Here is a 57671-nt window from a genome sequence, read left to right as displayed (position 1 = left end):
CGCACGGGGTTGTTGCCCCGGAAGGCGAAGGAGACATTCGAGATGCCGCCGGAGACTTTTGCGCCGGGGAGGTTGGCTTTGATCCAGCGGGTGGCCTCAAAGAAGGAGACGGCGTAGCCCGCGTGCTCTTCCATGCCAGTGCCGACGGTGAGGACGTTGGGGTCGAAAATGATGTCCTCGGCGGGGAAGCCGACTTCTTCGGTCAAGATCCGGTAGGCGCGCCCGCAGATTTCGATGCGGCGCGCGGTGCTGTCGGCCTGACCGCGTTCGTCAAAGGCCATGACGACGGCGGCGGCTCCGTAACGGTGCAGGATGCGCGCCTGGCGCTTGAATTCCTCCTCGCCGACTTTCAGCGAGATGGAGTTGACGACGCATTTGCCCTGAACGCACTTGAGGCCCGCTTCGAGCACCTCCCACTTGGAGCTGTCGATCATGATCGGGATGCGGGCGATGTCGGGCTCGCTGGCGATCAGGTTCAAGAAATGGGTCATGGCCTCGGGGCCGTCGATCATCCCCTCGTCCATGTTGACGTCCAGGATGTTCGCACCCCCCTCGACCTGCTGGCGCGCGACGGCGAGGCCTCCGTCGAAGTCGCCCGCGAGGATCAGCTTGGCGAATTTGGGCGAGCCGGTGATGTTGGTGCGCTCGCCAACCATCAAGAAGCCGGTCTCGGGGGTGACGACGAGCGGCTCCAGCCCGCTCAAGCGCGTGGCGCGGGGGCGGTGAGGCAGCGGGCGCGGAGCCAAACCCCGCACGGCCTCGGCGATGGCCCGGATGTGGTCGGGCGTGGTGCCGCAGCAGCCCCCGACGACGTTGAGCCAGCCCCGCTCGGCCCAGCGGCGGATCTGCGGAGCGAGGGTTTCGGGCGTTTCGGGGAAGCCGGTGGGCGAAAGGGGGTCGGGCAGGCCGGCATTGGGGTATACGCTGACGTAGACCGGTGAACAGCGGGCCAGGGCTTCGAGCGAGGCGTTCATTTCCTTGGGCCCCAGGGCGCAGTTGAGGCCGAGGGTGAGGATCGGGGCGTGCTCGACGGAGGTGGCAAAGGCTTCGACGGTCTGGCCCGTCAGGGTGCGGCCGCTCAGGTCGGTGATGGTCCCGGAGACCATGATGGGGATGGACCCCTCTTTAATTCCCCTCGCCTCGAAGACCTCCAGGATGGCAAAAAGGGCGGCCTTGGCGTTCAGGGTGTCGAAGACGGTCTCGACGAGGAAAACGTCCACGCCACCGTCGATGAGGGCCTCGACCTGCTCAATATAGGAGGCCTTTACTTCGTCAAAGGTGACTTCGCGCCGGGCGGGGTCGTTGACGTCGCGGGAAATGGAGAGCGTCTTGCTCATCGGCCCGATGGACCCGGCGACGAACGCTCGGCGGCCCGCGGCGTCGACGGCCCGGCGGGCGCACGCGGCAGCTGCCAGGTTGATATCGCGCACGCAAGGCTCCAGGCCGTAGTCGGCCAGCGAGATACGCTGGGCGTTAAAGGAGTTCGTCTCGATCAGGTCGGCCCCGGCTTCGAGGTAGTGGCGGTGGATCCCCTCGATGATGTCGGGCCGGGTAAGGCAAAGGAGGTCGTTGGCCCCCTTGAGCAGCTTGGGGTGATTCGCGAACCGTTCCCCGCGATAATCGGCTTCGGATAGCCGGTGACGCTGGATCATCGTCCCCATGGCCCCGTCAAGGATGGCGATGCGCTGGGCGAGAAGTTGGGCGAAAGGATGTTCGGATGGAATCACCCCTCTACTTTAGCGGAATGAAGGGGGGCGTTCAATGGATATTATGGACGTATCATGATAGCCGGATGGGTTAGGATATTTTGGCCGACTTCCATCTCCTGGTGGCATGATCAATGCTCGATAAGCGTTGTCCCTTTACACTTTACGAACATTGGGTAGGGTTTAGCTCAACTTACCCCATCCTGCCGCTTCCCTTTTCTTTAACCCCTGATTTCAAATCATGGCCGAGTTTTTTCGCGTCACCAAAGATCCCACTATCATGGGAGGCAAAGCGTGCATTCGCGACACGCACATTACGGTATCGGCGGTCATCGCCCTGCTTTCCAGCGGACATCAACGCGAAGATGTCATTCGGATGCTGCCCGTCCTGACCATGGAGGACCTCACGGAGGCGGTCGCCTATGCCTCCCGGTTGATCGACGACCCGGAATCCGCTCTGAGGGAGATCGAAGTGGCCGAAGGCACTGCTGCCGCCCCCGCCTCCTCATCGGCCCTGCCCAAAACGGGCCCCGCCCCGCTGAACACCCCGGTATCCTCCGCGCCCGGCCGGAAAATGACGCCGCTCGGGTCGCCCATCGAGGGGGCCGCCGCCACGTCGCCCAGCGCTGAGCTACCCGCGGCCCAGGCCATCTTCTCAGATCTGCCCGCGGCTCAGGCAATCTTCTCTGAGCCGTCCTCGGAGGAGCCGGAGGAGCACGACGAGCTCCTGCCCAACCCGTACGTGCCGGAACCGGAGGCCGACGGCAGCCCGGATCTCGACGAGAGCATCGAGCTCTACCACCCCCAATTTCCCGACCTGCCCACCGTGACGGTCTCCCCGGAAGGCGTTTTCGACCGCCGCTGGCGCACGCACGTCATTGCCTGGCCGGATATCGCCGCCGTTGAACGCCTCGCCGGGCACAAGTACATCAAGATCACCCTGCGCAACCCGGCGCTCTACGTGGCGGCGATGCCGCTGTTCAAGCGCATGGCAGCCCAGTTCAAACTGGCGTTGGGCCTCGCTCCCTTCTACATGGATACGACGTCGCTGGGCGTTCGCACCAAGGACATCTACTACATGGCCACCCGGCTCTGGCACACCCACCGGGGCTCGATCAAATTCCGCAAGAAGCGGCGCGTCAGAGTCGGAAAATCGTCGCGAGATACGGCATGGGAAAAGTGTCTGCCCAGGTAGCGGCGACAAAGACCAGCCCCACGAAGGCGTTGCTGGTAAAGAAGGCGGCGTTGATGGCATCCAGATCGAGCCGCCGGGCCACCCGGTGCTCGTAGATCAGCGCGCCCAGGACCAGCACGAGGCTGGCGAAGTAGATTTTCCCCAGCCCCGCCGCCAAGCCGAAGCCGACCAAGAGCAGCGCCATGACGACGTGCAACGCCTGAGCCAGTTGCAGGCTGCGCGGGATGCCCAAGTGCACGACCAGAGAGTGCCAGCCCTCCCGGCGGTCGAACTCGAAGTCCTGCGTGGCGTAGATTACGTCAAACCCGGCGACCCAGAAGACAACCCCGGCGGCGAGCACCAGCGGGGCGAGCGCGAACTGCCCGGTGACGGCCAGCCATGCGCCGACGGGCGAAACGGCCAGGGCCAGCCCGAGGAAGAAGTGGCAAAGGGAGGTAAAACGCTTGGTCAGCGAGTAGAAAAAGACGATGGCCAGCGCCACGGGGCTCAGGGCAAAGCAAAGGGGATTAAGGGCCCAGGCGGCGAAAATAAAGAGGGCCGAGCTGGCCGCGCAGAGGGCGACCGCGCCGCTGTGGGAGATGAGCCGGTGGCGCCCCTCGGTGCGGGGATTGCGCTGGTCCATCTGCCAGTCGGCAAGGCGGTTAAAGGACATCGCCGCCGTCCGCGCCGCCGCCATGGCCACGAGAATCCACCCGCAGATCCAGAGCGGCGGGAACCCCTTGGCGGCGACGACCATGGAGCCGAGGGCAAAGGGAAGGGCAAAAACGGTGTGGGAAAACCGGATGAAGGTGAGCACCCGGCGAACGGAATCGAAGGCCATGGATGAAGTTAAGGGAATCCCCCGGGGAAAAACAAGGCCTCACGCAAAGACGCTAAGACGCAAAGGAAAAGGCACTCTCCACAGAGGTCCCGAAGAAGCGAAAAGAGGGTTTTTCCCCCCGGCAGAGCTTTGGGCTTCTGTGTCGTTGCGGGGGGCTAGAAACTGCCGTTGCGCAGCCATTCGAGGGCGAGCGCCATGGCTTTGCCCCGGTGGCTCATGGCGTTTTTCACTTCGCCGGGAAGTTCGGCAAAGGTCTCCTCGCGCCCTTCGGGGATAAATACCGGGTCGTACCCAAAGCCATCCTGGCCGCGCGGGGCGTCGATGATGCGACCTTCGCACGCGCCGTCAAAGGTGGTGACGAGCTTGCCGCTGTCGGCGATGGCGATGACGCAACGGAACCGGGCGGTGCGCGCCGTCTTGCCTTCCAGCTTTTGGAGCAGGAGTTCGAGGTTTTGGCAATCGGTGGCTTTTTCCCCGGCGAACCGGGCGGAACGGACGCCGGGCGCGCCGCCGAGGGCATCGACTTCGAGGCCGGAGTCATCCGCGAGCACGAGGCCGCCCGAGTAGCGGGAGACGGTGACGGCTTTGAGCGCGGCGTTTTCGGCAAAGGTCGCGCCGGTCTCCTCGACTTCGGGGATCTCCGGGTGAAACGCGAGGTCCTCGATCCGGAAGGCCCCGCCCAGGAGCGCGGCGATTTCGCCGGTCTTGTGGCGGTTGCGGGTGGCGATGAGCAGCGGGCGCGGCATTGCGGCAGGGTTCCTTAGCGGCCGATCAATTTCATGATCGCCGATTTCTCGGCTTTGGCGGCGATGATGCCTTTGCACTGTTCCTTGGCGACGTCGGGGTCTTTGAGGCCGTGGCCGGTGACGGTGCAGACGATGTTGGAGCCGTCCGGGACGCGGCTGAAATTGAAGGCGGGCTCGACCCCCTGGATGCACTTGAAGAGGCCCGCGATGGAGGCAGCGCTGGCCGGTTCGACGAAGATGCCTTCCTTCGCGGCGAGCCAGGCCTGGGCGGCCAGGATGCGGTCGTCTTTGACGATGTCGATGGCGCCGTTGGAGTCCCGAAGAGCGGCGCGGGCGAGGTCCCAGCTCGCCGGGTTGCCGATGCGGATGGCGGTGGCGATGGTCTCGGGGTTCTGGATGACTTTATCGTAGTAGATGGGCGCGGAACCGGCGGCCTGGAAGCCGACCATCATGGGCAAGCGGGTGGATTTGCCCTTTTCCTTAAACTCGCGGTAGCCCTTCCAGTAGGCGCTGATGTTCCCGGCGTTGCCGACGGGCAGGATGTGGACCTGCGGGGCGTCGCCGAGGGCCTCGATGATTTCGAAGGAGGCGGTTTTCTGGCCTTCGAGGCGGTAGGGGTTGATCGAGTTAACGATGGTGATGGGCTCGGTCGCGCCGATCTCGCGGACGAGGTCGAGGGCCTGGTCGAAGTTGCCTTCGATGGCGACGACTTTCGCGCCGTACATGAAGGCCTGGGCGAGCTTGCCGAGGGCGATTTTGCCCGCGGGCAAGAGCACGATACAGTCGATATCGGCCCGGGCGGCGTAGGCGGCGGCGGCGGCGGAGGTGTTGCCGGTGGAGGCGCAGATGACGGCTTTCGACCCGGCTTCGACGGCTTTCGAGATGGCCATGGTCATGCCCCGGTCTTTGAACGATCCGGTGGGGTTGAGGCCTTCGTATTTGATGAAGACGTTGCAGCCGCGGCCCACCATGGTGCTCAGTTTGGGCGAGTGGATGAGCGGTGTGGAGCCTTCGTTGAGGGAGATGATGGGCGTCGAATCCGTGACGGGGAGGTACTCTCTATAACGGGCGACGATGCCCCGGTCGTTGAGGAAGTTGGGTGTAGACATCTGGCTGGTTGGGAAAAGGGCTTTTTGAATCAAGCGAAGGTTTCGACCCGCAGGACTTGCGGCGGGCATTTGACGCAATCGAGGGCGGCGATTTTCTCCGCCGCGCGGTTCATTCGGCCCTGGGCCGCGCTGTGCAGCATGAGGACGAGCGGGACGGTCTGCTCTTCGGAGGATTCGGGCTGGATGACGGACGAAATGCCGATCTGCTCCTCGGAGAGGATGCCGGTGATGAGCGCGAGGACGCCGGGCCGGTCGACGACGGCGAGCCGCAGGTAGTAGGGGGTGATGACTTCGTCGATGGGCTTGCACCCGGCGTAGAGGCCGTGCGGGACGAAGCCGAAATTCGGCCGCGGGATCTCGAGCGCGACGGCGGCTTCGGCGATGTCGCTAATGACGGCGCTGGCGGTGGCGTCCTGGCCCGCGCCGCGTCCGTAGAAGAGGGTCTCGCCGACGACGTCGCCGTTGACCGCGACGGCGTTGAAGACGCCGTTGACGGATGCGAGGACGTGGTCCTTGGGGATCAAGGTCGGGTGAACGCGCACTTCGACTTTGCAGTTCTCGACGCAGGCTTCATCGGCTTTGACGACGCCGAGGAGCTTGATTTTGTAGCCGAGCTTTTCGGCGAATTCGATATCGGCGGCGGTAATATTCTGGATGCCCTCGACGTGGATGTCGTTGGTATCGACCCAGAAGCCGTAGGCCAGGGAGGCGAGGATGATGGCTTTGTGGGCGGCGTCCCAGCCGTTGATGTCGAGGGTGGGGTCGGCCTCGGCGTAACCGGCGGCCTGGGCTTCCTTAAGGGCGGCATCGAAGCTGAGACCCGCCTGGCTCATCCGGGTGAGGATGTAGTTGCTGGTGCCGTTGATGATGCCGTGCATGGAGCGGATGTGGTTGGCCACGAACGCTTCTTTGAGGGCTTTGATGATGGGCACGCCACCAGCGGCGGCGGCTTCGTAGAAAACGGGGACGCGCTTCTCGGCGGCGAGGGCGAAGATTTCCTTGCCCCGTTCGGCCAGGAGGGCCTTGTTGGCGGTGACGACGATTTTGCCTTTTTCCAGGGCGGCGGTAACGAAGTCGTAGGGGACTTTGATGCCGCCCATAAGCTCGACGACGACCTGGACCTCGGGGTCATTGATCAAGTCGTGCCAGTCATTGGTGAAAAGTTCGCGCGGGGGCATGGGTGTTCGCGGGCGCTCGGGGTCGAGGTCCGCGATCTTGGTAACCGTAAGCTCCAGGCCGAGACGTTCGGTGAGCAACCGGCGGTTGCCCTCCAAATGCTTGTAAACGCCCAACCCGATGGTGCCTAAGCCTGCAATGCCAATGCCGATTTTTCGCATATGAAATAGGCATTTTGCGCCGAGTCGGGCCGCTTGGCAAGGCGCGGATGGATTAAGAAATGGGGAGGCGCTTGCGAAACCTGGGGAAAAAGCGCGCGCCGTTACAGAGTTGTCACGTTATTGCGGCAATTTCTCCTCTTTCCCCCACCCACTTTCTGCGCCATAGTTGGGGCATGCCCCTCAATATTGACCTGCACACGCACTCGTTCTTCTCGGGGGACGGGGTGAGCACGCCAGAGGAGTTGATCGCCGCAGCGAAGGCGAAGGGGCTCCATGGCCTCGCTCTGACCGACCACAATACCTGTGAAGGGATGGATTACCTGGCCCGCAAGGGGCTGATCCGCGCCGACGGGCTGCCGGTGGACGGCTTCCTGGTGATCCCGGGCGTGGAGGTCTCGACCCACGAGGGCCACCTGCTCTGCCTCGGGGTGACGCTCCCCAATATGAAGGGGGAACCGGCGATCGAGGTCTGCCGGGAGATCCACGAACGGGGCGGCCTGGCGATCCCGGCTCATCCGTATGATTATTTCCGCGCGGGTATCCGGCAATCGGTGCTGGAGACGCTCGATGTGGACGCGGTGGAGGTGTTCAACGCGGCGACGACGTTCCAGTTCTGCAACCGGCAGGCGGTAAAGTACGCCACGCGCAAGGGCTACCCAATGACCTCGGGCAGCGATGCCCACCATGAGAATTCCATGGGGTCGGCCTACACGGTGCTGCAAACCGAGACCCTCACGCTGGAGGCGGTGCTGGCGCAGATTGTGAAACCTGGCAACGGGCTTGTGCGCAACCCGCTCTCGCCCCGCGACAAGATCCGCAAGACGTGGAATAACTGGATGCGCCTGCGCTGGCGCCACCGGATGCGGCTGAAAAAGCTTTAGTAGCGCCGCCTCGTTACGGCGCTTTACGGCGCTTTTTCCACCACGACGGCGGTGCCGTAGCAGAGGACTTCTGTGGCGGAGGACTGGCCCGCGCCGACATCGGAAGCATCGTAGGAGACGCCGACAATCGCATTGGCTCCGAGCCCCTGGGCATGGGTGATCATGATTTCGTAGGCTTGTTCCCTCGCCTGCTCGCACATTTCGGTGTAAGCGCCGATCTGGCCACCGATGATGCTCTTGAGCCCACCCAGCAGGCCTTGGGTTATCGTGGGAGAGCGCACGATGATCCCGCGCACGAGGCCGAGGTATTCGGTAATGACGTAGCCGTCGAGCTGAAAGGTAGTGCTAACGATCATGCGCGTGGGAGGTCTCATTGGGATGGGCGGGAGGTTGTCTGAAGCCCATCTCTATATATTAGCGGGCAAACAATGTCGCCTAGAAAACCACGGGCAGGCCCTCGGTCATGACGGCTATGCGCTTTTCCAAACCCTGCGCCTTGGCGGCAGCGTGGAGGCGCTGGAGCGGTTCCTCGGGCGGCTCATAGCTGAGGCGGAAGGTGCCGTAGTGCATGGGGACCATCCATCTCGCGCCAAGGTCCTGGAAGGCTTGCAGGGCTTCCTCGGGGTTCATGTGGACCTGACGGCCGCTGGGCGGGTCGTACGCGCCGATGGGCAGGAGCGCGATGTCGATTTTGAAGCGCCTGCCGATTTCCTTGAAGCCCTCGAAAAAGGCGGTGTCGCCGCAATGAAAAATCGTCCGCCCATCGACCTCGATGATGTAGCCGCCGAAGCCGCGGTGCGAATCGTGGAGCATCCGCGCGCCCCAGTGGCGGCAGGGCGTGAGCGTGATCCGCGCCGCGCCGCGCTGGAAGCAATCCCAGTAATCCAGCTCGTGCACGCTTTTGAAGCCGAGGTCGTGGACAAGGTTGCCGACTTTGAACGGGACGACGATGGGCTGCTTTTCGGCGACTTTGCGCAGGGTGCGGCGGTCGAGGTGGTCGAAATGGGCGTGGGTGACGAGGACCAGGTCGATACCGGGCAGGTCGTCGATGTCAAAGGCCGGGTTGCGCAGGCGCTTAATGCCCTTGAGCCATTTGGCCCAGATGGGGTCCACGAGGAGATTGGCCTTGGGCGTCTGGACGAGGAAGGAGGAGTGGCCCACCCATGTCAGGCCGATCTCGCCCGCCTTGAGTTTCGGGAACCGAGGCGCGGCCTTAGGCTTGCGCGGGCCGGTGCGTTTGGTGAAGAGGGAGGGAATTAAAACTTCCGTAACGAAGTTGCGCTTATGCCAGCCCTGCGCTGGTTTAAGGCCCACTTTGCGCGCGCCGACCGTCGGCTTGCGTTCGCCAAGCTCCCGCGGTTTTTTGCGAATGGGACTGATCGCTTCGTGCTCGGATGATAATGGTTTATCCACGGATACGGAGCATTGTAATCCGAAATGCCCCGAAATCAAAGCCCGCCCCTGCGGATTGTTTTTCCCCGGGGAATGCCCCACAGTATCGTCCCATGAAACTTTGGGACAACTGGCAGCTCTGGGCGCTGCTCTCGGCTTTCTTCGCAGGATGGACGGCGGTGCTCGCAAAAATCGGCGTTACCGGCGTGGACTCCAATCTCGCTACGGCCATTCGCACAACGGTCGTGGGCGTCTTCGCCTGGCTGCTGGCCCTCGGCCTCGGACAGGCCTCCAACCTCGCGGCACTCTCGGGCCGCACGTGGACCTTCCTCACGCTCTCGGGCCTCGCGACGGGCTGCTCGTGGGTCTGCTATTTCCGCGCGTTGCAATTGGGCGAAGCCTCCCGCGTGGCCCCCATCGACAAGCTCAGCGTGGTCTTTGTCATCGCCCTTTCCGCCTTGTTCCTCGGCGAGCGGCTCCACTTCCGCGAGGGTTGCGGCGCGGCCCTCATCGTCGCGGGCGCGCTGCTGCTGGCTTGGAAATAGCAATGGCGTGGCGCGTTACAAACACGTTACAGCTTGTGCGGAAGTTTCAACTATTAGCAAAACTTCCAATTTAATATTTACGCTTTAAGCGATGTGTGAGAGGCTCAGCGCCTTTCTGGTCTGTCGGCTTTTTTCGCGTGGGGAATTGGTGATGGAAAGCAACATGACGTGGCGAATCCATCGGCCGTCCCAAACGAGTCAACGCGCGATCAAGGCGTCTTGGCATTCCGAAAAAATGCAGCGCCCGTTTTTAAACCCCGGGCTATGAACCCCGGGATTTACAACCAACTGAAAATCAATATGCCCAAACTAAAGAAGTCACCCCGCAAGGCCGCTTCCAAAAAAGCCCCTGCGAAGAAAGTCCCCTCCAAAGCCTCGCTTAAGTCTCTCAAGGTCAAAGCGGTGAAAGCCCCGGCCAAGAAGGCTCCCGTGAAAGCCAAGGCCGCTAAAGCCGTCAAAGCTGTTAAGGCCGCGAAGAAAGCTCCCCTCAAAGCCAAGGCCGCCAAGAAGGCCCCTGGCCGGAAGCCCGGCGCTGGCCGCAAGGAAAAATACGTTTACACCTGGGGCGCTGGCAAAGCTGACGGCAATGGCTCCATGAAGCCCCTCCTCGGTGGCAAGGGCGCCAACCTCGCCGAAATGACCCGCATCGGTCTGCCGGTTCCCGCGGGCTTCACCATCACCACCGAAGTCTGCACCTACTTCAATGCCAACAAGCTCACCTACCCGGCCGAACTCCAGGGCCAGGTCGAAGCCGGCATCAAGAACATGGAGAAGATCATGGGTCGCAAATTCGGCGACACCTCCAAGTTCCCGCTCCTCGTCGCCGTCCGTTCCGGCGCGCGCGACTCCATGCCTGGCATGATGGACACCATTTTGAACCTCGGCCTCAATGACGAAACCGTCATCGCCGTGGCCAAGGTCACCAACAACGAGCGTTTCGCGTGGGACTGTTACCGCCGCTTCGTCCAGATGTACGGCGACGTCGTCCTGGGCGTGCAGAAGCTCCCCGGCGAAGACCACGAACCCTTCGAAACCATCATCGCAGCGGTGAAAACCGAGCGTTACAACGACGCCGAAATCGCCGACTCCCTGCTGACCGCCGACGACCAGAAGGAACTCGTTTCCCGCTTCAAGGCCCTCGTTAAAGAGCGCACCGGCAAGGACTTCCCTGCCGATCCGTGGACCCAGCTCCAGGGTGCCATCGGCGCCGTGTTCGGTTCCTGGAACAACGACCGCGCCATTGTTTACCGCCGCAAGTACGGCATCCCCAGCGAATGGGGCACCGCCGTCAACGTGCAGGCGATGGTTTTCGGTAACACCGGCGAAGAATCCGGCTCCGGCGTGGCGTTCACCCGCGACCCGGCCACCGGCGAAAAGGTGTTCTACGGAGAATTCCTCATCAACGCCCAGGGCGAAGACGTGGTGGCTGGCGTTCGCACTCCGGAACCCGTCCGCGAACTCAAGAAGCAAATGCCCAAGGCCTTTGCCGAGCTCGACCGCATCCGCAAGGTCCTGGAGACCCACTTCAAGGATGTGCAGGACTTCGAGTTCACCATCCAGGAAGGCACCGTCTTCATGCTCCAGACCCGCAACGGCAAGCGCACCGGCGTCGCCGCCGTCCGCTTCGCTGTGGAAATGGAGAAGGAAGGCCTCATCGATTGGAAGACGGCCGTGGGCCGCGTTCCCGCCGATCAGCTCGACCAAGTACTGGCCCCGATCTTCGACCGCTCTGCGATCAAGGCCGCCAAGACCGTCGCCACTGGCCTCCCGGCCGGCCCCGGCGCCGCCACGGGCATCATCTACTTCAACGCCGACCGCGCCGTCGCGGCTGCCGCGAAGGGTGAAAAAGTCCTCCTCGTCCGTATCGAAACCTCGCCTGAAGACCTGCGCGGCATGATCGCCGCCGAGGGCATCCTCACCGCTCGCGGTGGCGTCTCCTCGCACGCGGCCCTCGTGGCCCGCCAGATGGGCAAAGTCTGCGTCTGCGGCGCTGCCTCGCTCGAGATCGACTACGCCAAGAAGACCCTCTCGGCCGGTGGCCTCACCTTCAAGGAAGGCGAAGACTACCTCTCCATCGATGGTACCGCCGGTATCGTCTACGCCGGTGAAGTCAAAACAGCTCCCTCGGAAGTCATCCAAGGCCTGCTGCACAACGACGCCACCGCCAAGAAGAGCGCGACCTACAAGAACTTCGTCAAGCTCATGGACTGGTGCAAACAGGCCACCAAGCTTGAGGTTCGCACCAACGCCGACACGCCTGACCAGGTCGCCAACGCCGTTTCCTTCGGCGCGAGCGGCGTGGGCCTGACCCGTACCGAGCACATGTTCTTCGAGGGCGACCGCATCGACGCCGTCCGCGAAATGATCCTCGCCGACAAGATCGACGACCGCCAGAAAGCCGTCAACAAGCTCCTTCCTTACCAGAAGAGCGACTTCACCGGCATCTTCAAGGCGCTCAAGGGCCTCCCGGCCATCATCCGTCTGCTCGACCCGCCCCTCCACGAATTCCTGCCCAACGACGCCACCTCGCAGAACGCGCTGGCCGAGAAGCTGGGCGTGAGCGTGGACGTGATCGCCAAGCGCGTGCACGACCTGCACGAGCAGAACCCGATGCTCGGCCACCGCGGCTGCCGTCTCGGCATCTCCTTCCCGGAGATCACCGAAATGCAGGCGCGCGCCGTCTTCGAAGCGGCCGCCGAGGTCCAGAAGAAGGGCATCAAGGTCAAGCCCGAGGTGATGATCCCGCTCGTCGGCTTCAAGAAGGAACTCGACATCCAGGTGGGCATCGTCAACCGGGTCGCCGAGGAAGTTCAGAAGCAATACAAGGTCAAGATCAACTACCTCGTGGGCACGATGATCGAAGTGCCGCGTGGCGCCGTCACGGCTGATGAAATCGCGCAGACCGCGCAGTTCTTCAGCTTCGGCACCAACGACCTGACCCAGACGACCCTCGGCATGAGCCGCGACGACTCTGGCTCGTTCCTGGGCGACTACATCGACAACGAAATCGTGAAGCGCAACCCGTTTGCGACGATCGACCAGGGCGGCGTGGGCCAGCTCATGGCGATTGCCGTGGAAAAGGGCCGCAAGACCCGCCCCGACATCGAGCTGGGCATCTGCGGCGAACACGGTGGCGATCCCGAGAGCGTCAAGTTCTGCCACAAGCTGGGCCTGACCTACGTGAGCTGCTCGCCGTTCCGCGTGCCGGTGGCCCGTCTCGCCGCCGCCCAGGCCGCGCTCGCGTAATGCGCTAAAAGATCAAGGCATACTGATCAACTCAGTTGAAAGGCCGTTCGGAGAAATCCGGACGGCCTTTTTTTGCGCCGTTTTTTAAGACTCACCACAGAGGACACGGAGCGCACGGAGGGGGGAAGAGGATGATTCTCACGCAAAGGCGCAAAGCCGCAAAGAAGACGAAGGCAAACGGTTCCGTTCTTTGCGCCTTTGCGCCTTTGCGCCTTTGCGCCTTTGCGCCTTTGCGCCTTTGCGCCTTTGCGCCTTTGCGTCAGTCCACTGTCTTTTTTCCTCTTCCTCGGGCCCGAATAAAGTTTGGGAACGAGGGCAGAAAAAGACGCGGAGGATCGAGGGCCCTCCGCGTCGGTCCGCGTTTGGGTGCGGGCTTCCTACGGGCAAATGGAATGGTCAGATTATGCCGCAGTTGATGAATGTGCGGAACGGCGTATTGGGGCGTAAAATCGCTCTTCTACCTCGTTACGAATCTCCAGATTCGTAACGCACCCTGTCTTGGAATCTCCGATTCCCCCACCCCACCGCCGCGAAACAGAGTTTCGCCCCCAAAGGACGTTCCCAATCTGGAGATTGGGAACGAGGGCAAAAAACCCTACATCGAGTTTAAGTCGCCTTATTCGTTAACCAACACCATCCCACCCCGATCATTACAAAAGATTGAGCAAAGCCGCCCAGAAGTTCGATAGCTCGGGGCAACCTTCCCGAGAACCATTCTGTGGGAATAAAACAGTTGTATGTAACCCACACCACCAGCCCTACCCCATAGATTATAGCCAGTATCCCGAAACGGCGCTTGATGATCTTCCACATAAAAACAGTACCCCTCGTTCCCAGGATGCGCCGGGAACGAGGATCAGCCATAGGCTAACCGCCTAAATATGAATGGATAACCCGAAGGCGTTCTCCGTGGCTTCGTGCACGGCTTCGCTTAAGGTCGGGTGGGCGTGGATGGTCGCTTCGATTTCCTCCCAGGTGGCTTCCAGGGTGATGGCCAGGCCTAGCTCGGCGATCATCTCGGGGGCGTCGGGGCCGACGATGTGCGCGCCGAGGATTTCGCCGTTCGGCTCGCCGATGAGGATTTTCACGAAACCATCCGTCTCGCCCACGGCGCGGGCTTTGCCGCTGGCCATGAAGGGGAATTTGCCCAGTTTGTAGGCGATCTTCTTCTCCTTGGCTTCGCGCTCGGTGAGGCCGACGCTGGCGACCTGCGGGTGGCTGTAGGTGCAGGCGGGGAAGGTCTTGACGCGCTGGGGCTTGTGGCCTTCTTTGAAGATCCCCTCGACGGCCTGGATGGCTTCGTAGCTGGCGACGTGGGCGAGCCAGGGCGCGCCGATGATGTCGCCCGCAGCATAGACGCCGGGGATGCTGGTCTCGTAGGCGTCGTTGACTTTGATGTAGCCGCGCTCGGTCAGCTCGGGCTTGAGGCCGCCGGGCAGGACCGGGGAGACGCCGATGGCCACAAGGGCGAGGTCGGCTTCGAGGGTCTCGTTCTTTTTGCCTTCGACGGTGATTTTGACGCCGGTTTCGGTCGCCTCAGTTTTGGTGATTTTGGTGTTGGTCAGCACGGCGATGCCCTGCTTCTGGTAGGAGCGCTCGATGACCTGGGAGACGTCCGTGTCCTCATACGGGAGGGCGTTGGGGAGCATTTCGACGACGGTGACTTTGGTGCCAAAGGCGTTGAAGAAGTAGGCGAACTCGATGCCGATGGCCCCCGCGCCGATGATGACGATGGACTTGGGCTGGGAGGGGAGCACCATGGCTTCCTTGCTGCTAATCACGGTCTTGCCGTTGAAGGGAAAGGTGGGCAGCCCGCGCGAGACGCAGCCGGTGGCGATGAGGATTTTCCCGGCGGTGTGGGTCTCTTCTTTGCCGTCGGCGGACTTCACTTTGACGGCTCCGCCCGCTTCGAGGCTGGCTTCGCCCTTGAGGTAGTCGATCTTGTTTTTCTTGAAGAGGAACTCGATGCCGGTGGCGTTTTTGTCGGAGACGTCGCGGGAACGGGCGATGGTTTTGCCCCAGTCGAACTTGAGGTTATCGAAGCTGAACCCGAACTCTGCGGCGCGCTTGGAGAGGATCTGGTAAAGCTCGGCGTTGCGCAGAAGGGCCTTGGTGGGGATGCAGCCCCAGTTGAGGCAGGTGCCGCCCGCGCGTTCTTTTTCAACGCACGCCACTTTTTTCCCGAGCTGGGCCGCGCGAATGGCTCCGACGTAGCCCGCGGGTCCTCCGCCGATGACAATCAGGTCGTAGTTCATAGTTGTGAAGATGCGGCGGTTGACCTCGGAGCGTCAAAGGAATTCGCCCCGAGGTTGCCCGCCTGTTTGGATTTTATGGTTGTTTTGAAAAGTCTTCGGTTATTCCCCCAGCCGCTTATCGGGGATGAGGTAGTTGCGGACGTAATCGGCGACGGCGGCGGCCAGCGGGGTGACGGGCCGCTCGTAGCCGCTGGCGCGCAGCCGCCCGATGTCGGCCTGGGTGAAGTATTGGTATTTCCCGCGCAGGACTTCCGGCATGTCAACGTACTCGATCTGCGGTTCGCGGTCGAGGGCGGCGAAGATGGCCCGGGCCAGGTCGTTCCAGGTGTGGGCCCGGCCGCAGCCGAGGTTGTAGAGGCCGCCCGCCTTGCGGTTTGCCGCCAGGTGGAGGGTCATGGCGACGGCGTCTTTGACGTAGAGGAAGTCGCGCTGCTGTTCGCCGTCCTCGTAGTCCGGGCGGTAGCTGCGGAAGAGCCGGATGAGGCCGGTTTCCTTGACCTGCTCGAAGCTCTTGTGGACGACGCTGCGCATCTCTCCTTTGTGGTCTTCGTTGGGGCCGAAGATGTTGAAATATTTAACGCCCACGATGCGCGGCAACCAGCCCTGGCGCTGCGCGTAGAGGTCGAAGAGGTGCTTGGAGTAGCCGTACATGTTGAGCGGGCGCAGGGGCTCGATGGGGGCCGTGTCGCTCATGCCCGCGCTGCCGTCGCCGTAAGTCGCCGCCGAGGAGGCATAGACGAAGCGCGCCCCGTGGTTGAGGGCCCACCCGGCGAGGCGCTTGGTGAATTCGAAGTTGTTGCGCACGAGGTACGCGGCGTCCTGCTCGGTGGTGGCGGAGCAGGCCCCGAGGTGGATGACCAGGTGGAAGCGGCCCAGATCGCCCGCTTCGAGGCGTTCGAGGAGGTCGTCGGCTTCCAGGTAATCCTCAATATGCAGGGGGACCAGGTTGCGCCATTTCTCGGTGCGCCCGAGGTGGTCGGCGACGACGACAGAGTCCACGCCGAGCCGGTTCAGCTCCCAGACGAGCGCGCTGCCGATGAAGCCCGCGCCGCCGGTGACGAGGATGCGCTGGTTTGCGAAATTACCATCCGAGGACATAAGCGAAGAGGAGCGGGGCGACGATGGAGGCGTCGCTTTCGATGATGAATTTCGGGGTTTCGGCGGCGAGCTTGCCCCAGGTGATTTTTTCGTTCGGCACGGCGCCGGAGTAGCTGCCGTAGCTGGTGGTAGAGTCGCTGATCTGGCAAAAGTAGCTCCAGAGCGGGACCTCGGGGAGCTGCAAATCCTGGTGAAGCATCGGGACGACGCAGATGGGGAAGTCGCCCGCGATGCCCCCGGCGATTTGGAAAAACCCGATGCCACGCTCGGCGGAAACGCGCTGGTACCAGGCGGCCAGCTCCATCATGGTCTCGATGCCGGTGCGCACGGTGTGAACATTCTGGATATCACCAGATAGGCAGTGGGCGGCGAACATGTTGCCCAAGGTGGAGTCCTCCCAGCCGGGGACGAAGATCGGTAGTTTGCGCTCGGCGGCGGCCAGCAGCCAACTGTCGGCGGGGTCGATCTCGGGGGAGAGTTCGCCGCTTAAGAGGAGGTCGTAGAGGAATTCGTGGGGGAAATAGCGCTCGCCTTTCCGGTCGGCGGCGACCCAGCGGGCGAGGACGGCTTTTTCGATGCGGCGCATGGCCTCTTCCTCGGGGATGCAGGTGTCGGTGACGCGGTTCAGGTGCCGGTCGAGGAGCGCCTGCTCGTCGGCGGGGGTGAGGTCGCGGTAGTGCGGGACGCGGACGTAGTGGCTGTGGGCGACGAGGTTGAAGACGTCTTCCTCAAGGTTCGCGCCGGTGCAGCAGATGGCGTGGACTTTGCCGCGCCGGATCATCTCGGCCAAGGAGAGGCCGAGCTCGGCGGTGCTCATGGCCCCGGCGAGGGTGAGGAGCATCGCGCCGCCCCGGGCGAGGTGGTCGCGGTAGCCTTGCGCGGCATCGGTGAGCGCGGCGGCGTTGAAGTGCCGGTAATGACGGGAGATGAACGAGGAGACGGGCCCCACGGACAAGCTGGCGGTTTCTGGAATCATGGTAACGCTATGGATTTTTTTAGGTTCCGCGTGACCCTCCAATAAAACGAAAGCCACGCGCTGGGAGCTACGGGCTTTAACGCCCGCCATCGCTCCAAACATGTGGCTAGAGACAAAGTAAAAGACGAATTCCGGCGCATTGTCAACCGCTCCTTTTTTCAGCTCATTTCGCGGGCGTGGGCTGTGGTGGCGCAGGCTGCGGCGGCGTGGGCGCGGCGAAGCGAACCGGGTATCCATTGAACGTGGACGCGCGAGCCTCAATGGCGTTGAATTGCTCCACGCCCTTCGCGTATTCCTCGGGATGATTTTTGCGAATTTCCTCAAGGCGCAAGCCGATCAGCTTCGCCGGAACGAGGTCGCTGCCGATCTTGAGCGTGTTTCGATACGCCGCGACGGCTTCGGCCCATTGGCCTGCAGTCTCCTGGTTCCGCGCGATGACAAACGACGAGACGGCATTCTGGTCGTTGGAATTCCACTGGCCGGTGCGCTGAAGCTGCCGGATGGCTTCGTTGGCCCGGAACGCGGTTTGAAGATCGCCTGACGTTTTCGATTCCTCGGCGATGCGATGGAGCAAATCAAGCGGCGTCTCCCCCGGCTTTGCATTGAAGCCGGATGCGCCGACCGCCTTGGGAACAATCAGCGCCAAAAGCTGCATCTTAAGCGAAGAGACGTACCCGGAGGTAATGCCGTTATTGACGACTTCGATGCCCGGAGGCATTCCCTCCAGATATTCGCGGTAATACCGGTCGATTTGCTCCAGGCTGACGATCATTGTCTGGAGGGTGTTGGAGCTGCGTTGCTCGTTCCGAAGCGCATGGAGCTTGGGAATCAGGGCGCGCACATCCTCGAGCTGCCTGGTGCCCACGATCAGCTCGGCAGCCGTATCTTCGACGGGGCGCTGCGGCGCGCCCGGCTTGCCCGGCTGCCCCAGGGCCAACAGCTCGGAGCGGGGAATGAGCAGCGGCTCGGAATCAGCCAGGTTGCGAAGAATATTTCGCGCATTTTCGGTATTACCTGATGTGATAGCGACGAGATAGTCCTGCCAGCGCGTCAGGAACCGGTAAACGCCCTCAAGCCGTGTCCGGGCGTTCTGGTTGGACTCAGAGTAGTACCGGCCGCCGGGCTGCAATTTCAATGCGGAAATCTCCTGGAGCAGCGCGTCGAGGTCGGCGGGGGTTTTGGCGGTTTTGAGCGTTGCCTTGGCTTTCTCGATGAGTTTCTCCGCCCGCTCGTTCGCGGCTTTTTCCCGGGCGGCAACCTCGGCGTTGAGCGCTGACGTAAGGTCCGTCACGGCTTTGCGCACGTCGTCGGAAAGCGGCACGGAGGCCAGCTGTTGCATGAGGTTGAGCGCCTGGGCGTAATCCTGCGAGGCGATCAGGCTCTGAAGCTGCGGGAGCAATACCGGGACCATCGGGAGGCCCGGCTGATTGCCCGCTGGTACGTTTTTCAACGCGGTCTCAAGGCGCTTCAGGCTGTCGGCGGGACTGTCGGCAAGGGCCTGAAACGCCAACGCCGGAACAAGCAGCGCCAGCAGGGTACGTTTCATAGGTTGGAGATGATGATTCCTGCGGTCTAGAGCAGCATCAGCGCCGGGTTCTCGATGAGGTTCTTCAATTCGCCCAGGTACTGCGAGCCGAGCGCGCCGTCGACGACGCGGTGGTCGCAGCTCAGGCCGATCGACATGCGCTGGCCCGGGACGATCTGCCCCGCAGCGTTGACAACCGGCTTTTTCACCGCCGCGCCAACGCTCAGGATGGCCGCTTGCGGCGGGTTGACGATGGCGAAGAAGCTCTCGATGCCGTAGCTGCCGAGGTTGGAGACGGTAAAGGTGCCGCCCTGGTATTCCTCGGGTTTGAGCCGCTTGCCCCGGGCCCGGGTGGCGAGGTCTTTGACGGCGGCGCTGATTTCGCTGATGGACTGACCCGCCACATCGCGTATTACTGGCGTGACGAGGCCTTCCTCGACGGCGACAGCGACGGATAGGTTTATTTTGTCATACTCAATAATCGCGTCGCCCGCCCACGCGGCGTTGACTTTCGGCACGCGCACGAGCGCGGCGACGGCGGCTTTGAGGATGAGGTCGTTGACGGTGATTTTCCCGCGCCCGGAGGCTTCCGCGCCCGCGTTGAGCCCGACGCGCAGCTTGAGGAGCGGCTCGGCGTCGGCCTCGATTTGCAGGTAAAAGTGCGGGATGGTCGATTTGCTGGCCACGAGGCGCTCGGCGATGACCCGGCGCATGCCGGAAAGCGGAACGACGCGGTCGCCAGGCCCAGCGGGAATCGGCGGGACGGCAAGGACGGCCGACGAAACCGCAACGGGAGCGGCTGGGGCGGCGGAAGTAGCAGGCCGTGCGGGCGAAGCGGGAGCCGGAGCGCCCACAGGGGCGTTGGCCAAGTCGCGCTCGATAATGCGCCCTCCGGGGCCGGTGCCGACGACGCGGGTGAGGTCGATCCCCTTCTGGGCGGCGAGCTTGCGGGCCAGGGGGGAGGCTTTGACGCGGCCTTGGGGGGTGACCACGGGCGCGGGTTCCGGGGCAGCAGCGGCGGCGGGAGCTGTCGCGGGCTTCGGAGCAGCCCCAGGGGCTCCCGGGATGGGCGCGCCCGCGACTTCCTGGTAATGCGTGGAGGCGGCAACGGCGGGCGACGGGGCGGCGGGCTTGGCCTCGCCCGGCTTCTCTCCGGCGACGGCCAGCAGGGCGATCTGCTGCCCCACGGCCACTTTCTCCCCTTCTTTGACGAAAATTTCGGCAAGCGTCCCGTCGTCGAAGGCTTCCATTTCCATGGTGGCCTTGTCGGTCTCGATCTCGGCGATGACGTCGCCCATTTCGATCTTGTCGCCCAGTTTCTTGCGCCACTTGACCAAGGTACCCTCGGTCATCGTGTCGCTCAGCTTGGGCATCTCAATGGATATTGGCATAGGGGATTTCCTCTGGTTTTAGAAAGATTTAACAGGTGGCCAACACCTTTTGCACCACACGGCGCGCGGTGGGAAGCTGGATTTTCTCCAAAGGCGGGCTGTAGATGGCCGGGGCGTCGAGCGCGGAGATGCGGCCAATGGGGGCGTCGAGCTCGTCGAAGGCTTTTTCCTGGATCATCGCGGCGAGCTGGGCATCGACGCCGCAGAAGGGTTTGTTCTCCTCCACCAGGACGGCCCGGTGGGTTTTGCGCACGGAGGCGAGGATGGTCTCTTCGTCCAGGGGCCGGATGGACCGCAGGTCGACGACCTCGGCGTGGATGCCGTTCTCGGCCTCCAGGATTTGCGCGGCCTCCAGGCAGGTGATGACGGCGCGACCATGGGCGACGAGGGTAATGTCGCTGCCCACGCGCTTCACGTCGGCTACGCCCATCGGTATAAGATATTCATCCTCAGGCACTTCCCACTTTTCACCGTAAAGGAGGGTGTTCTCCATGAACATGACGGGGTCGTTGTCGCGGATGGCCGTTTTGAGGAGGCCCTTGGCGTCGTAGGCGGTGGCCGGGGCGACGACTTTGAGGCCAGGCATGGCGGCGAAGAGGTTTTCCGGGGTGTGGGAGTGGGTGGCCCCGACGTTGGTGCCGCCGTTGGCCGGGCCCCGGATGACGATGGGGCAGTTGATCTGGCCGCCGGACATGTAGCGCACGCACCCGGCGTTGTTGATGATCTGATCAAAGGCGACGTAGGCGAAGCTCCAGAACATCAGCTCGACGACGGGCCGCACGCCCAGCATGGAGGCCCCGACAGCCATGCCGACGAAGCCGCCCTCGGAGATGGGCAGATCGACGATGCGCTTGCTGCCGAAGCGGCCCCAGAGCCCTTCGGTGACTTTGTACGCGCCGTTGTACTCGGCGACTTCTTCGCCCATGACGACGACGTTCTCGTCCCGGAGGATCTCCTCGGCGAGGGCGTCGTTGAGGGCTTTTCGATAGGATATCAGCGCCATATGCTAGGGAAGTCTGGGGTGCCTAGTTGAAGAAAAATGTTCCACGTGGAGCATTTTCACCCTCGGCGGGGTGATCCAGCTCGCTGTAGATGTCCTTAAAGATGTCGGCTTCCTCAGGGAAGGGGCTCTCGTCGGCGAACCGGGAGGCGGCGTCAGCCTCGGCCCGGGCCTCGTAGTCGATGGCCGTGGCCTGCTCCTCGGTGAGGATACCCTCGTCGATGAGGCGCTTTTGCCAGAGGAGCAGCGGGTCGTGGTAGGTCTTGTAGTGGTCGATCTCCTCCGGGGTGCGGTACTTGCGGGCGTTGGCGTCGGCCACGGAGTGCCCGTAGTAGCGGTAGGTGGCGATCTCCAGGACCGTGGGGCGGCTTTCCTCACGCGCCCGGACGATGGCGGCCTGGGTCTTGGCCCGGACTTCGTAGATGTTCTCGCCGTTGCACTGGTCCCAGCAGATGTTGTAGCCCTCGGCGCGCTGAGCCAGGAGCTGCTTGAAGGCGGAGGAGCGGGCCAGGCTGGTGCCCATGGAGTAGCCGTTGTTCTCTATAATATAGATGACCGGCAGGCTGAGCAGGGAGGCGAGGTTGAGGCTCTCGTGGTAGACGCCCTGGTTGACCGCGCCGTCGCCCAGGTAGGTGAGGCAGCAGCCGGGGATCCCTTTGTACTTGAGCGCGTAGGCGATGCCGAGGCCGAGGGGCGTCTGCCCGGCGACGATGCCATGGCCACCCCAGTAGCGTTTATCGGGGGCAAAGAGGTGCATGGAGCCCCCCTTTCCTTTGGAACAGCCCGTGGCTTTGCCAAAAAGCTCGGCCATGCACTCGTTCATGGTCATGCCAACGGCAATGGCATGCCCGTGGTCCCGGTAGGCGGTGACGACGTGGTCGTTCTCGCCCAAGAGCGAGATGGTGGCGACCGCGACCGACTCCTGGCCGGTGTAGAGATGCAGGAACCCGCCCATCTTTCCAGCGTTGTAGGCCTTCAGCGAGGTCTGCTCAAAACGGCGGATGCGATACATTTGCCGGAGGAACCTAATTTTGTCCTCTGGCGAAAGGTTGCGGTTAATTTCAGATTCAGCGAATGTTCGAGGTTCGGCTTCCATCAGGGTGCACCGTTTGAATTCGCAACGAATGTAGGCAACGCGCCCTGTAAAGCAAGCACTCTTGTGCAATTTTTGCTTACCGGAGAACAATTTACGGGCAACCACCGGTCGCCAATCCCCCCACCCATCCTTCGGCATCCAGGAGGCCGATACTCTCTATGGCGCGGTTCCAATGGACAACCCTTCGAGGATAACCACGGAGCCGCGTCCTCCTTTTGTACCGAAAGCGCCCGGGTATCCCCATATCACCCCCGATAAAGCCATTTTGCCGGGCCACGGCGATACATTTCATGACGCGACGTTGTGGCCCATTGGGGTTTCCATAATGCCGCGTCCTTTCTTTATAGACTGGGCCGCTAGGGGAGCTTGTGATTCCAGATTGCCTTGCGGGCCCGCTTGGGCGACACTCCCGGACCTGATTTTCCCAGGGGAAGCCCTTTCCCTGCTGGAAAATTGTTCCACGTAGAACATGTTTATTGATCCCAAAGTGTACGATGTCGCGGTTGTCGGTGCCGGTCATGCCGGTATCGAGGCCGCCTTGGCCGCTGCCCGCCTGGGCTGCCAAGTGATGCTGATTACCCAAAACCTGGACACGATCGGCCAGATGTCCTGCAACCCGGCCATCGGCGGCCTGGCCAAGGGGCATATCGTGCGCGAGATCGACGCCCTGGGCGGCATGATGGGCCTTAATACGGATGCCACAGGGATTCAGTTCCGGATGCTCAATGGCAACAAGGGCCCCAGTGTTCGCGCCCCCCGGGCCCAGTGCGATAAGAAGGCCTACCAGTTCCGCGCGAAGGCGCTCTGCGAACGCCAGCCCCGCCTTACCCTCCGCCAGGGGCATGTCGTAGAGATCGTCACGGAGGGAGACGCCGTGGCCGCCCTTCGCACGAACCTCGGCATGGAGATCCGCTGCCGGGCGGCGGTCATCACTACCGGGACCTTCCTGCGCGGCCTGCTGCACGTGGGCCTCAACCACACCCCCGGGGGCCGAATGGGGGATGCCGCCTCCACTTTGAGCGAAAGCCTGGCCCGCCTGGGCTTCGAACTCGGCCGCTTTAAGACCGGGACGCCCTGCCGGATCAACGGCCGGACCGTCGATTTCTCCCGCACAACCCGCCAAGATGGGGATACCCCGCCGCCCCCCTTCTCCTTCCTCCCGGAGCGGATCAATCCCACCCCCAACGACATCTTTACTCTGAACCGCGTGGAAGGCGAAAAGTTCCACGTGGAACAAATCCCCTGCTGGATCACCCATACCACGGCCCAAACGCATGAGCTGATCCGGTGCAATCTCGACAAATCTCCCCTCTACGCGGGGATCATCGAGGGGATCGGCCCCCGGTACTGCCCCTCCATTGAGGACAAAGTGGTCCGGTTCCCGGAGAAGGAGAGCCACCAAGTGTTCCTGGAGCCCGAGGGTCGCCATACCGAGGAGATTTACCTAAACGGCGTCTCCACGAGCCTCCCGCACGAGGTCCAGTACGCCTTCGTCCGGTCCATCCCCGGGCTGGAGAATGCGGAGATCCTGCGGCCCGCCTACGCGGTCGAGTACGACTACGCTCCCCCCACCCAGCTCTACCCGACCCTGGAGACCAAACGCGTGGGGCACCTTTACTTCGCCGGGCAGATCAATGGCACCTCCGGGTACGAGGAAGCCGCCGCCCAGGGGCTCGTCGCCGGGGCCAATGCCGCCCTCAAGCTCCTTGGCCGCCCTGCCCTCACCCTTACCCGGGCGGAGGGGTATATCGGCGTCCTCATCGACGATCTCGTGACCAAGGGGACCCAGGAGCCGTACCGGATGTTTACCAGCCGGGCCGAGTACCGCCTGCTGCTGCGCCAGGACAACGCCGATCTGCGCCTCACCCCCCTGGCCCACCGCCTGGGCCTCGTGGACGACGACCGCTGGGCCGCCACCCAGGCCAAGACCGCCCAGCTGGAAGCCGCCCGTGCCTTTGCCGATGCCGAACGTTTTGAGGGAACGCGCCTCTCCCAGTGGCTCCGGCGTCCCGAGGTCTCGGCAGAGCAGCTCCACGTGGAACTTCGCGCCCGGTATCCCGAGGCCGTCTGGTCGCTCCTGGAGACCGACCTCAAGTACGAGGGGTACATTCGCCGCCAGGAGGCCCAGGTGGCCAAGGCCCGCGCAGGGGAGGCCCGCCTCATCCCGGAGCGCCTCGATTACACCGTCGTCCCAGAGCTACGCGCCGAGGCCCGGCAAAAGCTCGCCCAGATCCGCCCCGCTACCTTTGGCCAAGCCGGGCGCATTAGCGGCATCACCCCCGCAGATCTCGCCATCCTGGAAATCTGGCTCCGCAAGACAGGGGGAACCTGAACCGCCCCCCTCCGCGACCGCGTCGGAGCCCAAAAACCCGGAAGGAAACAGCCTTGGAACGCACTTAACCTACTTATCCACAGCTTGTTATATCTACCGATACCGGCGGGCCTGCTTCCTGCTGTTTACCCACCCCTGGAAAAACTCGCGTCCGAGCGCGATTTGACCTGGAAAATATACTGGTCCGGGCCTTCTTTGTAACCTATCCTAACGTCCCATCTTATGAAGCTTCGTCTCCCCCCACGGCGCGATCTCTTTGCCATGCTTATCAGCAGCGCTATAGCTGCGTCGTCCGCCACCCTCCAGGCCCAGGCGCCCACCTCCGAAGCCGCCGCCAATGCAGCCCAGGAGCTCATGAACAGCGGCAAACTGCCCGAGGCGGCAGCCGCCTTCGAAGACGTCATCAAGAAATACCCCACCTCCACCCTCATCCCAGACACCCAGTACCGCCTCGCCAACCTCTATTACATCATCGGCGAGTACGATAAGTGCCGCTCCCTCATCGACAAAATCACCCGGCCGCCTTCGCCCGACGACATCGTAGAGCTCGGTTTCGGCCTGCTCCCGCAGATGCTCGCCGCCAAGGCCGAGAAAGAGAAAACCGACGCCGCGCGCAAAGCCGGTTACGAGAGCGCGCTCAAGGAATACGACGCCTTTCTCCAGAAATACCCCGCCAGCACCCAGGTCGAGAACATCGTCTACAGCCGCGCGCTCGCCTATTTCCAGATCGCCCAGTACGACAAAGCCTCCGACACCCTGCGCGAGAACCTCAAAGCCTTCCCCAAGAGCGAGACCATCCACGAAAGCCAGATGCTGCTCGCCCTCTCCGAGATGACCCGCGGCTGCCTGCTCGCCCAGGCCACCCCCGGCGAGGCCAATCCGCAGGCCGACACCGCCTTCAACGAAGGCGAACGCCTCCTGGCCGACATCATCACCCGCCGGCCCGACCTCGGCATCGTCAACGACGCCCAGCTTCACCTTGGCGAACTCTACGCCAACCGCGCCCTCTTTGCCCCCAGCGAAGCCCAGCCCGCCCTCATTGAAAAGGCCCTCCACGCCTACCGCAACCTGATGCCCAAGGACGCCGTCCTCGCCGCCCAGGAAGAGCGCGTCAAGCGCCTGCGCGACCGTCGGCTCGCCGCCCTCCAGGCCAAGAACATCGCCCAGATGAAGACCCTCGACGCCATGGTCGAGCACGAGATCGAGAAACTTGCCGCGCTCAAAGGCAAAGGCGACCTCTCCCTTACCGCACAGATCAAAGTCGGCCAGCTCTTCCTGCAAAACGGCGCCTGCGACGAAGCCCGCCTCGTCTTCCGCGAAATGCAGCCCTTCGCCCAGGCCGACGACCAGAAAAAGACCCTCCAATACTACCTCACCCTGAGCTACGCCCAGCAGGCCCCCCGCCTCCCCGCCGAGACCCGCCCCGCCTTCCTGCAAAAAGCCGTCGCCAGCTACAACACCTTCCAGCAAGCCTACAAAGGCGACGAACTCGCCGAGAACCTCCCCTACACCATCGGCTCCCTCTTCCTGGCCACCAACCCCTCCAAAGCCCTCCAGTACTACCAGGAGCAGATCTCCCTCTACCCCAAAGGCCGCCTGACCACCGAGACCCTCCTCATGCAGGCCCGCGCGCTCGTCGCCCTCAAGCAGTTCGACAAAGCCCTGGCCACCTTCCAGAACTTCCTGAAAGAAAACCCGAAACGGGACGTCGCCGCCGCCGCCCAGCTCGGCGTAGCCGACATCCTGCGCGAAAACGGCCGCATCGACGAAGCCCTCGGCGAGTACGGCAAAATCGCCGCCTCCTACAAAGGCCTCCCCCAAGCCGAAATCGCCTCCTTCTTCGTCCCCAAGCTCCAGCTCGACAAAGGCGCTAACGAACTGGCAATCAACGGCTTCACCGAATTCCTCAAAACCTTCCCCAAGAGCGAACAAGGCTCCATGGCCAAGTACAGCCTCGCCCAGGCCTACAGCCGCAAAGGCGACCCCACCAGCGCCATGCGCCTCTTCAAAGAAGTCGCCACCGACTACCCGAAATCCGAAGCCGCCCCCTACGCCTACTTCGAGCAGCTCGCCCTCCTCCAGGGTGCCGACAAAGCCGAGGCCCGGACCACCCTCATGCGCGAATTCCTCCAGCGCTACCCCGAGTCCGACAAAGCCTACTACGCCTACAACAGCCTCGCCCAAGACAAGCTCGCCGCCAAGCAAACCCCCGAGGCCATCGCCATCTACAACGAGATGGTCCACAAACACCCCTCCGACCCCCTCACCGCCCTCGCCCTCTTCAACCTCACCGCCCTCTGGACCAGCCAGGCCAACGCCCTCGGCCAATACTACGGCCTCAACGACACCCAGCGCACCGAGTGGAACGCCGCCATCGACAACTCCATGGCCGCCGCCGAGAAGCTCATCGCCACCTTCCCCGAAAACGAACAGCTCCCCAACGCCCTGCAATACGTCGTCCTGAACCAAAAACTGCTCGCCAACGCCAAAATCAAGACCGACGACGACATCACCGCCTACTTCAAAGCCCAGGCCGAAAAATCCACCGTCCCCCAGACCCGCAGCAAAATCCTCTTCACCCTAGCCTCCTTCACCTACGAAAAGGACAAAGAAAAGGCGCTTGAGCAGATGAAGGCCGCCTACAACCCCGGCCTCCTCTACGCCCCCGCCGACCTCGATCTCTACGGCAACGCCCTGCTCGACACCAGCCGCCTCCCCGAGGCCACCGCCGTCTTTAGCAAACTCGCCGCCGACTACCCCCTGCCCGATCCCGCCCACCCGGAAAAAGCCCCCGCCCAGATCCAGCAAGCCCAGGGCATCGCCCTCTTCGGCCAGGCCAAAATCCTCCAAAAACAGGACAACACCGTCGCCGCCGCCGAGAAATTCGAGACCTTCAAACGCCTCTACCCGAACTTCTCCCCCGCCAAAGTCCTCGAAGCCAACTACGTCATCGCGCTGGCCGCCCACCAGGCCAAACAAGACGACAAAGCCGGTCCCCTCCTCATCCAAATCTTCCGCACCCCCGCCGCCGCCATCGAACTGCGGGCCAAAGCCATGCTCCTGCATGCCAAAATCCAGGAAGACAAAAACGAGCTCGCCCCCGCCATCGACGAAAACCTGAAAATCGCCCTCTTCTTCGACGCCGTCCCCACCGTCGCCGCCGAAGGCCTCTGGCGCGGCGCCCAGCTCCTGGAAAAACAGGCCGCGACCCTGCCTCAAACCAGCCAGAACCCCAAAGACCCCACCAAACCCGCCCAGCTCCAAAAAGCCCTCAAAGCCTACAAAGACCTGGTCGCCAAATACCCCAGCGCCCCCCACGTCGCCGACGCCAAAGTGCGCATTTCCGCACTGGAACCGAAATAGGGTTCCTGAAATCTGTCTGTTTTTAGCCACTCATGGCTAACTTTGACCACTTTTCGCTCACACCACCCCCCCAAGCGCCCCCGAAACCGGGGGGTGGGATAACCCCGACAGAGGAAAAGAAGTTCTCACTAGCCTTTGGCATTGAAGATGCTAATCTGGCGGCTCTCACTATCTCACCATGAGCGCAAGCATCTCCAGACTCCAAGCAATCAAGGCCGTGACTGAGTACAAGCCCAGCGATACGGATTTCCGTAGCGTCTTTTCGGCTGACCTGTACGGTTCCAACGTCTTCGGCCCGGCGGAAATCAAAAAACGCCTTCCCAAAGACATCGCCAAAAGCGTCCTCAAGACCATCGAAACCGGTGCGAAACTCGATCCGACCGTAGCCGACGTCGTCGCCACGGCAATCAAGAACTGGGCCTTGGAAAAAGGCGCCACCCACTACGCCCACGTCTTCTATCCGCTGACCGGCCTTCCCGCCGCCAAGCACGACTCCTTCCTCTCTCCGGAAGGCGTAGGCTCCGCCATCACCGAATTCTCCGGCAAAACGCTCATCCAGGGTGAGCCCGACGCCTCCTCCTTCCCGAGCGGCGGCATCCGCTCCACCGCCGAAGCCCGCGGCTACACCGTGTGGGACGTCACCAGCCCCGCCTACATCCGCGAAAGCCCCAACGGCACCACCCTTTACATCCCGACGGCCTTCATCTCCTGGACCGGCGACATCCTTGATAACAAGACCCCGCTGCTTCGCGCCGCGCAGGCTCTCAACATCCAGGCCCAGCGCATCCTGGCCCTCTTCGGTCACGAAAAAGTCGCTCCCGTCGCCTCCACGGCCGGCGCCGAGCAGGAATACTTCCTCATCGACCGCAACTTCTACTACGCCCGGCCCGACCTGCTCAACGCAGGCCGCACGCTTTTCGGCGCTCCCTCGCCCAAGGGCCAGGAATTCGAAGACCAGTACTTCGGCATCATCCCCGAGCGCGTCCTCGCCTTCATGCAGGACTCCGAACGCGAACTCTTCAAGCTCGGCATCCCGGTCAAGACCCGTCACAACGAAGTCGCCCCGGCCCAGTACGAAGTCGCCCCGGTCTATGAGACCAGCAACCTCGCCGCCGATCACCAGCAGCTCGTCATGTCCACGCTTCGTGGCGTCGCCACCAAGTACGGCCTGACCGCGCTCCTCGCTGAGAAGCCCTTCGCAGGCGTCAACGGCAGCGGCAAGCACCTCAACGTCTCCCTCGGCAACTCCACGCAGGGCAACCTGCTCGAACCCGGCGAAACGCCTCACGCCAACGCCCAGTTCCTGCTCTTCGTAGGCGCCGTCATCCGCGCCGTTGACATCCACGCCGCACTCCTGCGCGCCGTCGTCGCCAGCGCCGGAAACGATCACCGCCTCGGAGCCAACGAAGCGCCTCCCGCCATCATCTCCATCTTCCTCGGCGAACAGCTCGCCGACGTGTTCGAGCAGATCCGCAAGGGTGGAGCCAAGACCAGCAAATCTGGCGGCACCATCAACATCGGCGTCGACACCCTGCCTCCGCTCCCGAAGGACGCTGGCGACCGTAACCGCACCAGCCCCTTCGCCTTCACCGGCAACAAGTTCGAATTCCGCGCCGTCGGCTCCAACCAGCCCGTCGGCCCTGGCATCGCCGTCCTTAACGTCATCATCGCCGAGTCCCTGGACTACATCGCCACGGAACTCGAGAAAGTCGCTCCCGAGAAGCTCAACGAAGCCATCCAGAACGTCCTTCAGAAGATCGTCAACGAACACGGCAAAGTCATCTTCAACGGCAACGGCTACTCCGAAGAATGGCACGCCGAAGCCGCCCAGCGCGGACTGCCGAACCTCAAGACCACGGTGGACGCCCTCCCGGCCTACACCTACCCCACCACGATCGCCGCCTTCGAGAAATTCGGCGTTCTGACCAAGCGCGAGCTCGAAGCCCGCGAGGAAATCGGGTTCGAACAGTACGTCAAGACCGTCAACGTCGAGGCCAACCTCGTCGTTGAGATCGCCAAGACCACCATCTACCCGGCCGCCGTTCGCTACCAGAGCGAGCTCGCCGACAGCGCCGCCAAGACGAAAGCCGCTGGCGTCGAAGCCGACACGACCGTTCTCGCGCAGGTTGCCACCCTCTCCAAGGAACTCCTCGCCTCGGTCAGCAAACTGGAATGCGTCCATGCGCAGGAAGTCGCCGGCGGCCTCAAAGCCGAAGCGGCCCACTACCGCGACGCCGTCATCCCGGCCCTCGCCGAAGTCCGTGCCGCCGCCGACGCGCTTGAAGCCGTCGTGGCCGACGACCTCTGGCCGCTGCCGACCTACCAGGAAATGCTCTTCATCAAGTAAGGAGCTTTTTCCAAGTTAGGCAAAAGTTTGGGCCGCCTTCGCGCATCCGCGTGGGGCGGCCCTCTTCATTTATAACCCCCATCCAATTCCACACCCGGCCACCAGGCGCGCGCAGCCCGATACTCTTAATGGCGCGGCTCTGAAGTGGAACCCAAAATGGAAGTACACCTCAGGGCCGCGTCCTCTTTGTGCCCGGTTGTTCTTGCCAAGCGCCCCAAGCAACGCTTGATTGCAAGAAAAAGGAAGGACCTCTCCCGGCTTATGACTCCCGACAACGCCTCCGTCCCTCTCTCGCCGTTTCACCGGATCGAAATCAACGAACCGCTGCGCTACCTCCTCACCGATCCGCGCGACAAAGACTTTTCCCTGCGCACCATCGCCCGCAAAATGGGCCCCGACGGCCGCGAACTCGTCCACATGGACCTCGTCATCGCCGGGCGCGAGACCCGGGCCGCCTTCCCGCTCGCCCAGCGCTACCCCATCCACTTCGTCAAGACCTACCAGCCCTGGAGCTTCCATGGCGACCCGAAAGTCGAATACGAGAACCACCTCGCCGCCGCCAAAATCCTCGGCGCCCCCGAGCCCATCGGCTACGACGGCAACTCCATCCGCTCCGCCTTCCTGCCCGGCAGCCCGTTAAGCCGCCTCTCCCCCTTCACCGACGTCCAGCCCCAGGAGCGCTGCCTCGGGATCGCCCAGCAGACCCCTCCAGCCACCCTCATCGGCCTCTGGAAACTAGCCGAAGAAGCCTTTGGCCAGCTCGAAGCCCTTCACGCCCGCAACTTCTACCACCGCGACCTCGAGCTACATAACCTGGTCGTCTGCACCGCGCCCGTCCGCGTCTTCATCATTGATTTCGAGAGCGCCGAGCAGGAATTCACCGGCACCGACGAAGAGCGCGCCGAACTCCGGTTTACCGACCTCGCCGAGCTCCTGCGCCTGGCCATCTACATCCAGAGCGGGCTCGGGCGCCAGGAGGGCCCCCTGGCCGATGCCGCCTACGAAGCCCTTCCGAAGCTCTTCCGCGCCGGGCTCTACGACACCTTTGCCTCCCGCCTCGCCGCCGCCGACCGCCGGGCCGCCGGAGAATAGTCCTGGGGGTCACCCCCAACCCGGGCAGAACTCTTCCCCGACCTCCTCATCGGATAATTCATGTGGCACTTTTTGCGAAATTCTGAGAAAAAAATAGCCATGCTCAAGGAGTTTAAGGAATTTGCTCTGAAGGGTAGCGTCCTCGATCTTGCCGTTGGCATCATCATCGGCGCAGCCTTCACCAAAGTCGTCAATTCGCTCGTCACCGACATCCTCATGCCGCCGCTCGGGCTCCTGACCCAGACGAGCGACTTCGTCAAGCAATGGGGCATCCCCCTGCCCATCCCCGGCATTGGACAAACCACGATCCGGATCGGCTCCTTCCTGGACAGCCTCGTGCAGTTCCTCATCATGGCGTTTGCCATCTTCCTGCTCATCCGTGGCATCACCCGGCTGCGCGCTCCCGCCCCGGCTCCAGTAGCTCCCCCAGCCGCCCCGGCCACCCGCGAGTGCCCCTACTGCACCTCCATCATCTCCCTGCGCGCCACGCGCTGCCCCAACTGCACTTCACAGCTGCCGCCCGCCGAATAGAGCATTCCTTCCCCCCACCGTCCGCAATCCGCCTCCCCGCGCGGACCTTGCGAACCGGAACCCCACGATTCTCACCATCGCCCACACGGTTGCCCTGTAGATAGCTTGACCTCCAAGCGCCGTTGTCCTATGCGTTGACCAAGTTTTTTATGTCAGACCCCGCACCCCAGACCATCAGCCTGAACGATATCGGCCGGCGTTACGTCGGCGCACTCCAGCACCTTGGCGACCTGATGGTCCTTACCTGGGCGGGTGCCCGGGTGGTTACCGAAGCCGGTTACGAGGAAGTCTTCCGGTCCGTAGCCGGCCTGCCCTCCACCCCCTTTCGGCTCAACTTCGAGTCCGCGCGCGCCGAAGCCGCCCGGTGGAATTTCAAAAGCAGCCTGGGCGACATCCTGGGGCTCAACCAAGTTTTCCTAGAGGATATCCGGAAAATCTGCGGCCTCGTTTCATTCAACGTCGCCAAGCAATCCGGAAACGGCGATCTCGCCTCATTGGCCGCGGAAATCAACGCCGAGACGGGGTCAGTCGACATTCCAGCGCGTCTCAAGCACCTCAAGGAACGCTACAGCCTCTCGATTCCCCTCGAACCGCAGATGCAGAGCCTCCACGCGTTGCATTACAATTTTATACATACCGGAGGTGTCGTTCCGCAAAACGGCGCCATCACCCTGCAACTCAAAGTCATCCAACCTCCCGCGGAAGGCCAGAAGGAGCCGCGGTTGGCCGATTACCAGCGGACGTGGAACCCGGGCGAACGGATCGCCGTTTCGCGCGAGGAACATGCCGCCGTTTTCACGACCGTGTCGATTTTCCTGAACTCCATGCTCGCGTCTGTCCAGGAGTTCGCCAAAGCGTTTGGGTTGGATGAACACCCAGAACCCCAATGACCGATTTGTTAGCGTCTGCACCGCCCCCGCCCGACCTCCCACCGCCGAGCTTCATGAATCCCCTGGAAAAGCGGATTCAGTATAAATTCCGCAACTCGCTTCTCCTAGCCGAAGCGCTGACCCACCCCTCCCTGGGCCACGAGACTCAGCGCCATCATTTCGACAACCAGCGCCTTGAGTTCCTGGGCGACGCCGTCCTTCAGCTCATCTTTACCAAGCATCTTTTCGAGCGTTTCCCGACGCTCCCCGAGGGGCACCTCACCAAAATGCGCTCGCGGCTCGTCTCCCGCGAAGGCCTCAAAGTCCACGCCATCGCCATCGGCATCGGCGAGTACCTCATGATGGGCCGTGGCGAGGAATCCAGCGGCGGCCGCCTGCGCGCCTCCGCCCTGGCCGACGCGTTTGAAGCCTTGATCGGCGCCATGTACCTGGATAGCGACTTGGAGATCGTGCGGCAGTTCGTCCTGCGCGAAGCCGAGCCGGATATCCAGAACCTCCAGCACGAGCCCGTGGACGTGAACCCCAAGGGACGCCTCCAGGAGATCCTCCAGGCCCTCTCGCCGCGCAGCCCTTCCTACGACATCGTGGGACAGTCCGGCCCCGAGCACCAGAAGCACTTTGACGCCGTCGTCAACTGGAACGGGATTTCCCTCGGCCATGGCAGCGGCAGCAGTAAAAAAGAGGCCGAAGTCGATGCCGCCATCAACGCACTCACAGCCCGGCTTTGGGAGGCGGATAACGTTGGGGATAACGCCCCAACAACTGCGAATAAGCGGGATTAACTTCGGGGTCCCGGGAGTTCTTGGTCACCGTTCCCGGTTTGCCTCCAAGTTCTTCACCGGTTTATTTCCGCGTGGAACCGGCCCCAGTCCGATGTGGAACGCTCCCGAGGCGGGTTATTCACACAATGAAGATTAAGAAGTTCTATTTAAAAAAATAAAATCATCTTAAGAACGTCGGGGATAACTTTGGCCAACCCAGCGGATTTCCCGAAAGCACAATTCTTCCGCATCGAACCTAAACACCGCATTCGTTTCCCACTCGTATGATCACCGAACTCGCATTTGTCGCCACGCCCGTCACCGATATGCGCCGGGCCCAAACTTTCTACGAAGGCATCCTCGGCCTGAAATCCACCCACGAGGCCGTCGAGGGCCATTGGGTAGAGTACGAGCTTCCCGGCGGAACGTTCGCCATCACCGACATGCAGCCGGAGTGGAAACCCTCCAACCAGGGGACCGTGGCCGCGTTTGAGGTGGACGACATCGACGATACCGTGGCCCGCTTGAAGCTCAACGGCGTCGAGTTTTTCGAGGATCTTTTTGACACGCCCGTCTGTCGCATGGCCGTCGTCGCAGACCCCGACGGGAATAAAGTCACCATCCATCAGCATAAAAAGTAGGATTTTTTCGCGCAAAAGAGCAAAGCCGCAAAAAGGCGAAGGGAAGAGTTCCCACCTCTTTGCGGCTTCGCGGCTTTGTGTGAGCCCAATGCCTTTTATCCGCCAGCGTGGGGCATGGGGACTGCGGTAAAATCCCAATTTTCCGTTGTCGTGCCGGGCCAAGCCGCTATTCTCTACGCACCATGCTCGACATCAGGCTCATCCGCGAAAAACCCGATTACGTGCGCGAACGGCTCGCCACCCGCAACGGCGACGCGCACCTTAAAATCGACGAGATTCTGGCGTGCGACCGCCGCCGCCGCGAACTCGAAACCCGGCTCCAACAGCTCAACGCCGACCGGAAACGCCTGAGTAAAGAAATCGGCGCGAAACGGGCCAAAAAAGAACCTTCCGAGGAGCTCGAAGCGCAGGTTCGCGGCATCGGTGAGGAAATCACCAAGCTTAACGAGGAAACCGCCCAGGCCGACGAAGCCCAGCGCAATCTCCTCCTCCAGCTCCCCAACCTCCCCTACGATCAAAACCCGATCGGCGTCGACGCCAAGGACAACCCCGAAGTCCGCGTCTGGGGGACCAAGCCGGAGTACGCCTTCACCCCCGCCGACCACGTCGCACTCGGGGCCAAGCTCCATCTTTTCGACCCCGAACGGGCCGCCAAAATCAGCGGCAGCGGGTTCATCTGCTTCACCGGTCCTGGTGCGCGTCTGGAACGGGCGCTCATCAACTTCTGCCTCGACCTCCACACCCGGCAGCACGATTACCTCGAAGTCAGCCCCCCCTTTGTCATCCGGCGCGACTCCATGGTCGGCACCGGCCAGCTCCCGAAATTCGAGGAAGACATGTACGGCCTCGAAAACGGCGAAGTCTTCCTCGCGCCCACGGCGGAAGTCCCCGTCACCAATCTTCACCGGGAGGAGATCCTCGCCGAGGCCGAGCTTCCCAAGCGTCTCGTGGCCTACACCCCGTGCTTCCGCCGCGAAGCCGGTTCGGCAGGCCGCGAAACCCGGGGCCTCATCCGCGTGCATCAGTTTGACAAAGTCGAGCTGGTCAAGCTCGCCACGCCTGAGACCTCGTGGGACGAACTGGAGAAACTGACCGGCAACGCCGAAAAAGTGCTCCAGCTCCTGGGCCTGCACTACCGGGTCATCGAACTTTGCACCGGCGACATGGGCTTCGGCTCGGCCCGCACCTACGACATCGAAGTCTGGGCGCCTGGCCAGAACGCCTACCTCGAAGTTTCGAGCTGTTCCAACTACACCGACTTCCAGGCCCGCCGGATGAACCTGAAATTCAAGGATTCGGAAGGCAAAAACCGCTTCGTCCACACCCTCAACGGTTCGGGGACCGCCATGCCGCGCCTTTTCGTCGCGCTGGTGGAAACCTACCAGCAGGCCGACGGCAGCATCAAAATCCCCGAGGCGCTCCAGCCCTACTTCGGTTCGGCGGAGATCCGGTAGGCAGGTTTTTGTGCCTTTTGCGCCTTTTTGCGGCTAAAAAAGAGGGATGAACCTCGACCTGCCCCCCCTTTCCCGGACGGCCCGCTACCTGGTGGCCGTTTCCGGGGGGCGCGATTCCGTGGCGCTGCTTCACGCGCTCATCGAGGCCGGGTTCACGCGCCTCATCGTCTGCCACCTCGACCACGGTCTGCGCGCCCGAGCCTCGGCGGCGGACGCCCGGTTCGTTGCCAGCCTGGCCCGGCGGCTCGGGCTGGAGCTTGAAACGGAAAAGATCGATGCGGCAAAAGTGGCCCGGGAAACCGGCGAATCCATCGAAACCGCCGCCCGCCATGCCCGTTACGCGTTTTTCGCCCGGGTGGCCCGCCGTCGCCGATGCCGAACGCTTTTTCTGGCCCACCACGCCGGGGACCAGGTGGAAACCGTCCTTTTCAACCTCTTTCGCGGTTCGGGGCGGGCTGGCCTGGGCGGCATGAGCGCAGATAGCGAACGCATCGAGGGGGGCGTCCGGCTGCGCCTACTGCGGCCGCTGCTCGGCGTCTGGCGCGAGGAGATCGATGCTTATTTAACCCAGAACGGCTGGACCTTCCGCGAAGACGCCAGCAACGAAAGCCGCCAACACACACGCAATCGCATCCGGCACGATCTCATCCCCGCGCTGGAGGCCGTTTTTGGCCGTGACGTGCGCGGGGCCGTCTGGCGCGTTGCCGCGATCCTGCGGGACGAGGAAACATGGCTCTCCGCCTTGATGGGCCCGGCTCAGACAGGAGCGGAACTGCCCACGCCAGTGCTCAAAGCCCAGCCTGCTGCGTGGCAGCGCCGCCAGATTCTCGCCTGGCTACGCCAGAACGGTGTGCCAAATGCCGGATTTGAGGAAGTCGAGAGTGTCCGTTCGCTCCTGGAGCCGGGGGCCGTTGCCAAGGTGAACCTGCCGGGGGATCGTCATGCCCGCCGCCGTGCCAAGCGGCTCTTCCTGGAATAGGAAGCAAACCTGTAAAAAACAGAAGGCGCAAGGTGTCTAAACCTTGCGCCTTCTTTCATAGGGGAAACAGGTGTAAAGATAATAAATTCTGCTCTATTTGCAACCGGAAATTTGAGGAAATTATAATCGGAGCCGGGGCCCGGAAAAGGGGTAAAAATGAGAGCAAAAACGAGAGATTTCCCATTTTTGAAAAAGCAACCTCGCAAATGAGATAACAATTTCACCAAACCGCCAGAAATATTTTCCAGCCGGGCAGAGCGTATCCCTCTGTAGAACTTGTTATTACCTAGTGTCACAGGCCACCGTGCCATGGGAAAAACAAAAGCTGGCATTGCATGGGCGCACGAGATGCTTTTATAACTCCCGTAGGCGTCGGCAAGTGGGCTGGCACCACCAACTCAACCACCAAAAAAAATATGCTCCAGAAAATCAAACAAACTCGCGGGGGCTTCACCCTCGTGGAAATCATGATTGTCGTGGCGATCATTGCCCTCCTGGCGACGCTCGCCGCTCCGAACATTATGCGGGCTCGTCTGCGCGCGCAGGCCACCGCAGATAAAACCAGCCTCCAGCTGATTGACGCAGCGATTGACCAGTACACGCTGGAGAAGAACATCGCGACCGGCGGCACTATCGCCGCTGCCAACTTGGCTTCGTATGTAAAGTCCAACTCCGTGCTGGCCACTCAGTTGACGAATGGAACGGTATACGATACCGGGAGCAATACGCTTTTTACTTCAGCAACTGTTGGCGGAACTCTGACGGTTCCGGACGCTACCTATGCCCGGTACAAGAGCGTTGTTGACGGCACCAACTTCTGGCTGCCGTTTGCTTCTACCGATAAGTAGTCCTTGGATAGACTCTTGAACTTAACACCAGCCGCCTGGAAACGGGCGGCTGGTTTTTTTTGTGCCTTGGAAGCGCTATTTCCCAGCAACCTTCCCGTCCTTGCCCACCTTGAAGGCACTGGGGCAGAGGTCCTTCAACTCGCATCCGGCGCAGTCCGGGTTGCGGGCGGCGCAGCGGCGGCGGCCATGCCAGATCAGCCAGTGGCTAAAGTTCGTCCAATCAGCGCGCGGCACCAGCGCCATGAGATCCTGCTCAATCTTTGCGGGATCGGTCTCCTTCGTCAGCCCCAGCCGCCCGGAGAGCCGGGCCACGTGAGTATCCACCACCACCCCTTCATTGAGCCCGAAGCCGTTGCCCAGGACCACGTTAGCCGTCTTGCGGCCCACCCCTGGAAGGGCGGTGAGCGCCTCCATATCGGCGGGCACCTGGCCATTGTAGCGTTCGATCAGTGCCGCGCAGAGCGCCCGGATGTTCTTCGCCTTATTGTGGAAAAAACCGGTGGAGCGGATCGCATCTTCCAGGTCCTCCTGGCTCACCTTGGCGAAAGCCGCGGGCGAGGGGTAATCCTTGAAAAGCGTTTCCGTCACCATATTTACCCGCTTGTCCGTACACTGAGCCGAGAGCACCGTCGAGATGAGCAGCTGGAAGGGATTGTCGGAGACCAGCTCGCAATGGGCGTTGGGGTAGACACTCGGGAGGACTTTAAGCAGCGCGGTGATGCGTTCAGATCGGTTCATGGATGGGATAAAGATTGCCTGTGTTTTCGGAAGCATCGCACAGAATCACCCCGAAGGCAGCGCCGGAAGCGGCTTTTTTTTCCGAGCGGCGAGCCCTCCGGATACGAATCGAGAGAATGCCCGTTCTCTTCCCCGCCCTTCGCAAGCTAAAGCTCAAATTCAAGCGCGAGCTGCTCGGGAGCGCCTCGCGCGCCGTCACCGATTTCCGGAGCCGCCGCCAGATCCGCTACCGCGTCGCCGCCTGCCTGCGGTTCAAAAACGCCGCCCGCTATCTGCCCGAGTGGCTGGAGTTCCACCACCTCGTGGGTGTCGAGCATTTCTACCTCTACAACAACAACTCACAGGACGACTACTCAAGCGCCCTGGCTCCGTACCTGCGCGACGGCCTCGTCACCCTCCACGAGTGGCCCCGGGTCCCCGCCAGCCCGTCAGCCGAAGAGCATTGCGTGGCCCAGTACGGGAAATTCGCCCAGTGGATCGCCTTCCTCGACGACGACGAATTCCTCTTCCCCGTCAAAGCCCCCTCCCTCGCCGAGGCCCTCGAACCGTACCGCGCCCATCCCGCCGTAGCTGTCTACTGGCGGATGTTCGGCTCCAGCGGCCACCGCACCCGGCCCCCCGGCCTCGTCATCAGCAACTACACCCGCGCCCAGGAGCAGCCCTTCCGGTTGATCAAGAGCATCGTCAACCCACGCCGGATCCTGCGCGCCAAGCCCTCCACGCATTACTGGCTCTACCGCCATGGCCAGAGCGCCGTCGATGAGCAGTTCCGGCCCGTCTCCGCCTCCAAAGGGCCCGGGCCGGTCAACGAAATCCTCCGGATCAACCATTACTGGTCCAAATCCTACGAAGACGGCCTGGCGAAATTCGGCCGCGGCTACGTCGACCGCTGGGGCATGGAGAACCCGCGCACCATGGATACCTGGCGCGAGAACGACGCCACGATGAACGCCGTCGAAGACCGCGCCATCCTCCGCTACGAAGCCGAGCTCAAAGCCCGCCTGGCCGCGCGGGGCGTCTTGTGCTAGCCTGTCGGACGCCGAGGTTTACTGTAAAGGTGCTTAAAAAAGCTAAAACGTTGACTTCCCCCCAGCTCTTCATAGCCTGATCCAAAATCCTCTTCTTCAAACCCAACCATTGTTCTTAATGAAACTCGAAAGTCTGAAACAAGCCGCCAACGAAGCGCGCGGTCTGGCGATTGACGCCGTCCACAAATGTTCCTCCGGGCACCTCGGGCTGCCGCTGGGATGCGCCGAGATTGGTGCCGCCCTTTTTGGCGAGGCCCTGCGGTATAACCCCTCCGAGCCAAAGTGGCTGGGCCGCGATCGCTTTATCCTCTCCGCCGGGCATGGCTCCATGTTCCTTTACTCCTGGCTCCACATCGCCGGGTACGATCTTTCCATCGAAGAAGTGAGCAACTTCCGCGTGCTGGGCAGCAAGACCCCCGGCCACCCCGAGTTCCGCGAGACCCCGGGCGTCGAAGCCACCACCGGCCCGCTCGGCCAGGGCATCGCCAACGCCGTCGGCTACGCCGTTTCCGGCAAAATGGCCGCCGCCCGCTTCAACACCCCCGAGCACACCATTTTCAACCAGAAAGTCATCGTTCTGGCCGGGGACGGCTGCATGCAGGAGGGCGTCGCCCAGGAAGCGTGCGCCTTTGCCGGGCACGCCGGGCTCGATAACCTCATCCTCATTTACGATTCCAACGACGTCACCCTGGACGCCATGGCCGACGCCTCGCAGAACGACGAAACGCCCAAGCGCTTCGGCTCCCTCCAATGGGGCGTTCAGACCGTCGACGGCCACGATATCGAAGCCTTCCTGGCCGCCTTTGAACGGGCCAGAAACGCCAAGAGCGGCAAGCCCCAGATCATCATCGCCAAGACCGTCATCGGCCAGGGCATCCCCGAAGTCGCTGGCACCAGCAAAGGCCACGGCGAAGGCGGTGCGAAGTTCGCCCAAGCCGCCAAGAAAGGCCTCGGCCTGCCGGAGGATTCCTTCTACGTCTCCTGCGACACCAAAGCGTATTTCTCCGACGTCAAAAAAGCCCGCCAGGCCGACTACGAAGCCTGGAAGGCCACCTACGAAGCTTGGCGCGCCGCCAACCCCGACAAAGCCGCCCTGCTCGATAGCGGCGTCGCCCAGGAAATCCCCGCCGACCTCGCCTCCCGCATCCCCGCCTTCCCGGCCGATGCCAAAATCGCCACCCGCAAAGCAGGCAGCGACGTCCTCCAGCCCATCGCCCAGGCCCTTCCGCTCGTCGTCAGCGGCTCCGCCGACCTCTACGGCTCCACCCTTAACTACATCCAGGGCGGGGGCGACTGGTCGCAGGCCGACTACGCCGGGCGCAACGTCCGCTACGGCATCCGCGAGCATGCCATGGGCGGCATCCTGAACGGCATCGCCTACGACGGCATCTTCCGTCCCTCGGGCGCCACGTTCCTGGTTTTCGCCGATTACCTGCGGCCCTCCATCCGCGTCGCCGCACTGGCCAAGCTGCCCGTCGGCTACATCTTCACCCACGACAGCATCGGCGTGGGCGAGGACGGCCCCACCCATCAGCCCGTGGAGACCGTCAGCGGCCTGCGGGTCATCCCGAACCTCGACGTCATCCGCCCCGCCGACCCCGAGGAAACCGCCGGAGCCTTTGCCGCCGCCTACCAGCGCCTCGACGGCCCCACCGCCCTCATCCTCACCCGCCAGGCCGTGGCGAACCTGAGCTTCGCCCCCGTGGAAGCCCGCCGCGAAGGCGTGGCCAAGGGAGCCTACGTGCTGGTCCGGGAAACCGCCCCGCTGGAGCTGATCCTCCTGGCCGCGGGCAGCGAAGTGCAGCACGCCGTCGCCGCCGCCAAAGAGCTGGGCGCGGGCGTGCGCGTCGTCTCCGTGCCGAGCATGTTCCGGTTCGACCGCCAGAGCGCCGAGTACAAAGAATCCGTGTTACCGTCTTCGAGCCGCCGCCGCGTGGCCATCGAAGCGGGCGTCACCGGCCTTTGGTACAAATACGTTGGGCTCGACGGCACCGTGATCGGCATCGACCGCTTCGGCATCAGCGCCCCGGGCAACCAGGTCATGGAAATCCTGGGCATGACCGCCGCGAACGTCGTCGCCACCGTCAAGGCGCTCAAATAGCAGCCCGCCCACGGTAAAAAAATTCAACGGCAGCCGGGAAACTGGCTGCCGTTTTTTTGTGCCCGGTGAGGGGAAAAAAGACGCGGAGAATCAACGGGTGATTCTCCGCGTCCGGCCGCGTTTTGGCGCGGGGCTTCCCAGGGCAACGTGGATATTACTAGATAAAAAAACGAAACGGGTGCCACTAGTGGCACAAAATGCAATTCTCTTAAAATTTTTTTGTGGAGTTCACTTTTCCCTCGTTTTTCCTCGTTGCGAATCTACAGATTCCCCCACCGCTGCGAATCAGAAATTCGCCTCCACAGACGTTCCCAATCTGGAGATTGGGAACGAGGACGCAAACTGCTCCTTATTGCAAGAGTGCTTGGTGTAACGCTCAACGATTTGATTCCACAAAAGGTCAGTAGTCTGCTGAAGTATTTCAAAAAGTAATTCTCTCCTCGACCGCTGCGACCGCCGTTTTTCTATTTCTCCCGGGCCTCGGCGCGGCTCATCGGGTGCAGTGGCAGGCCAGCCTTGCGGGTGGCTGCCTCGTCGGCAACGAACGCCTTCCCCGCCGCCAGATCGTAGCTGAAGAACCAGTGGTCCAGATTCTGGACGCCGCTTTCGTAGCCCCAGATCACCACGTCGATTACCTGGGAGCCGTCCTCCGGCGGCTCGGGCACGTTGCAGTAGAGATGGTCGATATTCGGCGTCTTCTTAAGCGAGAAAACCTGCCGCATGAGCTCCAGCCCCGCCTGCGCGACCCCGTCCGTGTTCACCTGGTGCCAGCGCCCCTGCTGATCCTTCAGCAGCAGGGCAATCTTCGACGCATTGCTGGCAAAGCGGTCGGTGATCACCACCGTGTTGCCATCTCCGGAGAGGGAAGCCATCGCGCTTCGGTCGTACTCATAGAGCCGCGTCATTTGCTTCGCCGCGTAGTCTTTCAACCAGATTTCGTGGCGGCCCTGCCCGTCGCCATAGTGGACGAGCTGCAAGCCGCGCGCCTCCGGTTCCTGGTCCGGTTGGAGCCCCTCGGGTGCCTGATCCGGGCGGGCCATGGGAATGGGCGCGAGTGGCGGCCCGAAGGCCGTTGGTTCGCCGATGTCGTAGGCCTCGTATTTCCCGCTCACGATGCGCTCCTTGCCCGGCTGCCCCACGCGGATCGTCACCGCCGCCAGCACGTGCAGGGTTTGCGTGGGCTGGCTGCTCGTCGCACGCAGTTTGCCCTTTAAATCACAGGCGAATACCAGGTCCTGCGCGCCCGCCCACTGCCGGGGGCGCACCGTGCAGAGCGTCCCCTCGTCCTTGGGGTCAAAGCGCGGCTTCTCCTTCTCCTTGAGCAGCGAAACCTCGAACGGCTCCCCGCCCTCCAGCCCGTGCCGGTACGGGCTGCCGAGCGCCGTGGGTTTATCGTTTTCCAGCGAGAAAACCTGGGTCTCCGTCCCGTCGAAAATCGCGACATAGCGCTCGTCCGGGCTCCAAAGCGCGTCCATATCTTGGGGTTTGCCAAAGATCATCAGCGGGTAGGACTTGCCCGAGGGGGTGTGGACGAGATGGCAGTCCGAGGAGCTGCGGTGCTCAGTGGTCCAGCTAGCCCACAGCTCCCATTTCCGGTTGTAGGAGTGGAAACAAGCCCCTTCGCCGGAGCCGGTGCCGGAGGTGGAGACCTCGCCCGCCGCCAGCGCGGAGAGCCCGCAAAAGAGAACCGCCAGGCAGAGGGGAAAGGCTTTCATGTCTTTAAAGCGGTGGGCCGGGGGGGAACCTCCATCGTGGCCAGACGGAAAGTGCAAAAGCGCAAAGCCGGAGCCGGGAAAGTCATCGCAGAACCGAATATGGGGAATGGGCCGCGGTTTGCCAATGCTCGTTTTGGCGAAAGAGTTGGCAATTGCGCCCCCGACCTTTAGCTTCGAGCCTCCATGCCGCAGACCCGTCACCGCCAGGGCGCTTTGCTCGCGCTGCTTGCCGCCCTTCTCTTTGGGGCGGGAACGCCGCTCATCAAGCTGTTCTTTGGCGCGGTCGATCCCATCTGGCTCGGCGCGCTGATCAGCCTCGGCTCCGGGCTCGGGGTGGCGGCGGTCATGCGGGTGCGCTGGCGCATCGGCCCGCTCGTCACCCGCGAAAACCGGCTCCCCTTTGCCGGATCGACCCTCATCGGCGGAGCCATGGCTCCCGTGCTGCTCGTTTGGGGCATCTCCCACGCCCCGGGTTCCGCCGCCGCGCTGCTCCTTAACCTGGAGGCCCCCTTTACCACGCTCATCGCCTGGCTCTTTTTCCGGGAGAAAGTCGGCGTGCGTTTCCTCGTGGGCCTGGCGCTTGTGACCCTCGGGAGCATCGTCGTTTCCTTGCATGAGGGGGGCGGGCAGGGGCGCGTTTTGGCCGGGTTCGCCGTCGCGGGGGCCTGCCTCTGCTGGGCCATCGACAACAACTGTACCGCTCAGCTGAAAGGCGTTGAGCCCGCGCAGTTCGCTATTTTCAAAGGACTCTTCGCGGCCTTGCTTCTTTTCCCGCTCGGCGTGGGTCGGGTCGGTTCGAGCATCGGCTGGAGCCTGACCGGTGCGGCCCTGCTGGTCGGCGCGTGCAGCAACGGCATTGCGCTGCTGGTCTTTGTCATGTCCATCCAGCGGCTCGGGGCCGGGCGCACCGCCGCCTACTTTGCCACCGCCCCGTTTGTCGGAGCCGCCGCGTCGGTGGCTGTGCTGGGCGAACCCGTCACCCCCCACCTCCTGGCCGCCGCCGCCCTGATGGCCCTCGGTGTGGGCATCCTTCTTTCCGAACGGCACGTGCTTCCCGAGCGGGTCTAGGTTTTCCCCTCCGCATTTTTGCCTTTTCCTCTGGCCCCGACTCTTTCATGGTGGGGCTCCTTTTCTATGAGCAGCAGCAGCGACCGGCGCAAACCGTATCCTTTCGACCTCTTCGAGCCCCTTTGGCAGGCTTACTGGGACGAGCACCAGACCTTCCGCGTGGCCAATCCCGGCGAACCCGGCTTTGACCCCTCGCGGCCCAAGTTCTTCGTCCTCGACATGTTCCCCTACCCGAGCGGCGCGGGCCTGCACGTCGGCCACCCGGAGGGCTACACCGCCACCGACATCATCGGCCGCTACAAGCGCATGAACGGCTTCAACGTCCTGCACCCGATGGGGTGGGACTCCTTCGGCCTGCCCGCCGAGCAGTACGCCATCAAGACCGGCCAGCACCCCGCCGTGACCACGGCCCAGAACGTTGCCCGGTTCAAGGCGCAGCTGAAAAAAATCGGTTTCGGCTACGACTGGTCGCGCGAAATCGCCACCAGTAACCCCGAGTATTACCGCTGGACCCAGTGGATTTTCCTCAAGCTCTACAACGCCTGGTTCAACCCCGCTACGAACAAGGCCGAGCCGATCTCCACCTACACGGGCTCCGACCCCGACCGCGTGCGCCTGGCCTACGTCTCCGAGGCCCCGGTGAACTGGTGCCCCGAGCTGGGAACCGTGCTGGCCAATGAGGAAGTCATCGACGGCAAGAGCGAGGTCGGCGGCTTCCCCGTCGAGCGCCGACCGATGCGCCAATGGATGCTCCGCATCACCGCCTTTGCCCAGCGCCTCATCGACGAACTCGAAGGGCTCGACTGGCCGCAGTCCATCAAGCTTCTCCAGGAAAACTGGATCGGCCGCAGCGAGGGGGCGGAAGTGAAATTCCAGCTCGAAGGCGGCGCGGAGACCGTCACCGTCTTCACCACCCGGCCCGACACCCTTTTTGGCGCGACCTACATGGTCGTGGCCCCCGAGCATCACCTCGTCGACCGCATCACCACCGAGGAACAATGGCCCGCCGTGCGCGAATACCGCGCCAAGACCGCCCGCAAGAGCGACTTGGAGCGCACCGAGCTTTCCAAGGAAAAATCGGGCGTCTTCACCGGGGCCTACGCCATCAATCCCGTCAACGGCGAGAAAATCCCCATCTGGATTGCCGACTACGTGCTCCAGGGCTACGGCACCGGCGCGATCATGGCCGTGCCCGCCCACGATGAGCGCGACTACGAGTTCGCGCAGAAATTCGGCCTGCCCATCAAGCCCGTCGTCCAGGCCCCCGGCAAAACGCCCGAGGAATCGCTCGGCTTCTGCGAGCATGGCACCGCAGTTAACTCCGGCTTCCTCAACGGCCTCCCAACCGCCGAAGCAAAAGCGAAAATGGGCGCGTGGCTCGAAGAGCGCGGCCTGGGCAAGCTCACCATCAATTTCAAACTGCGCGACTGGCTCTTCTCCCGCCAGCGTTACTGGGGCGAGCCCTTCCCGATCGTTTGGGAAAACGGCCAGCACCGCGCCATTTCCGAGAGCGAACTCCCGCTCACCCAGCCCGAACTGGCCGACTTCAAGCCGACCGGCACCCCCGAGCCGCCCCTCTCCAAGGCCACCGAGTGGGTTCGCTACAGCGAAACCGCCACGCGCGAGCTCAACACCATGCCCCAATGGGCCGGGTCCTGCTGGTACTACCTGCGCTACTGCGACCCCTCCAACGCCAGCCGCTTCGTCAGCGAAGAAGCTGAGCGTTACTGGATGGGCGGCGGCAAACCGACCTCCAAGCCCGGCGGCGTCGATCTCTACGTCGGCGGCACCGAGCACGCCGTGCTTCACCTCCTCTACGCCCGGTTCTGGCACAAAGTCCTCTTTGACTTGGGCTACGTCTCCACCCCCGAGCCCTTCCAGCGCCTGGTCAACCAAGGCCTCATCATGGGCGAGGACGGGCAGAAAATGTCCAAGAGCCGCGGCAACGTCGTCAACCCGGACGATGTGATCCTGGATTACGGTGCCGACGCCCTGCGCCTTTACGAAATGTTCATGGGCCCGCTGGAAGCCAGCAAGCCGTGGAGCATGACCGGCGTGGAAGGCGTCTCGCGCTTCCTCGCCCGCGTCTGGCGCTTGGTCATGCAGGAGAACCAGGCCAGCGAATGGGAGCTGGGGCCGCTCTCCGCCGAAGCCGCGCTCGACCGCGCCCAGCAGCGCGTCATCCACGCTACCATTAAGAAAGTCGGCGAAGACATCGAAGCCCTCAGCTTCAACACCGCCATCGCACAAATGATGGTCTACGTGAACACCTTTACCGGCGTCACCCCCCGGCCCGTAGCCGCCATCCGCACCCTGCTAATCCTCCTCAACCCCTTCGCCCCGCACCTCACCGAAGAGCTCTGGGCGCGCCTCGCCGGGGCCGGTTTTGCCGGGTTCGAGGGCCTGGTCGTCGATCAGCCGTGGCCGCAGTTCGACCCCGCGCTCTTGGTCGAGGACGAGGTGGAAATCCCCATCCAGGTCAATGGCAAGGTGCGCGATCGCCTCACCGTCTCCAAGGACGCCGACAAAGCCGCCCTCGAAGCCGCCGCGCTCGCCAACGCCAAAGTCCAGGAATTCACCGCGGGCAAGACCGTCAAAAAGATCATCGTCGTCCCCGGCAAACTCGTGAACATCGTCGCGGTATAGGTTCTAGTACCAAATCCCCTTAATACTGAGCACCTAGAACTTGGTCTTTGGCCTCGTTCCCAATCTCCAGATTGGGAACGCCAGTGTGTGGCGAAACTCCGTTTCGCAGCCGTGGGGGGGGGAATCTGGAGATTCCTGGACAACCTGCGTTACGAATCTGGAGATTCGTAACGAGCCCCGTGATGAGCCCGTGAGCCCAGTCGGTGCCGGGGGTTAAGCCTCGCGGGCCCGTTTCCAAAAAAAATAGCCGGAAGTGCAGGCGCTTCTTCATGCACTTCCGGCGTTTACCCAACCCCCACAGCGAATCGGGGGTCCTAGCTCCGACTTGCTGGGGGATCGGGTAACACCCACACCTGGAGGACCCAGGCGTGAGTGGAGTTGCGCGGGTGTCCAAGTCCCCCTTGATTCCCGCGCAGTTACCCTCAAATCTACTTTTCCTGTTTAAGGGGCCGGGGGAGGAACCGGGGCGCCTTCCGGCGGCCGGTGAGCCTTACGGGCCGCTTCCAGCTTATCGAGCACCGGCCCGATGGACGGATCGGCCTTCAAGAGCGCCGCCTTTTCAGCCTCCTGTAACGCCTTGCGAGCGGCGTCGGCTTTGTTGCGGGCTTCCACTACGGCGGGGTCGTCCTTAGCCTTCTGATGCGCGGCTTTCAGCTGCTCGCGTTCGGCGGGCGTCAGGGATTCCCAAGCCTCCCTCAGCGGACCGCCAGGGCCGCCGGGCCCCTCGTGATTTTTCCAGCCTTCGCGATGATGGCGCGGGCCCTCGGCGGGTGTTGCCGACGGCGTTGGTGTGGCGTCCTGCGCGAGGGCAGTAATTGCCGAGGTTGCGGCCACAAGGGCGAGCGTGAGTATTGTACGTTTCATAACCATTGGTGATGTTTGGCTTAACGAGGAATGTTTCGTTCCTACACATCAATAGACGCCTGAATTGTTAAGCCTTGATTGAGATAAGCCCCCGAAATCGTTAATTCTCGGTTAATCTCCAAACAGCCCTCCTACTTTTAAATTTGACGAAAGTGCCCTTCGTAGAAGAAACTGGCGATTCTCTCCACATGCGTCACACACTCTCGGTATTGGTAGAAAATAAATTTGGCGTCCTTACGCGCATCGCCGGAATGTTCAGTGGCCGTGGGTTCAACATCGACACCCTCAATGTCGGCCCGACCCGCGACCCGAGCCGGTCGCGTATGACCATCGTCGTCATGGGCGACGATGCCGTCCTGGAACAAGTCACCAAACAGCTCAACAAACTCATCGACGTCATCGAGATCGAAGACTTCCGCGACGGCGACTACGTCGACCGCGAGCTGGTACTCCTGCGCGTCAACGTCAACCCGCAGACCCGCGCCGAGGTCATGCAAATTTGCGACATTTTCCGCGCCAAGATCATCGACGTGCAGCACCTCAACGTCGCCATCGAAGTCACCGGCAACGAAAGCAAAATCGAGAAATTCCTCTTCCTCATGGAACCCTTCGGGATCAGCGACCTCACCCGCACGGGCAAAGTCGCCGTCTCCCGCCATCAATAAAACTTTTCCCCCCCGACTAAATACCAACCAGAAGTTATGTCCGCCAAAATCTATACAGACAAAGACGCCACCCTCGATGCCCTCAAAGGCAAAACCTGTGCCGTCATCGGTTTCGGGTCCCAGGGTCACGCCCACGCGCTCAACCTTAAAGACTCCGGCGTCAAAGTCATTATCGGCCTCTACCCGGGGAGCAAATCCCGCGCAGTCGCCAAAGAAAAAGGCTTCGAAGTATTCGACACCGCCGAGGCCGTCAAGAAGGCCGACGTCATTTTCCTCGCCGTGCCCGACACCAAGATGGGCGCCGCATACAAGCAGGACGTCGCCCCCAACCTCACCAAGGGCAAGACGCTCCTCTTCAGCCACGGCTTCGCCATTCACTTTAAAACCATCGTCCCGCCGAAAGACGTCGACGTCATCCTCGTCGCCCCGAAAGGCCCGGGCCACATCGTTCGCCGCCAGTTCACCGAAGGCAAAGGCGTACCGGCCCTGATCGGCATCTACCAGAACCCGAGCAAGAAGGCCAAGAAAGTGGCCCTCGCCTGGGCCAAAGGCATCGGCGGCACCCGCGCGGGCGTCATCGAGACCAGCTTTAAAGAAGAGACCGAGACCGACCTCTTCGGCGAGCAAGTCGTCCTTTGCGGCGGCACCTCGGCCCTCATCACCGCCGGGTTTGAGACCCTCGTCGAGGCCGGGTACGCTCCCGAAATGGCCTACTTCGAGTGCCTGCACGAGCTCAAGCTCATCTGCGACTTGATCAACGAAAGCGGCATCGCCGGCATGCGTTTCTCCATTTCCGAGACCGCGAAGTGGGGCGACGTCACCGTCGGGCCGCAGATCATCGACGCTGGCACCAAGAAGCGCATGAAAGCCGCCCTCAAAGACATCCAGAACGGCAAATTTGCCAAGACCTGGATCAAAGAATACGAAGGCGGATACAAGAAGTACAACGCGCTGCTCAAGGCTGGTGAAAAGCACCAGATCGAGAAAGTCGGCGCGCGCCTGCGCTCGCTCATGCCCTGGGTTTCCAAGAAAAACATCAAGGGCGCCCAGGCCGCTTACTAAGCAGCCGGTTCCAATAGATTAACGCAAAAGCGCGATGGCTCGAAAAAGCCATCGCGCTTTTTTTTGTGGGAATGCAAGGGATGAAGCCCCGGAAGCCAATCCACTGGCAAGGAACTGAGCCTCCTTTGAGGAAACTGCATTTCCCTATCCCGGTTCCCCTGAGGCGTCTTTACAGGATTCCTTTTCTCTGATTAAGATTGTGGTTTACCCATGAACTTCCTTAAGCGACTTTTCGGCCGCGATGACAAATTCTACGACCTCCTCGAGGCCAGCGCCCGCGAGGCTCAAAACAGCGCCCGTATCCTGAGCGCCCTCATGCCAAAAATCGGCGACGACCGGGCCATCCACGAATCCCTCGAACTCCTTGCCCAAAGCCGCCGCAAGCACAAGCGCATCAGCCAGGAAATCACCACCGCCCTCTGCCGCACCTTCGTCACCCCGCTCGAACGCGAGGACATCGAGGCCCTCTCCAGCGCCCTCTCCCGCGTGCCTAAGACCATGGAGAAAATCGGCGAGCGCCTCCTCATCTGTCCGCTCAATAACCACGCCGAAAGCATGATCAAGCACGTCGCCATGCTCGAAGCCGCCACGAATACCGTCGTCGCCATGGTCAACGCCCTGCGCACCAACCCGCACGTCGAGGAGGTCGAGGACGAATACGCCCAGCTCCAGACCCTCGAAGGCGATGCCGACCGCTTCATGACCTCGCTTTTGAGCGAGCTTTTCCACGGCAAAGCCGAGGCCAAGGACGCCATCTTCCTCAAGGACATGTACGAGCTGCTCGAAAAAGCCATCGACCGGTGCCGCGACGCCGGGAACGTCGTCTTCCAGGTCGTCCTGAAATACTCGTAACAGAGCGGGAACATCACCAGCCATGACGCTTTTCCTGCTCGTCCTATTGGCGGCGCTCGCCTTTGAGTACATCAACGGCTTTCACGACGCCGCCAACGCCATTGCGACCGTCGTCTCCACCAAGGTCCTTACCCCCCGCCAGGCCATCCTCATGGCCGCGGGCTGCAACCTCCTCGGCGCGTTCTCCGGCATGGCCGTGGCCAAAACCATCGGCGCGGATATCGTGGACATCCACGTTATCACCATGCCGACCGTCTTCGCGGCGCTCCTGGGGGCCATCATCTGGAACCTGCTCACCTGGTGGCTCGGCCTGCCGTCTAGCTCCAGCCACGCCCTCATCGGCGGGCTCTGCGGCGCGGCTGTCGCCTCCACTCGCGGCGACTGGACCGTGCTGAAATGGTCCTCGGTCATCCAAAAAGCCGGCCACACCACCCACGAAGGCCTCTGGCCCAAGGTCGTCCTGCCGATGATCACCTCGCCCCTGGCCGGGTTCATCATCGGTGCCATTATCATGATGGTCCTCATCATCGTGCTTCAGAAAATGCGGCCCTACCTGATCCAGAAAATCTTCGGCAAGGCCCAGCTCGCCAGCGCCGCCTTCATGGGCTTCAGCCACGGCGGCAACGACGCGCAAAAGACCATGGGCATCATCGCCCTGGCCCTCTTCACCGGTACCAAAACCGGGGCCTTCGACAACCTGCCCCCCATCCTCCACTTCCTGCGCACCCCCACCTTTTCCATCGATAAGTGGGTCATCATTGCCTGCGCCTTGACCATGGCGGCAGGCACGGCAGGCGGCGGCTGGCGCATCATCCGCACCCTGGGGCATAAAATGGTTCGCCTCCAGCCCGTGCACGGCTTTGCGGCGGAGACCTCCGCTGGCATCGTCATTCACATTGCCACCACCATGGGCATCCCCGTCTCCACCACCCACGTCATCTCCACCTCCATCATGGGCGTCGGCGCGACCAAGCGCCTGAGCGCGGTGAAATGGGGCGTCGTGCAGCGGATTGTCTGGGCCTGGGTGCTCACCCTGCCGACCACGGCATTCCTGGGCTGGGCGGCGTTCCACTTCCTGCGCCTGATGGGCGTCTAGGGAATTCTGGCCGAGGCCGTCGAATGGCGGCCATCAAAATAACTTTTGCAAGGGAGCGCCGAACCAGCGCTCCCTTTTTGCATCCAGCTAGCGACAGCCTTGCGAAGGCGGCGCTGGGCTAGCGGAGCACCTGCGTCTTCTTTTTCTCCATCTCGGGCGGCACCTGCCCGACCACACTCGGCACCAAGCCGATGCGGTGGAACACATTGAGCAGATCCTTAATGCTCACCTTTGGTTCCTCGATCTCGAAATAGACGATATCGTGATTCCGGTCGATTTTGTAGTGCAGACCTACCATCGTCTCGAGCGCATGATCCAGCTCCAGGATGATTTTCAGGTCGCGTACACCGGCAGCGTAGACTTCGAGTTCGATCATGGCCGTAAAGGGGTGGGTGGTTTGTGCCTTTGTGACAATTAAGTAAACAATAATTGCCGCTTATCGTCAAGCTGCCAGAAGGGAAGGTACGCTATTGTTGGCGGCTCTCCACGGCTTTGGCTTGCGCCGCGCGCGTGAAGATAATATTCGTAGAAACCTGTGCTTGGGCGAAACCCCCGCTGAACGGAAAGGTAAACCCCTGCACGCCTTTTTTTATACATCCGTTTATGGAGAGCACCGATACCTCTGTTCCGACCCTGCAAACCTTGCCCGGCGATGGCGTCCGCCAGATCCTCTGGGGCTTCGCCGACCGCTACGACCTCGCCATGCTGGTCCAGTCCACCCGCTGCGTCGCCCGCGGCCCCGTGGCCCGGCTCGTCGCCGAGGGGGTGCGCAACAGCCACGAATGGACCGACGCCAAGGCCTCGCTCCTCTCCGTTTACGACGAGAGCGGCATCACTGCCGCCGGTCTCGACGTCGAGCTGGGCGGCTTCATCGAAGGGCCCAAGAACCTCGCCTTTTCGCTGATGGCCTTCGAGCTCGCCTGGGTGGACGCCGGTGCCGCCACCAGCAGCCTCGCCAGCAACTTGGGCCTGGCCCCCATCCACGAACGCGGCACGCCCGAGCAGCGGGCCCACTACCTCGGCCTCGCCGCCCCGCGCCAGCCCGGCGACGAGCGCCCGCAGATTCGCGCCGCCTTCGCGCTCACCGAGCCGATCCCCTTTGTCGGTGTTGAAACCGGCATGCTCTGTGGCAAGGCCGAAGTCGCCCAGTGGATCGACGGCGAGGAGCCCCTCCTCCACATCGACAAGCGCGCCCGGTTCATCACCGGCATGGCCTTTGCCGACGTCGTCACCGCCGCCGTCGAATCGACCGATCCCCGCATCAAAGGCAGCTTCATGGTCATCCTGGAGGCCAGCGATCCCGGCGTCTTCGACCGGGGTGTCCCGACCAAGAAAATGGTCCACCAGCTCTCCTCCACGCGCGACCCGGTGTTCAACCTCACCGTCCCCGCCAGCCGCATCGTCGGCGGCTACACCGTCAAAGACGGCGTCATCATTCCGAAATACTCCCACGGCGAAGTCATCGAAGCCGTCTTCAAGCGCACCCGCGTGCCGGTCGGCCTCATGACCACCGCCAAGGTCCTTTCCGCCATCGAGCCCGTCATCCGCTACCAGCGCAACCGCTTCCGTGGCGGCGACGGCGTCAAGCCCGGTTCGCCCCGGTTTGAACTCGGCATCCAGCAGAAAGAAGACGCCCTCCACCGCCTGGTCGACATCTGGGCGGGCGGCGAAGCGGGCGCTTCCCTCGGCTTTGCCACCGCGCGCCTTTACGACGAAGTCGACGTGCACGAAAAGACCAAGGACCGCTTCCTCGAAGAAAAAGGCCTCACCGGCCGCGCCGCCTTCAAGGTCCTCATGCAGAACCAGGCCGACGCCATCGAGCTGTGCAAACTTCCCGCCGGGGAACGCGAAGAGGCCTTCTCCAAGGCCGATCCGCTCGTCCAGTTTGCCCGCATCGACGCCCTGGCCAACGTCCTCTGCCCGGCCACCAAGCTCTGGAACACCGGCCACGGCGCGAATCTCCTGCGCGAGGCCGTCAGCCTAATGGGCGGCTACGGCATCACCGAGGATTGCCCCGCCTTCCTCTTCCAGAAATGGGGCGATGCCCAGCTCGAAGCCACCTACGAAGGGCCCGAGGCCGTCCAGCGCCTCCAGCTCTCCATCACCATGAGCAACGCCCTCTTCCTCACGCAGTTCGAGGGATGGATCGAGGAGCTCAATACCTTGGCGCTCACCAAGCCCGCCACCGGTGCGGCCGCGCTCGCCAAGGGCATGGAACTCTGGCTCTGGAGCCTGCGCCACCTGGAAACCGCCAAAGACGCCAACGGCGCGAAGCTCTATGCCAAGAGCCGCCAGGGCGTCACCTTCCCGCTGGCCGACGCCCTTTCCTGGCTGGTGGCCACGCGTCAGCAGATCGTCGACGTCCTCCGGCTCGAAGAGCAGGGGGCGGCCGATCCGTCGCTCTCTGAAGGGCTGCCCGGCACCGTCGCCTTCCTCACCGACCTGGCCCATGTCCACGCGGCCACGGCGGCGGGCGAAGCGGGGCGCATCTGCGCCGAGCTCGTCTACGGCTACAACGCCGAACCGGCAGAAATCGCCGAGTTCGCCGCCCAGCGCGCTGCCCTCGATGCCAGCCTCGCCGGATCGCGCCTCGCCAAAGACCGCGCCGCGCAGTCGCTCGCCCGGGTGATGATCCCCGAGGCGCTCGATTACCCGCTCTAGGAATTATCTCACGCAAAGACGCAAAGGCGCAAAGAAAGACAGACTTCTTCGCGTCTTTGTGTGAAATCGATGCCCAATCTTCCCGAAAACGAGATTGCCAAAATAGCAGTCGACGCAGCGTTCCATATTCACCAGGAACTCGGCCCTGGCTTGCTTGAGTCGGTTTACGAAGTTGTATTAGCTCGCGCTTTGGAAAAGAGAGGGTTAACCGTGGTGCGACAGAAGCCGGTGCCCATTTTTTATGACGGCGTCAAATTCGACGAGGGCTTTCGCGCGGATATGGTCGTGCAGAACAAATTGCTGATCGAACTAAAATCCGTCGAAACCATCGCCCCGGTACACAAGAAGCAACTACTGACCTATCTCAGACTGACCGGGACCCGTCTGGGGTTGCTAATCAACTTTGGCTCCTCTGTCATCAGGAACGGAATTTTTCGCGTCGTAAATGGCCTCGCAGAGTAGCCTCGACCCTTTGCGCCTTTGCGTCTTTGCGTGAGACTAAATGCCTTTTTTTCACGTTCGCACCCGCACTCTGTTTTGCAGCGGCTTGTGAAATCTGGATTCGTAACGAGGGGGAACAAGACAAAACGAGAGGGCTAAGCCGAAAATAGGTGTCCTAAAAAAAAGGCAGAGGGCTCACGCAAAGACGCAAAGGCGCAAAGAAAGGCAGGACCCTTTGCGTGAGAATAGAATTCCCCCTTTTTCATGCCGCGTGGAGCCCCACACCTGCGGGGCATGGGGATCTGTCTATTTTTTGCCCACTCCACACCCTCCACGCGAACCGCATGGAGGGTGTGGTGCCAGGGCCTCGGAACGAGGGAAGCAGTCTCACTATAGTGAGGTATCTTGTCAAGCGGACATTCTTTTATGCTGCGTGAATGCTCAAGACTTCCACCGTCCATTCATTTAGCGCCGCAATGGCACGGATTTTCAAAGAAGAGCGGCTGCGCAAGAACCTGACCATGAGCGCCGTGGCCGAACGGGCCGGGATTTCCCAACAAATGCTGAGTTACGTCGAACGCGGAATCCGCAAGCCAACGCTCGAAACCTTTTTCCGCATCAGTGTTGCTCTGGAAATTGATCTGGCGGAAGCCGTGACGCTGGCCGCCAAGGGTTCGCGGCGATAGGTCTTCCCCAAGTTCTTGAGTTCCTGATTAAATTCCTTCTTTGCGCCTTTGCCTCTTTGCGAGAGAATATCCCCTCCTTCCCCCCTCCCACACAAACCGCATGACCACAGACTCACCCATCGAACGCGCCCGTATGGACGTAGACATCGCCTGCGTCGGCTTCGGCCCGGCCATGGGCGGCTTTCTTTCCACGTTGACCAAAAAACTGGTCAACGAAGACGGCACCCCGGCGGTCGAAAGCACCACCATCCCCGGCATGCCTCCGCAAGTGATGTGCTACGAGCGAGCCGACGACATCGGCTTCGGCGTCTCGGGAGTCGTCACCCGCGCCCGGGCCATCCGCGGCTCCTATCCCGAGCTGGACGAGGCGGGCATCCCCATGGCCACCCCCGTCGAGGCCGAAAAAGTCCTCTACCTCCTGGACCCCACTGGCGCCAGCCGCCGCCCGGCCCTCATGAAGGCCGCCGATGCCGCCATCAAAGCCCTCAAGTGGGCCCTCCCCGTCGATCACGCCGCCCTCGACCTCCCCTGGACCCCCCCCTTCCTTCATAAAAAACCGGGCGTCGTCCTCTCCATCGGCCAGTTCATGCAATGGGTCGGCGCACAGGTCCAGGCCACCGGAGCCGTCCAGGTCTGGCCCGGCACCCCGGTCTCCGAGGCCCTCTTCGAAGACGGCAAAGTCGTCGGCGTCCGGCTCCTCGACCAGGGCGTCGATAAAGCAGGCGCACCCACCGACGGCTTCATGCCCGGCATGGATATCCGCGCCGCCCTCACCGTCATCGGCGACGGCCCCGTCGGCCCCATCGGCGCGCAGCTCGACGAACGCCTCGGTCTGCCCGAGGGCCACCGCGCCCGGGACTGGGCCATCGGCATGAAATTCGTCGTCGATCTCCCCGAAGGCACCCCGCTCAAGCCCGGCACCGTGCTCCACACCTTCGGCTACCCCGAGCCCGAAATCTTCGGCTTCCTCTACGTCCACCCCGACAACGTCGCCTCGCTCGGCATCTTCGTCCCCACCTGGTTTGACAGCCCCGTGCGCACCGCCTACCGCTACCTCCAGCACTGGATGCTCCACCCCTACCTCTGGCGCTACCTCGAAGGGGGCAAGCTCCGTTCCTGGGGGGCCAAAACGCTCGGCGAAAGCGGCCTGCACGGCGAACCGCGCCTCGCGGGCGACGGCTTCGCGCGCATCGGCGAGGGGAGCGGCACCACCAACGTCCTTACCGGCTCCGGCGTCGACGAAGCCTGGGCCAGCGGCGTGCAGCTGGCCGAGGGAGTCATCGAACTCCTCAAAGCGGGCAAACCCTTTACCAAAGAAAACCTCGAAGCCGCCTACGTCTCCCGCCGCCGCGCGAGCTGGGTCGAGACCGAGGGGCGCGTGGCCGAGAAATCGCGCAACGGCTTCCAGAAAGGCTTCATCCCCGGCCTCATCGGCATGGCCGTCACCGGCCTGACCGGCGGCGTGCTCAACCCCGGCGGCGAACCCGTCCAGCCCTACAAGCGCATCCCCACCCTGGAGGAATACTACAAAGGCCGCATCCCGGCTGACGAAATCGAGGCCATCCGCCGCGACTGCGCCGCCAAGGGGCTCCCGCTCCACGGCGCGCTCATGGAACGCGCGGGCTGGCCCGCCATCCCCTACGACGGCGCGCTCCTCATCTCCCACCAGGACTCGCTCCTGCTGGGCGGCAAAGTCCAGGCCCCTCCCGGCTACGCCGACCACGTCGTCTTCACCCACCCCGAGGTTTGCGCCACCTGCCAGGAGCGCATCTGCATCGAAGGCTGCTCCGGCCAGGCCATCGCCCCCGGCGAAGCGGGCGGCGTCCCGGCCTTCGACCGGGAGAAATGCGTCCACTGCGGCGCGTGCCTCTGGAACTGCTCCAAAGCCCGCCCCGGCGACGAAGAGCGCATGATCATCGCCTTCAAAGCGGGCGCTGGCGGCCTGCACTCGGCGGAGAACTAGGCCTCTTCCACAAATGGACATTCCACGGATCTTCACCGTCACGGAAAGCGCTCACCGCATTCACAACCCGATCACCCCCGAAAAGCTCGCCACGCTCGGCGCGGCGTTGCGGCTGGAACCGGGGACCCGGGTGCTCGACCTTGGCAGCGGTTCGGGCGAGATGCTCTGCACCTGGGCCCGCGATCACGGCGTCATTGGCACCGGCATCGACATGAGCCCGCTGTTCACCGAGCAAGCAAAGCTCCGTGCTGTTGAGATCGGGGTCGCCGAGCAAGTCAAATTCATCCATGGCGACGCTGCGGGCTATGTTGCCGAGGAGAAGGTCGGGGTGGCTGCCTGTGTCGGGGCCACCTGGATCGGCGGAGGCGTCGCCGGTACCATCGAGCTTCTAGAGCGGAGCCTGCGCACCGGGGGCATCATCCTCATCGGCGAGCCCTACTGGCGGCAGCTACCGCCCACGGAAGAGGTCGCCAAAGGGTGCCTTGCCAACGCCATCTCTGACTTTCTCATGCTGCCGGAACTTCTCGCC

Annotated in this window: 46 protein-coding genes (1 of these 46 cut by a window edge); 28 read left to right on the top strand and 18 right to left on the bottom strand. The window is 62.6% G+C overall.

The window, feature by feature from the left end; translation table 11 throughout:
- Positions 1–1724: the beginning of a methionine synthase gene (metH, locus tag B2828_RS01935; RefSeq protein WP_479632001.1), read on the bottom strand. Its footprint begins 1933 nt before the window's first position; 1724 of the gene's 3657 nt are visible here — the first part of the coding sequence; its start codon is at positions 1722–1724; its stop codon lies beyond the left edge, outside the window.
- A gap of 223 nt (positions 1725–1947) precedes the next feature.
- On the opposite strand from metH, the gene B2828_RS01930 reads away from it, so the two are divergent.
- Positions 1948–2901, top strand: coding sequence for a DUF433 domain-containing protein (locus B2828_RS01930; protein ID WP_479631988.1), 954 nt, complete (start codon positions 1948–1950; stop codon positions 2899–2901).
- On the opposite strand, the gene B2828_RS01925 is transcribed toward B2828_RS01930, so the two are convergent.
- The 4 genes from B2828_RS01925 to B2828_RS01910 form a co-directional block, all read right to left on the bottom strand.
- A complete protein-coding gene (locus tag B2828_RS01925) occupies positions 2846–3721 on the bottom strand; it encodes a UbiA-like polyprenyltransferase (RefSeq protein WP_479631987.1) in 876 nt (291 codons plus the stop codon). The genes B2828_RS01930 and B2828_RS01925 overlap by 56 nt on opposite strands.
- A gap of 155 nt (positions 3722–3876) precedes the next feature.
- Entirely contained in the window at positions 3877–4467 is a 591-nt protein-coding gene (rdgB, locus tag B2828_RS01920; protein ID WP_479631986.1) for an RdgB/HAM1 family non-canonical purine NTP pyrophosphatase, read from the bottom strand.
- A 14-nt stretch (positions 4468–4481) separates the two neighbouring features.
- Positions 4482–5576 (bottom strand): threonine synthase, encoded by a 1095-nt coding sequence (gene thrC / locus B2828_RS01915; protein WP_479631985.1) that lies wholly within the window; start codon positions 5574–5576, stop codon positions 4482–4484.
- A gap of 29 nt (positions 5577–5605) precedes the next feature.
- The gene (locus B2828_RS01910; protein WP_479631984.1) at positions 5606–6913 is read right to left on the bottom strand and encodes a homoserine dehydrogenase; all 1308 of its coding nucleotides are present in this window, start codon (positions 6911–6913) and stop codon (positions 5606–5608) included.
- Positions 6914–7086: 173 nt separating this feature from the next.
- Here B2828_RS01910 and B2828_RS01905 point away from each other — a divergent pair, with 173 nt between their 5' ends.
- On the top strand, positions 7087–7794 hold the full coding sequence (locus tag B2828_RS01905; RefSeq protein WP_479631983.1) for a PHP domain-containing protein: 708 nt from the start codon (positions 7087–7089) through the stop codon (positions 7792–7794).
- A gap of 23 nt (positions 7795–7817) precedes the next feature.
- Here B2828_RS01905 and B2828_RS01900 read toward each other — a convergent pair whose 3' ends face one another.
- Both B2828_RS01900 and B2828_RS01895 read right to left on the bottom strand, forming a co-directional pair.
- Positions 7818–8168, bottom strand: coding sequence for a YbjQ family protein (locus B2828_RS01900; protein WP_479631982.1), 351 nt, complete (start codon positions 8166–8168; stop codon positions 7818–7820).
- 61 nt (positions 8169–8229) lie between these two features.
- Positions 8230–9207, bottom strand: a complete 978-nt coding sequence (locus B2828_RS01895) for an MBL fold metallo-hydrolase (RefSeq protein WP_479631981.1) — start codon at positions 9205–9207, stop codon at positions 8230–8232.
- 92 nt (positions 9208–9299) lie between these two features.
- On the opposite strand from B2828_RS01895, the gene B2828_RS01890 reads away from it, so the two are divergent.
- Together B2828_RS01890 and ppdK are read left to right on the top strand one after the other, a co-directional pair.
- Positions 9300–9731, top strand: a complete 432-nt coding sequence (locus B2828_RS01890) for an EamA family transporter (RefSeq protein WP_479631980.1) — start codon at positions 9300–9302, stop codon at positions 9729–9731.
- Between the two features lie 264 nt (positions 9732–9995).
- Positions 9996–12977, top strand: a complete 2982-nt coding sequence (ppdK, locus tag B2828_RS01885) for a pyruvate, phosphate dikinase (RefSeq protein WP_479631979.1) — start codon at positions 9996–9998, stop codon at positions 12975–12977.
- A gap of 875 nt (positions 12978–13852) precedes the next feature.
- Here the strand turns inward: ppdK and lpdA are convergent.
- From lpdA to B2828_RS01850, 7 genes are all read right to left on the bottom strand, one after another.
- Complete coding sequence (gene lpdA, locus B2828_RS01880) at positions 13853–15232, bottom strand: dihydrolipoyl dehydrogenase (protein WP_479631978.1); 1380 nt, start codon at positions 15230–15232, stop codon at positions 13853–13855.
- 99 nt (positions 15233–15331) lie between these two features.
- Positions 15332–16330 carry an ADP-glyceromanno-heptose 6-epimerase gene (gene rfaD / locus B2828_RS01875; protein WP_479631977.1) on the bottom strand — a complete coding sequence of 333 codons (999 nt, stop codon included), beginning with the start codon at positions 16328–16330 and terminating at the stop codon, positions 15332–15334.
- A complete protein-coding gene (locus B2828_RS01870) occupies positions 16314–17306 on the bottom strand; it encodes a deoxyhypusine synthase family protein (protein ID WP_479631976.1) in 993 nt (330 codons plus the stop codon). Before B2828_RS01870 ends, rfaD begins: the two co-directional genes overlap by 17 nt.
- A 163-nt stretch (positions 17307–17469) precedes the next feature.
- A complete protein-coding gene (locus tag B2828_RS01865) occupies positions 17470–18852 on the bottom strand; it encodes a zinc ribbon domain-containing protein (RefSeq protein ID WP_479631975.1) in 1383 nt (460 codons plus the stop codon).
- Positions 18853–18878: 26 nt separating this feature from the next.
- On the bottom strand, positions 18879–20222 hold the full coding sequence (locus tag B2828_RS01860; RefSeq protein ID WP_479631974.1) for a pyruvate dehydrogenase complex dihydrolipoamide acetyltransferase: 1344 nt from the start codon (positions 20220–20222) through the stop codon (positions 18879–18881).
- 28 nt (positions 20223–20250) lie between these two features.
- On the bottom strand, positions 20251–21225 hold the full coding sequence (locus B2828_RS01855) for an alpha-ketoacid dehydrogenase subunit beta (RefSeq protein ID WP_479631973.1): 975 nt from the start codon (positions 21223–21225) through the stop codon (positions 20251–20253).
- Positions 21226–21247: 22 nt separating this feature from the next.
- Positions 21248–22234, bottom strand: a complete 987-nt coding sequence (locus B2828_RS01850) for a thiamine pyrophosphate-dependent enzyme (RefSeq protein WP_479631972.1) — start codon at positions 22232–22234, stop codon at positions 21248–21250.
- A 553-nt stretch (positions 22235–22787) separates the two neighbouring features.
- Here B2828_RS01850 and mnmG point away from each other — a divergent pair.
- The 11 genes from mnmG to B2828_RS01795 all read left to right on the top strand — a co-directional run bounded on the left by mnmG (position 22788) and on the right by B2828_RS01795 (position 37556).
- Positions 22788–24650, top strand: a complete 1863-nt coding sequence (gene mnmG, locus B2828_RS01845) for a tRNA uridine-5-carboxymethylaminomethyl(34) synthesis enzyme MnmG (protein WP_479631971.1) — start codon at positions 22788–22790, stop codon at positions 24648–24650.
- A 222-nt stretch (positions 24651–24872) separates the two neighbouring features.
- Positions 24873–28013: a tetratricopeptide repeat protein gene (locus B2828_RS01840; RefSeq protein ID WP_479631970.1), complete on the top strand. Its 3141-nt coding sequence runs from the start codon at positions 24873–24875 to the stop codon at positions 28011–28013.
- A gap of 178 nt (positions 28014–28191) precedes the next feature.
- On the top strand, positions 28192–30360 hold the full coding sequence (locus B2828_RS01835; protein ID WP_479631969.1) for a glutamine synthetase III family protein: 2169 nt from the start codon (positions 28192–28194) through the stop codon (positions 30358–30360).
- Between the two features lie 261 nt (positions 30361–30621).
- Positions 30622–31452, top strand: coding sequence for a BUD32 family EKC/KEOPS complex subunit (locus tag B2828_RS01830; RefSeq protein ID WP_479631968.1), 831 nt, complete (start codon positions 30622–30624; stop codon positions 31450–31452).
- Positions 31453–31551: 99 nt separating this feature from the next.
- On the top strand, positions 31552–31983 hold the full coding sequence (mscL, locus tag B2828_RS01825; RefSeq protein ID WP_479631967.1) for a large conductance mechanosensitive channel protein MscL: 432 nt from the start codon (positions 31552–31554) through the stop codon (positions 31981–31983).
- A gap of 149 nt (positions 31984–32132) precedes the next feature.
- Complete coding sequence (locus B2828_RS01820) at positions 32133–32873, top strand: hypothetical protein (protein WP_479631966.1); 741 nt, start codon at positions 32133–32135, stop codon at positions 32871–32873.
- On the top strand, positions 32870–33655 hold the full coding sequence (rnc, locus tag B2828_RS01815; protein ID WP_479631965.1) for a ribonuclease III: 786 nt from the start codon (positions 32870–32872) through the stop codon (positions 33653–33655). The genes B2828_RS01820 and rnc overlap by 4 nt, the downstream gene beginning before the upstream one ends.
- Before the next feature lie 263 nt (positions 33656–33918).
- On the top strand, positions 33919–34275 hold the full coding sequence (locus B2828_RS01810) for a VOC family protein (protein ID WP_479631964.1): 357 nt from the start codon (positions 33919–33921) through the stop codon (positions 34273–34275).
- 182 nt (positions 34276–34457) lie between these two features.
- Positions 34458–35729, top strand: a complete 1272-nt coding sequence (gene serS, locus B2828_RS01805; protein ID WP_479631963.1) for a serine--tRNA ligase — start codon at positions 34458–34460, stop codon at positions 35727–35729.
- A 46-nt stretch (positions 35730–35775) separates the two neighbouring features.
- On the top strand, positions 35776–36708 hold the full coding sequence (tilS, locus tag B2828_RS01800; RefSeq protein ID WP_479631962.1) for a tRNA lysidine(34) synthetase TilS: 933 nt from the start codon (positions 35776–35778) through the stop codon (positions 36706–36708).
- Between the two features lie 416 nt (positions 36709–37124).
- Positions 37125–37556, top strand: a complete 432-nt coding sequence (locus B2828_RS01795; protein ID WP_479631961.1) for a competence type IV pilus major pilin ComGC — start codon at positions 37125–37127, stop codon at positions 37554–37556.
- A gap of 75 nt (positions 37557–37631) precedes the next feature.
- On the opposite strand, the gene nth is transcribed toward B2828_RS01795, so the two are convergent.
- Positions 37632–38294: an endonuclease III gene (nth, locus tag B2828_RS01790; RefSeq protein WP_479631960.1), complete on the bottom strand. Its 663-nt coding sequence runs from the start codon at positions 38292–38294 to the stop codon at positions 37632–37634.
- Positions 38295–38410: 116 nt separating this feature from the next.
- Between nth and B2828_RS01785 the strand changes: the two genes are divergently transcribed.
- Both B2828_RS01785 and tkt read left to right on the top strand, forming a co-directional pair.
- A complete protein-coding gene (locus tag B2828_RS01785; protein ID WP_479631959.1) occupies positions 38411–39322 on the top strand; it encodes a glycosyltransferase family 92 protein in 912 nt (303 codons plus the stop codon).
- A gap of 118 nt (positions 39323–39440) precedes the next feature.
- Positions 39441–41423, top strand: a complete 1983-nt coding sequence (tkt, locus tag B2828_RS01780; protein ID WP_479631958.1) for a transketolase — start codon at positions 39441–39443, stop codon at positions 41421–41423.
- 464 nt (positions 41424–41887) lie between these two features.
- On the opposite strand, the gene B2828_RS01775 is transcribed toward tkt, so the two are convergent.
- Entirely contained in the window at positions 41888–43138 is a 1251-nt protein-coding gene (locus tag B2828_RS01775) for a hypothetical protein (RefSeq protein ID WP_479631957.1), read from the bottom strand.
- 183 nt (positions 43139–43321) lie between these two features.
- Here B2828_RS01775 and B2828_RS01770 point away from each other — a divergent pair, with 183 nt between their 5' ends.
- Positions 43322–44206, top strand: coding sequence for a DMT family transporter (locus tag B2828_RS01770; RefSeq protein WP_479631956.1), 885 nt, complete (start codon positions 43322–43324; stop codon positions 44204–44206).
- Positions 44207–44272: 66 nt separating this feature from the next.
- Positions 44273–46852 (top strand): leucine--tRNA ligase, encoded by a 2580-nt coding sequence (gene leuS / locus B2828_RS01765; RefSeq protein ID WP_479631955.1) that lies wholly within the window; start codon positions 44273–44275, stop codon positions 46850–46852.
- Positions 46853–47293: 441 nt separating this feature from the next.
- Here the strand turns inward: leuS and B2828_RS01760 are convergent, their stop codons facing one another.
- Positions 47294–47716: a hypothetical protein gene (locus B2828_RS01760; RefSeq protein ID WP_479631954.1), complete on the bottom strand. Its 423-nt coding sequence runs from the start codon at positions 47714–47716 to the stop codon at positions 47294–47296.
- A 188-nt stretch (positions 47717–47904) separates the two neighbouring features.
- Between B2828_RS01760 and ilvN the strand changes: the two genes are divergently transcribed.
- The 4 genes from ilvN (at position 47905) to B2828_RS01740 (ending at position 51391) form a co-directional block, all read left to right on the top strand.
- Positions 47905–48381: an acetolactate synthase small subunit gene (gene ilvN, locus B2828_RS01755; protein ID WP_479631953.1), complete on the top strand. Its 477-nt coding sequence runs from the start codon at positions 47905–47907 to the stop codon at positions 48379–48381.
- A 36-nt stretch (positions 48382–48417) separates the two neighbouring features.
- Positions 48418–49443, top strand: coding sequence for a ketol-acid reductoisomerase (gene ilvC, locus B2828_RS01750; protein WP_479631952.1), 1026 nt, complete (start codon positions 48418–48420; stop codon positions 49441–49443).
- Positions 49444–49653: 210 nt separating this feature from the next.
- Entirely contained in the window at positions 49654–50295 is a 642-nt protein-coding gene (locus tag B2828_RS01745; protein WP_479631951.1) for a DUF47 domain-containing protein, read from the top strand.
- A 22-nt stretch (positions 50296–50317) separates the two neighbouring features.
- The gene (locus B2828_RS01740; RefSeq protein WP_479631950.1) at positions 50318–51391 is read left to right on the top strand and encodes an inorganic phosphate transporter; all 1074 of its coding nucleotides are present in this window, start codon (positions 50318–50320) and stop codon (positions 51389–51391) included.
- Positions 51392–51509: 118 nt separating this feature from the next.
- Here the strand turns inward: B2828_RS01740 and B2828_RS01735 are convergent, their stop codons facing one another.
- Positions 51510–51767: a hypothetical protein gene (locus B2828_RS01735; RefSeq protein ID WP_479631949.1), complete on the bottom strand. Its 258-nt coding sequence runs from the start codon at positions 51765–51767 to the stop codon at positions 51510–51512.
- A gap of 227 nt (positions 51768–51994) precedes the next feature.
- Between B2828_RS01735 and B2828_RS01730 the strand changes: the two genes are divergently transcribed.
- The 5 genes from B2828_RS01730 to B2828_RS01710 form a co-directional block, all read left to right on the top strand.
- Positions 51995–54052, top strand: coding sequence for an acyl-CoA dehydrogenase family protein (locus B2828_RS01730; protein ID WP_479631948.1), 2058 nt, complete (start codon positions 51995–51997; stop codon positions 54050–54052).
- A 69-nt stretch (positions 54053–54121) separates the two neighbouring features.
- A complete protein-coding gene (locus B2828_RS01725) occupies positions 54122–54514 on the top strand; it encodes a GxxExxY protein (RefSeq protein ID WP_479632000.1) in 393 nt (130 codons plus the stop codon).
- A 455-nt stretch (positions 54515–54969) separates the two neighbouring features.
- Complete coding sequence (locus B2828_RS01720; RefSeq protein ID WP_479631947.1) at positions 54970–55179, top strand: helix-turn-helix domain-containing protein; 210 nt, start codon at positions 54970–54972, stop codon at positions 55177–55179.
- Positions 55180–55279: 100 nt separating this feature from the next.
- The gene (locus B2828_RS01715; protein WP_479631946.1) at positions 55280–57142 is read left to right on the top strand and encodes a 4Fe-4S ferredoxin; all 1863 of its coding nucleotides are present in this window, start codon (positions 55280–55282) and stop codon (positions 57140–57142) included.
- A 13-nt stretch (positions 57143–57155) separates the two neighbouring features.
- Positions 57156–57671, top strand: a 516-nt coding sequence (locus B2828_RS01710) for an SAM-dependent methyltransferase (protein ID WP_479631945.1), incomplete at its 3' end; no start/stop codon positions are given.

The sequence above is a fragment of the Spartobacteria bacterium UBA695 genome, assembly GCA_002298145.1.
GTDB lineage: Bacteria > Verrucomicrobiota > Verrucomicrobiia > Chthoniobacterales > Chthoniobacteraceae > UBA695.
Note: the sequence above shows the minus strand (reverse complement) of the source record. Positions and strands in the feature narration are given on the sequence as shown.

Excerpts from the sequence above, each read along its gene's own strand:
- B2828_RS01930 (WP_479631988.1), top strand. The coding sequence starts at position 1,948 with ATGGCCGAGTTTTTTCGCGTCACCAAAGATCCCACTATCATGGGAGGC.
- B2828_RS01925 (WP_479631987.1), bottom strand. The coding sequence starts at position 3,721 with ATGGCCTTCGATTCCGTTCGCCGGGTGCTCACCTTCATCCGGTTTTCC.
- rdgB (WP_479631986.1), bottom strand. The coding sequence starts at position 4,467 with ATGCCGCGCCCGCTGCTCATCGCCACCCGCAACCGCCACAAGACCGGC.
- thrC (WP_479631985.1), bottom strand. The coding sequence starts at position 5,576 with ATGTCTACACCCAACTTCCTCAACGACCGGGGCATCGTCGCCCGTTAT.
- B2828_RS01910 (WP_479631984.1), bottom strand. The coding sequence starts at position 6,913 with ATGCGAAAAATCGGCATTGGCATTGCAGGCTTAGGCACCATCGGGTTG.
- B2828_RS01905 (WP_479631983.1), top strand. The coding sequence starts at position 7,087 with ATGCCCCTCAATATTGACCTGCACACGCACTCGTTCTTCTCGGGGGAC.
- B2828_RS01900 (WP_479631982.1), bottom strand. The coding sequence starts at position 8,168 with ATGAGACCTCCCACGCGCATGATCGTTAGCACTACCTTTCAGCTCGAC.
- B2828_RS01890 (WP_479631980.1), top strand. The coding sequence starts at position 9,300 with ATGAAACTTTGGGACAACTGGCAGCTCTGGGCGCTGCTCTCGGCTTTC.
- ppdK (WP_479631979.1), top strand. The coding sequence starts at position 9,996 with ATGAACCCCGGGATTTACAACCAACTGAAAATCAATATGCCCAAACTA.
- lpdA (WP_479631978.1), bottom strand. The coding sequence starts at position 15,232 with ATGAACTACGACCTGATTGTCATCGGCGGAGGACCCGCGGGCTACGTC.
- rfaD (WP_479631977.1), bottom strand. The coding sequence starts at position 16,330 with ATGTCCTCGGATGGTAATTTCGCAAACCAGCGCATCCTCGTCACCGGC.
- B2828_RS01870 (WP_479631976.1), bottom strand. The coding sequence starts at position 17,306 with ATGATTCCAGAAACCGCCAGCTTGTCCGTGGGGCCCGTCTCCTCGTTC.
- B2828_RS01865 (WP_479631975.1), bottom strand. The coding sequence starts at position 18,852 with ATGAAACGTACCCTGCTGGCGCTGCTTGTTCCGGCGTTGGCGTTTCAG.
- B2828_RS01860 (WP_479631974.1), bottom strand. The coding sequence starts at position 20,222 with ATGCCAATATCCATTGAGATGCCCAAGCTGAGCGACACGATGACCGAG.
- B2828_RS01855 (WP_479631973.1), bottom strand. The coding sequence starts at position 21,225 with ATGGCGCTGATATCCTATCGAAAAGCCCTCAACGACGCCCTCGCCGAG.
- B2828_RS01850 (WP_479631972.1), bottom strand. The coding sequence starts at position 22,234 with ATGTATCGCATCCGCCGTTTTGAGCAGACCTCGCTGAAGGCCTACAAC.
- mnmG (WP_479631971.1), top strand. The coding sequence starts at position 22,788 with ATGTTTATTGATCCCAAAGTGTACGATGTCGCGGTTGTCGGTGCCGGT.
- B2828_RS01840 (WP_479631970.1), top strand. The coding sequence starts at position 24,873 with ATGAAGCTTCGTCTCCCCCCACGGCGCGATCTCTTTGCCATGCTTATC.
- B2828_RS01835 (WP_479631969.1), top strand. The coding sequence starts at position 28,192 with ATGAGCGCAAGCATCTCCAGACTCCAAGCAATCAAGGCCGTGACTGAG.
- B2828_RS01830 (WP_479631968.1), top strand. The coding sequence starts at position 30,622 with ATGACTCCCGACAACGCCTCCGTCCCTCTCTCGCCGTTTCACCGGATC.
- mscL (WP_479631967.1), top strand. The coding sequence starts at position 31,552 with ATGCTCAAGGAGTTTAAGGAATTTGCTCTGAAGGGTAGCGTCCTCGAT.
- B2828_RS01820 (WP_479631966.1), top strand. The coding sequence starts at position 32,133 with ATGTCAGACCCCGCACCCCAGACCATCAGCCTGAACGATATCGGCCGG.
- rnc (WP_479631965.1), top strand. The coding sequence starts at position 32,870 with ATGACCGATTTGTTAGCGTCTGCACCGCCCCCGCCCGACCTCCCACCG.
- B2828_RS01810 (WP_479631964.1), top strand. The coding sequence starts at position 33,919 with ATGATCACCGAACTCGCATTTGTCGCCACGCCCGTCACCGATATGCGC.
- serS (WP_479631963.1), top strand. The coding sequence starts at position 34,458 with ATGCTCGACATCAGGCTCATCCGCGAAAAACCCGATTACGTGCGCGAA.
- tilS (WP_479631962.1), top strand. The coding sequence starts at position 35,776 with ATGAACCTCGACCTGCCCCCCCTTTCCCGGACGGCCCGCTACCTGGTG.
- B2828_RS01795 (WP_479631961.1), top strand. The coding sequence starts at position 37,125 with ATGCTCCAGAAAATCAAACAAACTCGCGGGGGCTTCACCCTCGTGGAA.
- nth (WP_479631960.1), bottom strand. The coding sequence starts at position 38,294 with ATGAACCGATCTGAACGCATCACCGCGCTGCTTAAAGTCCTCCCGAGT.
- B2828_RS01785 (WP_479631959.1), top strand. The coding sequence starts at position 38,411 with ATGCCCGTTCTCTTCCCCGCCCTTCGCAAGCTAAAGCTCAAATTCAAG.
- tkt (WP_479631958.1), top strand. The coding sequence starts at position 39,441 with ATGAAACTCGAAAGTCTGAAACAAGCCGCCAACGAAGCGCGCGGTCTG.
- B2828_RS01775 (WP_479631957.1), bottom strand. The coding sequence starts at position 43,138 with ATGAAAGCCTTTCCCCTCTGCCTGGCGGTTCTCTTTTGCGGGCTCTCC.
- B2828_RS01770 (WP_479631956.1), top strand. The coding sequence starts at position 43,322 with ATGCCGCAGACCCGTCACCGCCAGGGCGCTTTGCTCGCGCTGCTTGCC.
- leuS (WP_479631955.1), top strand. The coding sequence starts at position 44,273 with ATGAGCAGCAGCAGCGACCGGCGCAAACCGTATCCTTTCGACCTCTTC.
- B2828_RS01760 (WP_479631954.1), bottom strand. The coding sequence starts at position 47,716 with ATGAAACGTACAATACTCACGCTCGCCCTTGTGGCCGCAACCTCGGCA.
- ilvN (WP_479631953.1), top strand. The coding sequence starts at position 47,905 with ATGCGTCACACACTCTCGGTATTGGTAGAAAATAAATTTGGCGTCCTT.
- ilvC (WP_479631952.1), top strand. The coding sequence starts at position 48,418 with ATGTCCGCCAAAATCTATACAGACAAAGACGCCACCCTCGATGCCCTC.
- B2828_RS01745 (WP_479631951.1), top strand. The coding sequence starts at position 49,654 with ATGAACTTCCTTAAGCGACTTTTCGGCCGCGATGACAAATTCTACGAC.
- B2828_RS01740 (WP_479631950.1), top strand. The coding sequence starts at position 50,318 with ATGACGCTTTTCCTGCTCGTCCTATTGGCGGCGCTCGCCTTTGAGTAC.
- B2828_RS01735 (WP_479631949.1), bottom strand. The coding sequence starts at position 51,767 with ATGATCGAACTCGAAGTCTACGCTGCCGGTGTACGCGACCTGAAAATC.
- B2828_RS01730 (WP_479631948.1), top strand. The coding sequence starts at position 51,995 with ATGGAGAGCACCGATACCTCTGTTCCGACCCTGCAAACCTTGCCCGGC.
- B2828_RS01725 (WP_479632000.1), top strand. The coding sequence starts at position 54,122 with ATGCCCAATCTTCCCGAAAACGAGATTGCCAAAATAGCAGTCGACGCA.
- B2828_RS01720 (WP_479631947.1), top strand. The coding sequence starts at position 54,970 with ATGGCACGGATTTTCAAAGAAGAGCGGCTGCGCAAGAACCTGACCATG.
- B2828_RS01715 (WP_479631946.1), top strand. The coding sequence starts at position 55,280 with ATGACCACAGACTCACCCATCGAACGCGCCCGTATGGACGTAGACATC.